We start from the raw sequence: 57671 nt of genomic DNA on the forward strand, positions 1-57671 counted from the left end.
GGGGGTGAATTGCAGCGCGCCCGAGGACATCGGCCCGGCCATCGCGACGGCCCGGTCGGTGACGGACAAGCCGATCGTGGTGTACCCGAACAGCGGCGAGTCGTGGACGGGCTCGTGGAGCGGCCCGTCCCGCTTCTCGGTCGACTTGGCGGCGGACTGGGTGGCGGCGGGCGCGCAGGTCGTGGGCGGCTGCTGCCGGGTGACCCGCTCCGACATCGCCGCCCTCGCCCGGGTGGTATCGCGTACGGCCCCGTAGTCGATGATGCACCTATGACGGACGGGAACCGCCTGGACGGGGACGTGTCGGGAACCTCGGCCCAGATCGGGTCTGTGCAAGGTTCCGTGTACTTCGGCGCCGGTCAGCGGCCGGTGGAGAGGTTGCCGCACCGGTCGGGCCAGGTGCCCGCGGTCGTGGACGGGTTCCAGCCGCGGTCGGTTCCGGAACTGGAGTCGCTGGTCACCGGCGGGGTCGTGCTGTCGGGGATGGGCGGGGTCGGCAAGACCCAGACGGCGGCGGACTACGCCAACCGGGTGCGGGATGTGGAGCTGCTGGGCTGGGTGACCGCCGCGTCCCGGTCGAACCTGCTCAGCGGCTTGGCCGAGCTGGCCGCCACCGTCCTCGGTTCGGCGATCGACGACCCGGAGCTAGCCGCCAAATGCTTCCTGGACTGGTGCGCGACGACCTCCCGCAAGTGGCTGCTGGTACTGGACGACGTGTCCGACCCAGCGGATCTAGAACAGCTGTGGCCGAACACCGGCACATCTGGACGTTTGGTTGTGACGACCCGCCGCCACGAGAAGTTGGTGCTGCAGAAGCAGTCCCGGCGGATGGTTCCGCTGGACGTGTTCACCGAGTCTGAGTCGGTGAACTACCTGCGTGGCGTACTCGGAGATGTGTCGGGCGTCGAGGACTTGGCGGCGTTGCTGGGCCATCTGCCCCTAGCTCTGAGCCAAGCCGCCGCGCTCATCGACATGACACCAGGGATGACCTGCGAGTCCTACACCGACAACTGGCGCACCCGCCGAGCATCCCTGGCTGAACTGTTCCCGGAGGGCTGGTCCGGCCCCGGCGACCAAATCGCCACCACCTGGGCCGTCTCCATCAACGCCGCCGACGCGTTGCCGCCCGCGCAGGTAGCCCGGCCGATGCTGGAGGTGATGTCTCTACTGGACCCCAACGGCATCCCACTGTCGGTGCTGACCGCCCAGCCCATCCTGGACTACCTGTCCGTCGCCAACGCGGACCTGGCCGCCAGGGCCCTAGGCGCTCTGCAACGCCTCAACCTGATCACCTTCACCGGCACAACCGCTCGCGTCCACGCCTTGGTCCAACACGCCACCCGCGACCAACTGTCCGAAGACCAACTCGCTCTACTCGCCCACGCGGCCGCCGACGCACTCATCGCCAGTTGGCCAGAGATCGAACGCGACACCGAGTACGGGGCCACGCTCCGCACCAACACCACTGCCCTCGCCGTCAACAGCGGACAACACCTGTGGAAGCCGGACGGCCATGTGGTGCTGTTCCAGGCCGGCAACAGCCTCGGCGGAGCAGGACTCGTACACGCCGCCCTCACCCACTTCGAGAACCTCTACTCCACCGCACACCAACACCTCGGATCCGACCACCCCGACACCCTCAGCACCCGCAGCAACATCGCCTACTGGCGAGGTGACGCAGGCGATGCGACCGGCGCAGCACAAGCCTTCACCGAACTACTCACCGACCGACTCCATATCCTCGGACCCGACCACCCCCACACCCTCAGCACCCGCAGCAACATCGCCGACTGGCGAGGCCAAGCAGGCGACGCCGCAGGCGCAGCACAAGCCCTCGCCGAACTACTCACCGACCGACTCCGCGTCCTCGGACCCGACCACCCCCACACCCTCAGCACCCGCAGCAACATCGCCCGCTGGCGAGGCCACGCAGGCGACGCCGCAGGCGCAGCACAAGCCCTCGCCGAACTACTCACCGACCGACTCCGTATCCTCGGACCCGACCACCCCCACACCCTCACCAACCGCAACAACATCGCCTATTGGCAGGGCCACGCAGGCGACGCCGCAGGCGCGGCAAAGGCTTTTGCCGAACTACTTGACGACCGACTCCGCATCCTCGGACCCGACCACCCCGACACCCTCCTCACACTCCGGAACCTCGCCCAATGGCGTGAGCAGGCCGGGGTGGATGGCGAGGGGTGAGTCAGGCGGGGACGGTGGTGAGGAGGGTGCGGAGGGCGGCGAGGCGGGCCGGGTCGCGGAGGGTGGTCATGCAGAAGTCGCAGATGGTGGCGTAGCGGTCGGTGGCGAGGTTCTGGAAGAGGGGGTGTGACTCGACCAGGCGGCGGAAGTAGATGGGGGATGTGGGGTCGTAGAAGGCCGTGACCAGGTGTTCGCGTTCGTCCTGTTCGGTCGACGGGGTGCGGATGTTGCCGAGGAACACCGGGGTCTGCTTCATTGCGTCGGTGGAGATGTCCAGTTCGCAGCAGGCGTAGACGTCGCCGGTGGCGTGCACGGTCGTGGTGAGGCTGGTGCACTCGGGGAGGTCGTCGATGTGGCGGCGGGTGACGATGGTGTGCAGGTCCTTGCCGCGGCCGCGGTCGAGGAGTTCGTTCTCCAGGTAGGGCTCGCCCGCGGCATCGAGGGCGGACTTGATGGCGGCGTCGACGTCGGGTTGGTCGGACGGGCAGAAGTTGATCTCGGTCAACAAGCCCGCGGCACGACCGGCCTGGGCGGCCATGATGGTGCGGTCGACCGGGAAGTACGCGACGTGGTAGGCGTCGGCGCTCAGGGACAAGCCCGCGATCCCGGCTTCCACGAACGGTTCCAGCTTCAGCTTGGCCGTGCGCTCGTCACGCGCCCAGAAAGCGTTGGACTCGACGTCCACCACCAGGCCCAGTGAGCGGCCGTACGCGATGACCTCGCACATCGGCTTGGGGTAGAGGAACACCTCGCCCCCGCTGAAGGTGATGTGCTTCTTGCCGTTGCGGGCCGCGGCGTCCAAAGCGGCGCGGACCTCGTCGACGGTCAGGCGTTCGGTGCGCTGCGGGCTGGACTCGACGATGCAGTGCGCGCACGCCAGGTTGCAGGTGAGGGTGAAGTTGATCGCCACGCGGTCGCGCGCGGCGAAGCGGTCCCAGATCGCCTCGGCCATCCCGACTCCCTAGATGAGGTCCTTGTGCGCGTCGCGGACCTTGGCGACGGCGTCGACCAGGTCGGCCATGTCGGTGGGGTCGCCGAGCAGCGCCTGGTGGTGGAAGATCAACGTGGTCTCGCGGTACGCCTCGGCACCCGGGTAGGACCGGCCGAGCGCGCGCTCCCGGCCCTCGTCGGTCCACACCAGACTGAACCGCTTCTTGGTGTGCGCGTTGAGCATCACGCTCCGGTGCAGCGGCAGGTCCGGCGGCCACAACGCCATGCCCAGCTCGGCGCCAACCGCGTCGGCGACCCGCTCCACCGGCACCTCGCCGAAGGTGCCCGGCCGGAACCGGATCCCGTACTCGTACACCGACCGCTTGTCGGCCTGCTCCGGCACCGGGATCGCCGAGAAGTCACCCAAAGCAGCCAGCCCGCGCTCCAACTCGAGCGCCATCCGGTCGCGGTGCCGGTGCTGGTCGTCGAGCCGGGTCAGCTGGTCGAGCAGAACACCGGCGGTCAGCTCGGACATGCAGTAGTTGCCGCCCATGACCTCGCCGGACTCGATCAGCTCCAGGTCACCCGGGGACAGCTCGCCGTCGGGGTAGCGCCGGGAGTCCGCGCGCAGTTGCTGCATCCGCCGGTACAGCCGCGGGTCGGAGGTGATGACCGCGCCGCCCTCGCCGCCTGCCAGCACCTTGCCGACCTGGAAGCTGAAGCAGCCCAGGGCACCGAACGTGCCGACCTTGCGGCCGCGCCACTGCGCCCCGTGCGCCTGCGCGCAGTCCTCGACCAGCGCGACACCCGTTTCCTCGGCCAGCGCGACGAACCCGTCGATGTCGGCGACCGTGGCGGCCAGGTGCACCACCAGCACCGCCTTGGTGCGCGGCGAGAGCGCGGCCCGCACGGTGTCCGGGGTGACGCACCCGGTCTCCGGGTCGACGTCCACGACCACCGGCAGCGCCCCGACCCGCAGCACCGCGGCGACCGGCGCGACCCAGGTCATCACCGGCACGACCACCTCGTCGCCCGGCCCGATGTCCAACGCCTCCAGAGCGACAACCAGCGCGCTGGACCCGTGGTCGACGCTGACCGCGTGCGGCACGCCGTTGTAGGCGGCGAACGACTCGGCGAAGCGCCGCTCCCGGGACCGGGTGCCGTCGGTGGGCCAGCTGACCGCCCAGCGGCGCGAGCGCAGCGCGTCCAGCAGCGACCGCTCGGTGGCCGCGTCGTACTGGGGCCAACTCGGCCACGGCCGGGGCGCGCGCACCGGGGTGCCGCCGAGAACGGCGAGGTCACTCATGGCTCTCCTGGAGATAGGCGGGTTTGCGTAAGACCATCAGCACGTCGCGCACGCCGAGCCGGGTCGGCGCGCCGCGGCGGGCGGACACCCCGGAGGCGAGCGCGGCCAGGTCGACCGGGCGGGTCAGCGCGGGGTCGTAGTCGGGTGGGGTGATCTCGTAGTCGAGGTGGTCGGAGGTGGCGACCTCCAGCCACTCCAGGCCGCTGGCCAGCGCTGCGGCCACGTAGTCCTCGAAGAACGCCCGGTTCACCGTGGCGCTGTCGTGGACGTGGGTCACCAGCACCTCGGCCAGGCCCTCGTCGACGCCAGTACACAGCAGCGCGCGCAACTCCTCACGCGTGTAGAGCAGGTGCGACCACGGCGGCAGCAGCGTGTCGTCCCAGAACGTCAGGTCACGCCCGTCGTACGAGGTGTACTCCAGCTGGTGCCCGTCGACGGCGCTCCAAATAGGACCGAAGTGCGCGTACAGCACCCCGCCGGGGCGCAGCACCCGCGCGGCCTGGAGCAGGGTCGGCCCGATGTCGACGAACTGGAAGGCGTTGCAGGAGAACACCGCGTCGACCGAGGCGTCCGGCAGCGGCAGGTCCTCGGCGCCGACGGCCAGCACCTCCCGCACCCCGGACGGGTCGACCTGGGCGACCCGGTTGGGGTCGACGGAGTACCAGCGGGCGACGCCGTGCCGGTGCAGCATGGCCACCGGGAACGCCCCGCCGACCTCGGCGACCACCGCGCCCGCCAGCGGCACCCGGGCGGCGAAATCGGCGAACACCTCGTCCTCGGACATCGCCAGCCGGCCGATAAAAGGCGTCGGTGAAGAAACCCCGGAATCCGGGGACAGCGACGTGCTCATTTCCGGTGATCCCCCTCGACTATTCGATCGCCCACGGGCGGGCCGGGCCCGCGATGCGGTTCCAGGTGTTGATGATGGCGATAGTCCACACCAGTTCGGCCAATTCGACCTCGGTGAACTCCTTGGCCGCGGTGTCCCAGACCTCGTCGGTGACCGGGCCGTCGGTGAGCCGGGTGATCGCGTCGGTCAGCCCGAGGGCGGCGCGTTCGCGGGTGGTGAAGAACGGGGCCTCCTGCCACACCGGGAGGCTGAGCAGCTTGCGGGTGTGCTCGCCCGCCGAGAGCGCCTCCGCGGCGTGCGCGTCGGTGCAGTAGGCGCAGCCGTTGAGCTGCGATGCCCTGGTGCGCACCAGTTCCAGCAGGCCGAGGTCGAGGCTGACCTTCTCCGCGGCGGTGTCGAGCGCGTCCATCCGCTTGGCCACGTGCGGGACGAGGTCGTCGACGGCGAGTCTGGGCACCAGCGGCCTCGGCATGGCCACCGGCGGGGCCTCGGTGGTCTCGTCAACGTCACCCATGATTTTCTCTCTCCCTGATCCGCGCCTGCTGTCACGCGCACTATACCGGCACCACACAGCGTTCCGGCGCGTTCGCGAAGTATTTCCCCGGCCGACCGGGAGAAGTCGCGATAAGGGGTCTGCGCGGCCAATCCGGGTGATAGCGTGAACCACCGCCGCGAATTCTCCCGCGGCTCCCTCCCCCTTGTCGAACCGGAGGCAGACTTGTGATCGGTGAGCAAAGACCCCCGACCCGGGTGTTGCGGCTGACCCCGCACTACTACTGGCCGCAGCTGGCGACCCGCTCCTGGCCGGTGAAGTTCGACGCCATCGGCGGCATGCAGTCGCAGATCCACCGGCTCACCAGCCAGCTCGACGCCCAGCCCGAGCTCGGCGTCGAGCAGACCGTGCTGACGCTGCGGTTGCCCGGCGCGCCGCGCGAGTGGCGGATGTCCGAGCGCACCACGGTGCGCGGCGTGCGGATCCCCGTGCTGCCACTGCGATCGCGCATCCGCGGCATGGTCGACCTGAACCTGGCGTGGGCGCTGGGCGTGCTGTGGCACCTCGTCCGGGAGCGCCGCCGCTACGACGTGATCCACGTGCACTGCAGCGGGGTGATGATCCCGCCGCTGCTGGGCTGGCTGCTCACCAAGGTGCTGCGCGTGCCGCTGGTGCTGACCGTGCACTGCTCGATCATCGTCACCTACCACCCGATGACCCCGCTGGACCGGCTGATGCAGCCGCTGGCCCGCTGGATCGAGAAGCGTGCGATCCGCGCAGCAGCCAACACAGTGACGCTGACCCCGCGCACCATCCCCGTGCTGTCGAGCCGCACCGGCGTGCCCGCCGAGCGCTTCGCGGTGCGGCCGGACGTGATCGACGCCGACGCGTTCGCCCAGCGCGCCACGCCCGAGTCCGTCGCCGCGTTCCGCGCGCGGTTCGCGATCCCCGAGGACAAGCCCGTGGTCGGCTACGTCGGCCGCATCGCGCGGGAGAAGGGCTGGCCGATCATCCTCGACATCGCCCAGCGGCTGCGCGACTCCGGTGTGCACTGGGTGATCTGCGGCGACGGCAACGAGCGCGACCTGTTCGAGGCCGAGGTCGCCGCGCGCGGGCTCGACGACGTCGTGACCGTCACCGGGTACGTGCCCAACGAGGACATCGCGACCGTGATGGGCACCATGGACCTGCTGCTGATGTCCTCGCTGCACGAGGAGTTCGGCAGCGTGATGCTGGAGGCGATGGCGGTGGGGCTGCCGATCGTGGCGGTCGGCGTCGGCGGGGTCGCCACGGTGCTGGAGGAGGGCGCGCTGGGCTGGTTGGTGCCCGAGCGCACCCCGCAGGCGTTCGCCGAGGGCATCGAGCAGGCGCTGGCCGACCCGGAGTGGCGCGCGGACACCGCCGAGCGCGCGGCGAAGACGGTGCGCGCCCGCTACGACCTGGCGCAGGTGGCGATCGCCATCGCCGCGGTGTACGACAGGACGGTCCGACGCGGGTCCACTCGGGACGGTTGAACGGGTCGGGGCGACCGCGGATGTCCACAGGGGACGAAGGGTCCTGGGCATCCGCGGTCGCTCCTGTCCGGTCTTCTCAGGCGTGGTCGGTGACGAAGACGCTGCGCAGGGGCGGGACACCGCTCTCGTCGAGCAGCACCCGGTAGTCCGCGATCGGCAGCGCCCGCCCCAGCAGCGGCCCCAGGCGCACCGCGCCGCTGGTGACGACCTCGATGGCGCGGTCGATCTGGTCGAAGCCCGACAGCACGCCGTGCACCGAGATCTCGCGCAGCATGATCGTGCTCGGCTCGACGTGCGCCGATTCCTCGCCGGAGTAGCCGACGAGCACGTAGTCGCCGCCCGGCCGGGTCGCCTGGATGCCCTGCGGGAACACCGCGGCCACCCCGGTGGCGTCGAAGACCAGGTCCGGCTGGATGTCGCCCGCCCACTCGCCAAGCGAGTCGACCGACCCGACCCCGAGTTCGGCGGCGATCCCCCTGCGGTGCGCGGACGGCTCGGCCACGGTCACCGACGCCGCGCCGCCCGCCGACGCGAGCTGCGCGACGAGCAACCCGACCGCCCCCGCACCGATGACGCCGACGGCCCGCCCCACGACCGCGGGCGCGCGCTCGATCGCGTGCAGCGCCACGCACAGTGGCTCCAGCAGGCAGCCCTCAGCGCCGGAAAGCCCCTCGGGCAGCGGACGCAGGTTCGCCGCGGGCAGGGTGAACGCCTCGGCGAACGCGCCCGCCCTGGTGAAGCCGACCTCGTCGAGGTCGAGGCAGAGGTTGAACTTGCCCTCGGCGCAGCGCACGCACGCCCGGCACGGCGTGATGCCCTCGCCGACGACGGCCCTGCCGACCAGTTCCGGCCTGCTCGGCGCCTCCAGCACGCGCCCGGCCCACTCGTGACCGGGCACCACCGGGTACTCGGCGTCGTGCAGGGTGCCGCGCAGCAGCCGCAGGTCCGTGCCGCACACCGCGACGTGGGTGACGGCCACCAGCGCCTCCCCCGGGCCCGGCACCGGCCGGGGGACGCGTTCGAGCGAGTGCTCCTTGTGCCCGCGCACCACCAAGGCGAGGACCGTGTCCTCGACAGCGGTCATCACGCACCGTCCGGGTTGGGGCTGTCGCCGAGGCGGTGCACGAAGAACGCGCGGCCGTGCCATCCGTAGCGGAGGAACTCGCTGTACTCGTAGAACCCGTCGGTGCGGGCGAAGCACTCGCGCATGGCGCGGCGCATCCCGAAGCGCGGGTTGGCGCGGTTGCAGTTGTAGTCGTCGAGCAGCAGCACGGCGCCGTCGGGCATCAGCCTGCGGCCGAGCAGGTGGTCGAGCACCTCGACCGACGAGGAGTACAGGTCGCAGTCGAGGTTGGCGATGGCGACCTCGCCGGGCAGCGGGTCGGACGCGAGGGTGTCGTTGAACATGCCGCGCACCACCGTCCACCCGTTGTCGCCGAAGCGGCGGGCGAACTCCTGGCGCAGCATCTCCTCGGTGCCGGGCGGGGAGGCGTCCTCGGCCTCGCGCCAGTAGCCGCTGTCGGCGACCTCGTAGGAGATGGAGTCGACCGGGTTCTCGCTCTTGGGGAAGCCCGCGAACGAGTCGTAGACGTGGATGCGGCGCGGGAAGAACGCGGTGTAGAAGTCGGTCTGCGCGTCGAACTCGCCGATGAGGTCGGCCAGCAGCAGCGAGCTGAACCCCTCGTAGCAGCCGAACTCGACGACGTCGCCGGGGATGTGGCTGCCGTAGACGTACTCGAAGGCGGCCCGGAAGACGTCCCCGTAGACCTTGTTGGCCCGGTCGAGGTCCTGGTAGGTGGCGTTGGTGACCTGGGTGGCCGACCGCGGTGGCGCCGCCTCGGTGGTGGGGCTGCTGGTCATCATCACCTCTCTGCTGCCGTCGCGTAGAGCGCCGGGTCGACGTCGATGTCCATGTTGAGCTCGCAACAGCGGTGGCAGATGGGCTGCAGGCCGCCGCGGATGGTCTCGCGCATCCGGCTGTAGGTGTCGTTGTGGAACACCTCGCGCAGGCTGGAGCCCTTGATGTTGCCCATGACCGTGTCGGAGAAGGTGGTGCAGCTGATCACGTCGCCGTTGGGCAGCACGGTGGTCTGCGCCCACAGCTTCATGCAGGTGTTGTCGCGGACGATGCCGCGCCAGTCCTTGGTGAAGAACCGGCTCTTGGCCTTGGCGTCGTAGCGGGTCGGGGCGATGAGCACCTCGACCTTGTCGGACATGCTCTCGGCCTCGATGAGCAACTGCTCGAGCTTGTCGGGGTCGATGTTGGCGTGCTGGTGCTCGTTGCAGTACCCGGCCCAGGACAGGAACGGCCGCCCGGTGACGTCCTCGAACGCCGCGCGGCTGGCCTTGCCCTCCTCCTTGGTGAAGTAGCTGGCCAGCCCGACGGTCAGCTCGTCGATGCCGTACTCCTCGGCCATCCGCACCATGTCCGGCAGCTGCTCGTAGTTCATGCCGGTCACCACGAAGTTCAGCGCGATCTTGGGGCCCTTGCCCGCCTTGCGGCCCGCCTCCTGCAGCGCTTGCATGCCCGCGACGGCGCGCTCGAAGGACTTGCGGCCGCGGATGGGGTTGTTCACCTCGGCGGTCGGGCCGTCGATGGAGACGTAGACGTCGTCGATGCCCGCCTCGACGAGCTGGTCGGCGAAGCGCGGCAGCAGCGTCGCGTTGGTGCTCATGTCGAGGTTGCAGTTCGGCAGCCGGGTCTTGGCGATGCGGACCAGTTCCACCAGGTCCGGGTGCATCAGCGGCTCGCCGCCCATGATCGTCAGGTAGGTCTTGCCGACCCCGTCCTCGGCGGCGGCGAGTTCGTCGACGATCGCGGTCCACATCTCGATGCTGACCTGGTCGCCCTTCACCTCGGCCAACCAGGTGCTCTCGGCCGAGGAGTCGCCGTACATCCAGCACTCCCGGCAGGTCAGGTTGCACGCCCAGTTCACGAAGACGGTGACATGTCTGGGCACTACGGGAAGTAAGGGCAGATGGACCATTACATGCCTCCGAATGAGGGCAGCAGCGCTGCCCCGCGACGCCAGGACGGCCGGAAGGGACGGGCTTGACAAGCTCTCCTCAAGCGCTCTCTACTAGACCACGAGCACGCGAACTCGGCAAGCGACTTCGCGGTATTCGCGAAACCTTCTGGAAATGTCTTGGCAACACCGGAGTGGGTGTCGTCAACTTTTCACAGTGGACGGTCGCGAGTTGGTCCAAACCGCACACACCGGTGCCGCCGAGTAGCTAGAGTGGACGGCGCGTCGGCAGCCATCACCGCCGACACAGGCTTGTGACCTGGTGTTATCCGCCGGGGAACGAACCAGGGTGGACAGCGGGGGCGCCGGGGGACGCCGGGCGCGGGCCCGCGGCCGAGGCCACCCCGGCGTCCGCGCCCGGTGCTGACGGTCCGGTAAGGATGGTTCGACAAGGGCAGAACGAAGACTGCGGCAACCCCTATTCATCCGATGTCCGACGGTGTCCCGGGAGAATTCCGCGCCATTACCGAGCACGACCCGACCGACATACCACAGAATCGTGATCGCGTCCTTATTGTAAGGCGCAATTGCGACTCGGTATGCTCCGCCGCAATGGGGCTGTGCGATGTTCGGCCCGTGCCGAACCTTGGACCATTCGGGCTCATCCGGCGAGAAGACGAGAACACCGAATTCGCGTTGACCACTGGGCGAATGGGAGATGATGGATGGCGACTCGCGACGCCGGGGCGGTCCCCGGGGGCTGGCAGGTCCAGCGGATCAGGATCGGCGAGGTCGACTACCCCTACTACTACGGGGTCGACTGCCTCGACCTGGTGCTGCAGGAACTGGCGGCGCTGGACGCCGACCTGTTCGTCGTGGTCACCGACGACACGGTGCTCGAGCTGCACGGGCAGGCGCTGCTGCCCGGGCTGCGGGCGCTGGCCGGGGTCGAGGTGATCAGCCACCCGCCTGGCGAGGCGATGAAGACGCTGCCGGTGCTGGCCGCCGACCTGGAGCGGGTGCTCGCCGCGGGCGCGACCCGCCGGTCGGTGGTGGTCGGCCTCGGCGGCGGGGTGCCGGGCAACCTGGCCGGGGTGATCGCGGCGCTGCTGTTCCGCGGCGTGCGGCTGGTGCACATCCCGACCACGACCACCGCGGCGATGGACTCGGTGCTCTCGCTCAAGCAGGCGATCAACAGCGCCATCGGCAAGAACCACATCGGCACCTACCTGCCGCCGTACGCGGTGTTCACCGACGTCGCGCTGCTGGCGACGCTGCCGGACCGCGAGCTGCGCTCCGGGCTGTGCGAGGCGGCGAAGAACTGCCTGGCCATCCGCCCCGAGGCGCTGCCGCGGCTGCGGGAGGTGCTGGCGGGCGGGGCGCTGTCCACCCCGGCGGCGCTGCTGTGGCTGCTGGACGAGAGCGTGCGGGCCAAGAGCAGCGTCACCGTCGACGACGCCCGCGAGCAGCGGACCGGGCTGGTGCTGGAGTACGGGCACACGGTCGGGCACGCGGTGGAGCTGGCGGATCACCGGCGGCGCGGCAACGACGGCGTCAGCCACGGTGAGGCGATCGCGTTCGGCATGGTCGTCGCCGCGACCATCGCGCACCGCAGGGGCTGGCTGCCCGCGGAGATCGTCGAGCTGCACGAGGAGGTCGTGAGCGCCCTGGGCGCGCCGCTGCGGCTGCCCGCCGGGCTGACCGTCGACGACGTCATGGACGTGGTGCGCGACGACAACAAGCGCGGCTACCTGCCGCCCTGCTCGGAGTCCATCGCGTTCGTCCTGTTGCGAGAGCTGGGCAGGCCGGCGGGCGACCCCGGGCTGCCGCTGGTGGCGGTGCGGCTGGTGGAGGTCCGGGAGGCCCTGGAGGTCGTGCAGAGCCGCGAACCCGTGCTGACCGGCGCCGACGGGGAGGTCGCGTGAACCTGGGACCTGTCCCGACGCGGGCCGAACTGGCCGAGAACTATGACGTGTGCGTGGTGGGCAGCGGTGCCTCCGGCGCGGCCACGGCGTGGCTGTTGGCGCGCGCGGGCCTGTCGGTGGTGATCGTGGAGCAGGGCGGGCACGTCACCGCGGACGTCAGCTACGACGACCTGCTCGCGGCGGCCGAGCCCGCGTGGGTCCGGCAGGAGAACGGGACCTGGGGCAAGATCGGCTACCCCTGGACGACCTGCAACGTCGGCGGCGGCACGCTGTTCTTCGGCGGCGCCTTCTTCCGCAACCGCCCGGTCGACTTCGACGCCGAGACGGTGCTCGGGCGCACCGAACTCCCGCTGCGCTGGCCGTGGGACCACACCGAGCTCGATCCGTACTACCACGCGGTCGAGCACCTGGTCGGGGTTTCCGGCCTGGCGGGCGCCGATCCGACCCTGCCCGCGACCGGCGCCTACCCGATGCCGCCGGTGGCGCGCTCGGCCGAGGGCGCGTTGTTGGCCGAGGGCGCGGCCGCGTTGGGCTGGCACCCGTTCCCCACTCCCCTGGCGCTCAACAGCCAACCCCACAACGGACTCCCGGGATGTGCGGCGGACGCTCCGTGCATCTGCCGGACGTGCCCGTCGGGGGCCAAGGGTGACTCGACGCGGTTCCTCGACCCGGCGCTGCGCCACGGCGCGCGGCTGTTCGCGGGGATGAAGGCGGTGCGGCTGCTGGCGGAGGGCCGCAAGGCGACCTCGTTGGAGTGCGTGCGGATGGACACCGGTGAGCGCTACCGGTTCCGGGCATCCCGGTTCGTGTTATGCGCCAACGCGGTGCAGACGGCGGCGTTGCTGCTCCGGTCCACAACGGACCAGCACCCCGGTGGGCTGGGCAACACCCATGACCTGGTCGGACGGGGGTTGTGCTTCAAGTTGAGCGAGTACCTGGTCGGATACCGGTACAACGGTGTCGGCGAGCTCAGTGGCGAGACCATGGGTCTCGGGCCGTTCTCGACCTGCGCCGTCGCGGACCTGTACCAGGACCCGCACGCGCCGGGCGGAATCGGCGGGCTGCTGTACGAGGCCCGACCCGAGCGGCCGTTCCGGTTGCGGTCCACCGAACAGCTGGTGCGCATCGAGGCGCTGGTGCCGGACGAGCCGCAAACGACGAACCGGGTGCGACTGGGGACGGGCACGGACGCGCACGGGGTGGCGGACGTGGTGATGGACTACCAGGCCCATCCCCGTGACCTGGCCCGGCTGGAGTACATGATGAACCAGGGGACGCGGATGCTGGCGGCCGCGGGGTGCAGTGTCACCGTGCGGGAACCCTCGGGCTGGGCGTTGGGGAGCAGCCACCTGCACGGCACGTGCCGCATGGGTGACGACCCGCGGACGAGTGTGACCACTTCGGACTGCCGCCTGCATGACACGGACAACGTGTACGTCGGCGACGGGGCGGTGCTGCCGTTCCCCGGCGGCGCGAACCCGACGTTGACGATCCAGGCCGTCGCACTGCGGACGGCACATCGATTGCTGCGCAACGACTACGGCATCGACTCTGGGCTGCACACGCCAGGGGCGGCACCGACCTTCGGCCGTCAGGGCCTGCTGAACCTGGTTCCGAGGTAGCTCTCGACGGAGGCGATGGGGGCCACCGAGTACAGGTGGCTCTCGTCGCCCACCCGCACGGTCTCGTCCACGCCCGAGATGCGCTCCGGCAGCTCGGCGTAGACCCGCCGGACCACGTGGCCCTGGACGTCTTCCTCGGAACGGAACGGGAAACGCAGGATGCCGATCCGGTCCACCCCGGCGGACCGCGCCCAGGTGACGGCGGCGCCGAGCATGATCTGGATCCAGTAGCGCTGGAACGTGCGGCGCAGCACCGGGACGTACTCCCCGTATGCCGCGACCATCTCCTCGGCGGAGCGCTCGACGACATCGTCACCCACACGCACCTCGGTGCCCCCGCCGCGCCCCTGGAACAGGTAGCTGTAGCGGACCCCGAGATCGCTTTGCAGGCCCGCCAGGTAGAGCGTGCCGTCGTGGACGGAGCCGTAGAGGTAGCCGAGGAAACCGGGTAAGCCCGCGTCCATGAAGTTCCAGTCCGCTGCTTCCACCATGTCCTGGGGCAACAGGGAAAGGTCGCGCAGGTAGCACCGCAGCGTCATCGGGGTGCCGAACAGCGGCCAGCGACCGTCGGCGACGTCGTCGCAGGTCCCGGCCATGGACACCGTCGCGAAGGGAGCGGACCGGTAGCCGAACGGCAGCGGGTCGCCCAGCGGCGCGGTGGAGTTGAACGACCGCAACAACTCCCCCAGCCGGACCCCCAACTGCTCGGCGATGTCCTCACGCGGGGTCGGGTCGGTGAGCCAGCGGGTGAACAGTTCGCGCCGGGCAGCCAGCGCGGGGTTGTCGTAGACCCAGCGGCCGAGGAACGCGTCCGGGTCGTGGACGGGCTCGGGTGCGAACCTGGGCATGGGCAGAGTCGGTTGCGCCACCGGTGCGGCCACTGGACATCCTTCCTCGCCGGACGGTCCCTTCTGGACCAAGTTATCCCGCGCCGCCGGGTTACCGTGGCGTTTCCGGGCAACTGGGGGCGTTCGGACGCCGCTGTTGGGCTATCCGGCTCCGCCGCAACGAAAACCTGGCTGCGCGGGTGTCCGCTCGGGTAGTGTCCGCGAGCACCGGGGCCGGTCGTGGCACCCGAGTTGACCATCCCGCTCCCGTGCCGCCTTCCCGCGTCGGGTCCGTTCGGAGAGGTTGCAGATGACCACCATCGTCACCGGGTCCAACCGGGAGACCATCGAGCGGGCGCGCCGGGTGACCGCGGCGGAGCGGTTCGACATCGGCACCCGGTTCGGGTCCGTGTTCGACAGTGCCGTCGGGTCGTGGATGCGCGATGTGGAGGGTCGCCGGATCCTCGACGTCACCGCGGCCAGCGGGGCGCTGCTGCTGGGCAACCAGCACCCGGCCGTGGTGGAGGCCGTCGTCCGGTCGGTGCGCGACCACGGAGTGGTGTACGCCAGCACGATCACCCCGCAGCGCATCGAGCTGGCGGAGCGGTTGTGCGAGCGCTACCCCGCCGGGGAGAAGGCGGTGTTCTGCAAGTCCGGCTCGGAGGCGACGACGGCGGCGATCCAGATCGCGCGGGCGGCGACCGGGCGGGACCTGGTCCTGACGGCCGGGTACCACGGGTGGTTCGAGTGGCAGCGCCCGTACCGGAACATGGGGTACGACCCCCGGACCAGGGTGGCGAACTTCGGCTACAACGAGACCGCGCTGGCCCGCTACCTCGACGAGTTCGGCGCGGACGTGGCCGCGGTGATCGTCACCCCGGAGCCCGCCTGGTTCGACGTGGCCTACCACCAGCGGCTGGCGGAGCTGTGCGCGCGGCACGGGGTGCTGTTCGTCATCGACGAGGTCATCACCGCGCTGCGCTGGGGTCCGCGCGGGCTCAACGGGTCCGGCGGGGTGCGCGCCGACATGATCACGATGAGCAAGAGCCTGGGCAACGGGCACTCGATCGCCGCACTCCTGGGGCGCGCGGACGTGCTGGATCACTACGACGCGGCCGGGATCGCGGGGACGTACAACCGTGAGCTGACGCCGATGTTCGCGGCCTTGGCGGTGCTCGACGAGATCGCCGACGGTTCGGTGCACGAACACTGCGAGCGGATGGGCCAGGCGCTCAAGGACGGCATGCGCGAGGTGTTGCGCACGGTCGGCATCCCGGCGTACGTCACCGGCCCGAACATGATGTTCGACGTGGTCACGCCGTCCGAGCAGCTGTCGTGGGACATCTACGCCGCGGCCTACGAGCACGGCGCGTGGTTCGAGGACAGCGGCACCCAGATGGTGACCGCCGCGTTCACCCAGTCCGATGTGGACCACGCGCTGGATGCCTTCGAGAAGGGCGCCCGCGCGGTGGCGGCGACGACCGACATCGAGCCGGGCGAGCTGTCCGAGGAGCTGAGGCTCGGCTTCGCCCTGGACGCGTTCGGCGGCTCGCTGCACGACACACCGCCGGTGCTGGCGCGCATCGAGGAGACCGTCGAGCTGATGGCACGCCGTGACCCCTCGGCGGGGACGTCCGCCGCCCCGGTCACCGGATGACCACGCCGCCGACCCTGAGCCTGCGCGGCCGGTGGCGCACCGTCGCGTCCCGGTCGTACGGGACGCGGGTGTACCGGGTCGAGGGCCGGTCGACGCTGTACGTGAAGACGACCCCGCCCCGGCGCGCGGACGACTTCCGGTTCAACCCGTCGAACGAGGCCGCGCGGCTGGGCTGGTTGCAGGAGCGGGGTTTCCCGGTCCCGGAGGTCATCGAGGTCGGCGCGTCGGACGAGCAGTCCTGGATGGTGATGACCGAGGTGCCGGGCATCCCGGCGGACACCGCCCCGGACCGGGCACGGGCGATCGCCACGGTGGCCGAGTTCACCCGGTCGCTGCACGCGCTGCGCGACTGCCCGTTCGACGGTTCGCTGTCGGTGACCACCGACTGGGCGCGGCGGGCGGTGGCGTCGGGTGTGGTCGACCTGGACGACCTCGATCCCGAGCACGACGGGTGGTCGGGGCACCGGCTGCTGGAGAAGCTGTCCGGGCTGCCGGTGCCGCCCGAGGACCTGGTCGTGTGCCACGGGGACCTCGGACTGGACAACGTGCTCATCGACCCGTCGACCTACGAGCTGACCGGGGTCATCGACGTCGGGCGGCTCGGGCTGGCCGATCCGTGGCGCGACCTGGCGGTCCTGGTCCGGGACGCGGGCCGGTCGGTGCTGGAGGTGTACGGGGTGGGGTTCGACGCGGAGCGGGAGCGGTACTACCGGCTGCTGGACGAGTTCTTCTGATGGCCAGGGTCCTGCTGCTCTCGCCCCATCCGGACGACCTGGCGTGGTCGCTGGGTGGGACCGTGGCGCGGTTGCGGGCGGACGTGTTCGGGGTGACGTTCTTCGGTCAGACCCGTTACGCCCCGGGGGATGTCACGCACGGCTCTCCCGCCGCGGCCGGTGTCCGAGCCGCCGAGGAGGATTCCTGGGCCGCGTGGGCCGGTGTGCGCTTGGTGCGGCACGACCTGCCGGACGCGAGCCTGCGCGGCTTCACCGACGAGACGGAGATGGGCGCGACACCGGAGCCCGAGGTGGTGGCGTCGGTGTCGGCGTTGTTGCGGACGGCCATTGGGGACATCCGACCTGACCTGGTGTTCGCCCCCGTGGCCATCGGCGGTCACGTCGACCACGCCGCGGTGCGCGCTGCCTGTTCCACTATGGACCTTCCTACCGCGTGGTACGAGGACCTGCCGTACGCGCTCGGGTCGGACGACCGGCACGGGGAGACCTCGACCGTTGTCACTGTGGACTGGGCCGTGAAGGAGAAGGGCGTCCTGTTCTTCCCGTCGCAACTGCCCGCCGAGGTCCTGCCGGTGCTGCGCGCCCACGCGGACTCCTCGGGTGGCGAACGGCTGTGGACCTCGACCGCGGTGCGGCTCGACGACTTGGTGGCCTAACCTTGTCCCGGGTCCGCGCGGCCACTACCGTGGGAAGTCGCCACGAGCCCCGGGCTCGGAGCTGGATGCTCATGGAGGGGGCGGCCGGGAGGGGACCCGGCCGGGCGGCCCGCCGCGGCGGTGTGGGGCGGGGGAACCCCCGCGGGTGTCGAATGGTGTATCCGCCATGACCAGTCATGCCACCATCTTGCTGCTCGACCTGGCGTTGATCATCGTGCTGGCGCGGGCGCTCGGCGCCGGGGCCAGGGCGTTGGGCCAACCACCGGTGATCGGGGAGGTGCTGGCGGGGGTGTTCGTGCTCCCGCTGCTGATCTCGAACGGCATCGGCGGCGGGCTGTTCCCCGCCTCGATCCGGGCCGACCTCTCGGCGCTGGCCAACATCGGGGTCGCGCTGTTCATGTTCGTCGTCGGCATGGAACTCGACGGCGGGCTGCTGCGCGGGAAGGGGAAGGTCGCGGCGGCGGTCGCCACGGCGTCCATCCTGCTGCCCCTCGGGCTCGGGACACTGCTGGCCTGGTACCTCGCCGACGCCCACGCGCCCACCGAGCGCACCGGGTTCTTCGTCTTCATCGCCGTCGCGCTCTCGATCACCGCGTTCCCGGTGCTCGCGCGCATCCTGACCGACCGCGGCATGCAGCGCACCCCGGTCGGCTCGCTGGCGCTGACCTGCGCGGCCATCAACGACGTGCTGGCCTGGGTCCTGCTCGCGGTCGCCGTCACGCTGACCGGGCAGGGGCACGGCAACCAGTGGCTGGTGCTGCTGGTGGTGCCGTACCTGGCGTTGATGGTGTGGGTGGTGCGGCCGCTGCTGGGCAGGCTGCTGGTGGGGCGCGGGAAGCTCACGCCCGGCGCGCTGGCCGTGGTCGTCGCGGGGGTCCTGCTGTCGGCCGCGTTCACCGAGTGGATCGGCCTGCACCTCATCTTCGGCGCGTTCCTGTTCGGGGTGGTGATGCCGCGCCAGGGCGCCCGCGAACTCGTCCATGACCGCGTCGCCGAGCTCAACGGTGTGCTGCTGCTGCCGATCTTCTTCATCGTGGCCGGGCTCAAGGTCGACCTGTCGGCGTTCAGCACGACCGGTCTCGGTGAGCTGGCGTGGATCCTGCTGGCCGCGATCACCGGCAAGTTCCTCGGCGCGTTCGGGGCCGCGCGGCTCTCGGGTATGTCCACTCGGCACAGCGCCGTGCTCGGGACGCTGATGAACACCCGTGGCCTCACCGAGCTGATCGTGCTGAGCATCGGCGCCGAGCTGGGCCTGCTCGACGCCAGGCTGTACACGCTGATGGTGGTGATGGCGCTGCTCACCACCGCGATGGCCGGTCCGCTGCTGGCGCTGCTGTACCCGCCCTCGGTGATCACCGACGACCTGGTCGCGCCCCGCCGCGCCCCGACCCCGGTATAGGACGCGCATGCTCGACAGGACAGACGTCCGCATCTTCTGGCAGTCCCTGCGCGCGTGGGGGCCGCGGGAGGCGGTCATCGACTTCACCCACTACTACCGGGCGAAGCGGCACGAGCGGGCGGACCGGTTCGACGAGCGGTTCGGCACCGAGACCAGCCGGATGGTCGGCATCGGCAGCCTCGACGGGCTGGGCGCCAACGGCGCGGACGCCATCCACTACTGGCCGACCCGGGAGTGCGAGTTCACCGCGACCCTGGACGCGCTCGGGGACATCGACCACAGCGGGTTCACCTTCGTCGACCTCGGCTGCGGCAAGGGGCGGGTGGTGCTGCTGGCCGCGGCGCACCCGTTCCGCCGCGCTGTTGGGGTCGACTTCTCCCCCGCGCTCGTGCAAGTCGCCCAGGAGAACGTCACCCGCTACACCGGGCCGGTGCGGGCTCGCGCCGTGGAGTTCGAGGCGTGTGACGCGGCTGAGTGGGTGGTGCCGGACGGCGATCTGGTGATCTACATGTTCAACCCGTTCGGGCCGCAGGTGCTCACCCGGGTGCTGGCCAACTTGGTGTCGGCCGTTCGTGCGCGGCCCCGGAAGCTGTACCTCCTGTACTACAGCCCGGAGTACCCGGAGTTGGTGCTGGCGGCCGGTTTCCTGTCGCTGGTCGAGGGTTCGGGGCAGAACTGGGGGTGGGCGGTGTACACGTGGGACTAGCAGTTCGACCAAAGCACCCCCGTCGTCCACTCTTGCCGTCTACGCTCGAGCGCAGCGGCCAGGTGGGGGATCGACGGGTCTTCCGGTTCTCGCCTATAGTCCGAAACCGTTGGTGTGCTTGCCTTCGGGGAGTTCCGACGTCGCAGCAGTGGAGGAATCCGTAGATGACCGACATCCTTGCCCTGGGCAACCTGGAGACCCTGGAGCGCGCCCGCCGGGTCACCGCCGCCGAGCAGTACGACATCGGCAGCCGCTTCCCGGTCGTCATCGAGGCGGCCGAGGGGTCCTGGATGCGCGACGTGGAGGGCAACCGCATCCTCGACGTCACCGCCGCCAGTGGCGCGCTGCTGCTGGGCAACCAGCACCCGGCGGTCGTCGAGGCCGTCGTCGACGCGGTCCGCAACCACGGCGCGGTGTTCGCGACAACCCTGTCGCCGCAACGGGTCGAACTGGCCGACCGGCTGACCCAGCGCTACCCGGCCGCGGAGAAGGCGGTGTTCTGCAAGACCGGGTCGGAGTCCACCACCACCGCGATCCGGCTGGCCCGCGCCGCGACCGACCGGGACTTGGTCCTCACCTCGGGCTACCACGGGTGGCACGACTGGCAGCTGTCGTACCTGAAGATGGGCTTCGAGGCCCGCACCCGCGTGGTGAACTTCGGCTACAACGAGACCGCGCTGCGCAGGCTCCTGGAGGAGTTCGCCGACGAGATCGCGTGCGTGTTCGTCACGCCGGAGCCCGCGTGGTTCGACGTCGACTACTACCGGCGGCTCTCGGACCTGTGCCGGGCGCACGGCGTGCTGTTCGCGCTCGACGAGGTGATCACCGGTCTGCGGTGGGGCGCGCGGGGGCTCAACGGGACCGGCGGGGTGCCCGCGGACATCGTGACGATCAGCAAGGGACTCGGCAACGGGCACAGCATCGCCTCGGTGCTGGGGCGCGCGGACGTCATCAACGCCTACGACAAGGCGGGGATCTGCGGCACGTACACGCGCGAGGTGCCCCCGATGGCGGCAGCGCTCGCGGTGTTGGACGTGGTGGCGGACGGGTCGGTGCACGCGCGGACCGAGGAAGTCGGTGCGGCGCTGCGGTCGCGGATGCACGGTGTGCTGACCGACGCGGGCATCCCGGCGCACGTGGCGGGGCCGCCGATGATGTTCGACGTGATCCTGGAGTCCGACGACCTGGCCCGCGACATCTTCCGGGCCGCGTTCGACCACGGGGTGTACTTCGAGGACAGCGGCACCCAGATGATCACCGCGGCCTGGGGTGACGCCGAGGTCGACCACGCGGTCGACGCGTTCGAGAAGGCGGTGCGCGAGGTGTTGTCCCGCACCGACTACCGGCCGGGCGCGGTCACCAACGAGCGCAAGATCGAGTTCGCCACCGAGGCATTCGGCGGCGAGCTGGTCGACGACGCCGCGCTGCTGGCGAAGATCGACGAGACGGTGGCGGCGATCGCGGGGCGCGAGCGCGACTCGGTTGTCGAGCCGCCGACCGCCTGCGGCTGACCCGACTCTCCCCTCGGCCGCCTGCCCACACCCCCGCGGGGCAGGCGGCCATCGGGGGTGCCTGCGAGAGGTGTTGCGCGTGGAACCGTTGCCGTTCCGGGTGTTCGTCGACGAGGCCGAGCTGGCGTCGCTGCGCGGTCGGCTGCGGGCGACGCGATGGCCGACGGTCGGCGGGGTCGGGTGGAACCAGGGGGTCGATCCGGCGTACCTGCGGGAAGTCGTGCGGTACTGGGCGGACGAGTTCGACTGGCGCGCACAGGAACGGCGGCTGAACGGGTTCGCGCACTTCCACATGCGAGTGTCCGATGTGGAGGTCCATTTCGTCCATGAGCGCGCGGTGGGCGGCCCTGGCGTGCCGATCGTGTTGACGCACGGGTGGCCGAGTACCTTCGCCGAGTACCTTCCGGTGGTGCCGTTGTTGACGGCGCGCGGGTTCGACGTGGTGGTTCCGTCATTGCCCGGGTACGGGTTCACCGCGCGACCGGACCGTCCGCACACGATGCGGGACACGGCTCGGCTGTGGCGGGATCTCATGCACGGCTTGGGATACTCGCGCTTCGCCGCCCACGGTGGGGACTTCGGGGCCGGGGTGACCACGTTCCTCGGGTTGGACTTCCCGGAGGACCTGCTGGGTCTACACCTGAGCAACCTGGAGTTGGACCCGGACCTCGGTCCCGGTTCGCCCCCGCTGTCCGACGCCGAGCACGCCCTCATCGCCGCCGAGGAGGACTTCGTCTCCCGCGAGGGCGGCTACAACCTCGTCCAGTCCACCAAGCCTCTCACCCTTGGCCACGCCCTGGCCGACTCCCCCGTCGGCCTGGCTGCCTGGATCCTGGAGAAGTGGCGAGCCTGGTCCGACTGCCACGGCTCCCTGGAACCCCACTTCACCCGCGACGACCTCCTCACCACCCTCACCCTCTACTGGACCACCAACACCATCACCACCTCCCTCCTCGACTTCCACGACAACCGCCCCCTCTACGACCTCCCCCTCCCCCGCGTCACCACCCCCACCGCCATCGCCCTCTTCGACAACGAACACGCCCACCAAGGCCACATCCCCCGCACCTGGGCCGCCCGCCTCTACAACCTCCAACGCTGGAACGTCATGCCCACCGGCGGCCACTTCGCCGCCACCGAGGAACCCGAGGCCCTGGCCACCGACCTGGCCGCCTTCTTCCTCTGAGGCTCCCGCGCCCATCGCGTGATCGGGAGCCCTCCACCCGCGAGTCGGTAGTTCGGTGAGACTGAGCTCCGCACGGTCGGCGACCCGAGTCGTGGAGCCACCACCGGGTGAGAGTTCGGGGCCTTTCGACTGGTGGGGTTTGTCTGGAGTGGACTGAGGTGGGACGTTCAGCGCCTGTGGTGGATGGGCGGGAGGTCTCGTGAGAGCGCGTGGGGTGTGGCTTTCAGCGGTTGTGGCCGTTGGGGTAGTGGCGGGTGGGGCGGAGCCCGCGGGGGCGGTGGGGGTCACCGACTACTCGTTCGCCACGTGGAACATGCAGGGGGCGAACTACGAGGGGATCAGCAAGTGGGGCACGGACCTCGACACGATCCTGGGGGTGGTGCCCCTGGTGCAGTCGTACAACGTCGTGGCGTTGCAGGAGGCGGGGTCGCTCGGGGACATCGACCGCGGGGCGTTGGCCTTTCCGCCGCGGTGGGCCTGTCAGCACCACGTGAAGGGGTTGCGGCGGGCGCGCAGGTGCATCTGGCTCATCGAGGTGAACGGGGTGACGTACCCGCGCACGCTGTACTTCGTGGAGTCCGAGGACCGGGAGCTGACTGCGGGCGACCAGAACCGGAAGGACAACCTCGCGTTCGTCGTCAAGCACGCGGCGGTGGACGTGGTCGACTGGGACTACCTGCCGCCGGTGCGGTCGGATGAGTTCCACGACGGCGATCGCGGGCTGTTGCAGTTGACGCTGGCCGATGGGACGACCATCCACACCGCTCACGCGGACGCGAGTCCGCCCGGTGCCAACGCGGGCGCACTCGTCACCAAGGTGCGCGCGGCGAACACGGGCAAGAACTGGGTGCTCCTCGGCGACTTCAACATCGAGCCGAAGTACCTGCGGCCGCTGCTGGGCCCGACCGAGCGGCTGAGCGCGACAGCGGAGCGGACCATGCGGCCGAGCAGGAAGGTCTACGACTACATGATCTGGTCCGACCGACGCACAGCGGACGTCATGAAGGCGAAGGTCGTCCCGGACCGCGTCGTGGCCGGGAAAACCATCCTCTACCGGTCCGACCACCACCCCGTCCGGTTCGCCAAGCAGAACTGAGGTGCCCATGTCGCCCACGAGGATCGCCGCGCTGGTCGCCCTGCTACTGGCAAGCGCGCCACCGGCGCACGCCAACAGCCAGCTCTACCGGTACGGCCCATACAGTGCACAGTGGACTCCCCAGGGCGGGTCCGCGCTGTGCCTCACACACACGCCCCCACCCGAAGGACTCACCATCGCGCAGAAGTGCGTCGGCGACACCGATCGCCAGGGGTGGCTGTTCACGCAGTCCGACGACGGTCGGGGTTTCGTGGTCCAGAACGGGGACAGCCACCGCTGCCTGCGGACCCGGGCGGGATCCGAGCAGGTCGGTCAAGCCGTCTGCGACCGCGCGGCGCCGGAGCAGTACTGGACGGTCGCCAGCCGCGACTCCGGCCGGACCACGAGCGTATGCGCAACCGACGGCAGGTGCCTCACGGTGCTGGATCCCTTGGCGCAGCAGCCTTTCCGGAACATCGCGTTGCGGGCGAGCACGGCGGCGGTGCGGGACCGACAGGGGTGGACGATGGTCGCCACGGGCCTCGGCCGGTCCCGCTGAGCCGCTAGTTGCCGACCTTGATCGCCCGGTAGGTCACCGGCGCGAAGGTCTCCGGGACCACCGCCAGGTGCGGCAGGTAGTCACCGGTCACCACGACCGGCCAGCCGTTGACCGCCGAGGCGATGGTCACCTGCCGCACGCCCGCCTGGGCCGCCCCGGCGTCGAGGTACACCCGCCACCGCTGGTTGCGGGTGTCGGTCGGCAGCGCCAGCAACGGCTGCACCTTGACCGGCGCGCTCGGCGCGACCCTGGGCAGCACCCAGCCCCGCAGGTCCTTGGTGTGGATGACGTACTCGGCGCCGCCCTCACCCGATCCTGTTGGCACGAAACGCCACCGGGTCGCTCTCGCCGAGGACCCGAGACCGATCGTGCCCCCGCGTTCCACGAGCGCGGAACCGTTCGCCGCGCGCAACACCCAGACCCCGGCGAGGGGATCACCCACCGCCGGTTGGGCGACCGCCGAGGTCGGGGTCGTGACGACCCCGACCGCCACCATGAGCGCGAACGCCACCGCTGTCCACTTTTTCACCGCACGTTCTCCTCGATCTGGCGCCACCTCTTCCCGGCCGCGCTCCGCCCCCGACATTCACCACTCCACCACCCCGCACGCCTCCCGACGCCCTCGATCACCCGATCGAGGCCCCGGTCAGCGGTCGACAGCGGGACCGGTGGCGTGCCGGTAGGCCAACTCAGCCTCGGTCGCCCTTCCCTGCTGGGACAACAGGTCACCCAGTTCGCGGTATGCCAACGCCCACCCGGGCAACGCGCGCAGCGCGTCCCGGTACGCCTGCTCCGCCTCGTCGGCCTTGCCCGCCGTGCGCAGGACGCGACCGAGTTCGAGATAGGCCGACTTGTCGTCAAGTCCGATGGCCGCCCGCAACTGCTCGACAGCACCGTCCAGGCGCCCGAGTTCGGCGAGCGTCGAGGCCAGCGCCCGCCGGGCCGGGCCGGACTCCGGCATGAGCTCGACGGCGCGCTCCAACCACCACTCGGCCCGGGCGTACTCGCCTCGTCCGTGGTGACCGCGGCCCACGCCGAGGTACCCGACGCCGTCGTCGGGATCAGCCATGAGGTAGTCCCGGTAGTGCGCCTCGGCCTCGTCGAACCGCTGAAGACCGAGCAGGGCCTCCCCCCGGGTGTAGGTGGCACGCCGGTTGTTCGACTTGATCCGCAGCGATTCACCGGTCTCGTGCTCCGCGGCCACGAGGTCGCCGCGCGCCCACGCCAGCTCACCGCGCAGGAACCGGACAGTCGCGTCGGCCGGGGCGAGCCGCACCGCGTGCTCCAGCGCCGTCTCGGCCCGGTCCCAGCCACCGCCGTGGAACCCGTCGCGCCGGTACCGGCATTCGGCGATGCCGACGTGCGCGGACACGAGGTCCGGATCGAGGTCCAGCGCGGCCTCGTACGCGGCGACCGCCCGATCGCACTCCCCACCGCTGCACAGCAGGTCGCCCAGCAGCGAGTGCGTCCCGGCGACCTCGGGGGCCAGTTCGACGGCCCGTCGACAGGCCGCCAGCGCGTCGTCCGACGGCCCGGACCCGTACCGCAGCAGGTCCACGAGGAGCAGCTGGATCGTCGCGGACGTGGGGTCCAGCCGCGCGGCCTCCCGGTAAGCCGCCTCCGCCGCCTTCCACTCCCCCCGCGCCTCCAGTACGCCGCCCAGCTCGACGTGCCCGGCGACGAGGGTCGGGTCGAGCCGCACCACCTCGCGGAACTCCTGCTCGGCGCCCGCCAGGTCCCGGCGCAGGTTCAGCACCCCACCGAGGTCGAGGCGCGGGTTCGGGTCCGCTGGGTCGAGCCGGATGGCCTCCCGGAGCGCGGACTCGGCCTCGTCGAGGCGACCCAGCGCGACCAGCACCTCACCCAGCAGCGCGTGCGCCAGCGGCGAGTCGGGGTCCTGCCGCGTCGCCTCGGCGTAGGCGTGTTCGGCCTCCGGCAGCCGGTCGGTCCGGTCGAGCAGCTCACCGAGCGAGATCCACGCCTGCGCGTTGCCCTGGTCCATGGCGATCGCGGCCCGGATCTCCGCCTCGGCCTCGGTCGCCCTCCCCTGGTCCAGGATCGAGTCGCCCAGCCCGATCCGCGCGGACTGGTTCAGCGGGTCGATGGCCAGTGCGGCGCGGTAGTGCGCCTCGGCCTCGGCGGCCCGGTCCCTGGCGAGCACCACGTTGCCCAGCCCCGTGCGGCAGAGCGCCGAGCCCGGGTCCAGCCGCACCGCTTCCTGGAACGCCGCCTCGGCCCGGTCGTGGTGCCCGCTCGCATACCAGTCGACGCCGCGTTCGGCCCACGCCTCGGCCTGCTCGGACGCCGCGCCGGTGGTCGGGTTGGCGGCCAGGACGTAGTGGTCGGCGGTGTCGGTGCCGCGCTGGTTGGGCTGTGGCAGGCCGAGGCCGACCAGCCTGCGCCGCAGGTGCGGGTAGAGGGCGCTGAAGGTGAGCTGGGCGGGGCCACCGGGGATGCCCGTGCGCACGAGGTCGATGAGCTGGCCGGTGAAGGTGGTGCACGCCGACTCGTCGGACGGGTCGAAGTGCGCGGCGATGCTGGTGGTCGTGGCGGTCAGCGTGTAGCTGCCGCTCACGTGGGTGACGTCGGCGATCTGGTCCGCGCCCGACAGCGCCTCGATCGCGCGGCCCGCGTAGCAGCAGTCCAGCACCACCAGCCGCACGCCTGCCGGGCTGTCGCGCACGGCTTCCTTGACCCAGGAGAACGGCAGCCCGGTGAAGTCCGGGTCCTCCGCCGCGGTGTCCCTGGTGGTCAGGCACAGCTCCCCGCGCGGGGTCAGCTGCCCGTGGCCGACGTAGTAGACCAGCAGCACGTCCTCGGTGTCCCTGGCCAGTGCCCTGAGCTGCCGCGCCAGGTGCCCCGGCTGGACCGGGTCGGCCAGCACCGTGACGCTCTCCGGCGCCCAGCCGCACAGCAGCGGGTCGGTGAGCAACGAGCGCATCCCGTCGAGGCTGTTGCGCGCGGCGGGGATCGGGACGAGCACCGGGTCGTCGTAGGTGGAGACACCGATCAACACGGCACGGGAGCTCGCCACCCGGCCGATGATGGCACAGCCCGGTTCGCCCCGCCCTGTCCCGCGGCGGCGGAACGTCCCGATTCCGCTGATGGCGCGGAAGTTCCGGTCGGGCCGATGTCGGTCGTGCGGGTGCTCACCCGGAAGGTTCCCGGCGCGCGCGGGGTTGATGAAGATCAACGGGCAAGCGGACTGGGGGTCGGGGAATGGCCGGGAGTGGTGAGGTTCGCGTTCTGGGACCGGTGGAGGTACTGGTCGACGGGGTCGTGGTGGGGGTGGGGGCCGGGAAGTTGCGGGCGCTGGTCGGGGCGCTGGCGGTGCGGGCCGGTGAGTCGGTGTCGACCGAGGAGGTGGTCGGGTGGCTCTGGGGTGACGACGCGCCGGGCAACCCGCGGCACACCGTGCAGATCTACGTGATGCGGCTGCGGCGGGTGCTGGGCGCGGAGTCGATCGAGACCACCGCCGACGGGTACCGGCTGATGGCGGCGGTGGACCTGGTCGGTTTCGAGCGGCTGCTGGAGCGGGCGAGGACCGCGGCACCCGCCGACGAGGCCGACCTGCTGCGCGCCGCGGAGGCGTTGTGGCGCGGCGAGCCGCTGGTGGACGTCGACATCGAGGCGCTGCGCGAGCGGGTGGTGCCGCGGCTGTGGGAGTTGCGGCTGGCGGCGGTGGAGCGGCGGGTCGAGCTGGACCTCGCGGCGGGGCGGCACGAGGTCATCGGGGAACTCAGGGCGTTGACCGCGGAGCACCCGCTGCGGGAGCGGCTGTGGGCGCTGCTCGTGCGGGCCCTGTCGCGGGCCGGGCGCGCGGGTGAGGCGATGGCGGCGTACCACCAGGTCCGGGCGGTGCTCGCCGACCAGTTGGGCGTGGACCCCGGACCCGAGCTGCGGCAGCTGTTCCAGGACATGCTCGCCGAGCCACCGGAGCCGGAGCCGGTGCGGGAAAGCGTCTCACGCGTCGAACTGCCACCCGATCTGCCGGATTTCGTGGGGCGCGAGGACCTGGTCGACCGGGTCGCCGAGCTGCTCACGCCCCGGGGCACCGCGATGCCGATCGTGGCCGTCGTGGGTCCGCCCGGGGTGGGCAAGACGGCCCTGGCGGTGCACCTGGCGCACCGGCTGCACGAGCGGTTCCCCGACGGGCGGCTGCTGCTGAACCTGCACGGCTACTCGACCCGACCGTCCACAACAGCCGAACAGGCACTCGCGCAGCTGCTCAGGACCCTCGGGGTGGCACCGGAACGCGTCCCGCTCGAGGTCGACGCCCAGTCGAACCTGCTGCGGTCCCTGTTGGCGGACAAGCGAACCCTGCTGGTGCTCGACAATGCCTCCGGCGCCGACCAGGTCCGGGCGCTGCTGCCCTCCGGCCCGGGGTGCGCGGTGCTGATCACCAGCCGCGACGGGATGCGCGGGCTGGCCGTGACGCACGGGGCGCGCAAGGTGTCGGTCGGCGTGCTCACCGACACCGAGGCCCGGCGGCTGCTGACCGAGATGCTCGGCGCGGCGGTGGCGGCGGAACCGGACGCGGTGGCCGAGCTGATCGCTGCCTGCGGCGCGCTGCCGCTGGCCCTGCGGATCGCCGCGGCCAACGTCGAGGGCAGCATCGACTCCTACGTGCGGGAACTGACCAGGCGCGACCGGCTGCGGGCGCTCACGGTCATCGGCGACGTCGCGGTCAGCGCCGCGTTCGACCTCTCCTACGCCACTCTGACCCCCGAGGCTCGACGGCTGTTCCGCCAGTGCGGGCTGTCGCCGACACCGGATGTCACCGCCGAGAGCGCGGCCGTGATCGCGGGGATCGGCCAGGACGAGGCGGCGGGCCTGTTGCGGGTGCTGGCCACGAGCCACCTGATCGAGCAGACGCTGCCCGGCCGCTTCCAGTTGCACGACCTGCTGCGCCTCTACGCCGTGGAACGCGCCAAGGTCGAGGACTCCGCGGGTGACTGCGAGGACGTGGTGCGGCGGCTGCTGAACTGGTACGTCGGGGTCGCCAACCACGCCGCGGACGTGCTCTACCCGGAGATGGCCAGGCTGGCCGCGCCGCGCGCCACCGGGGCGTTCACCGACAACGGGTCCGCACTGTCCTGGTTGGACGGTGAGCGGGTCAACATCGCCGCCGTCGTGTGCCACGTGACCACCAACGGACCGCACCAACCCGCGTGGTTGCTGGCCGACGCGCTGCGCGGGTACTTCTGGGGCCAGTCCGACATCACGTCGTGGCGGGCGTCGACACGGGCGGGGCTCCAGGCGGCGACGACGGCCGGTGACGTCGAGGCGATGGCCGCGATGCGGTTGAGCCTGGGCACGATGCACGCCAGCCTCGGCGACTACCCCAGCGCCGTCGAGCACTACGACAAGGCGTTGGCCACGGCGGAGGAGATCGGGTCCGACCGGTTGGTGTCCGCGGCGCTGAACAACCTGGCCTGCACCTTGCAGGACCAGGGCGCGCTGGAGCGGGCGGTCGACTGCTACGAGCGCGCCCTGGTGCTGCAGCGGGCCACGGGCACCGAGGCGAGGGTGGCGACGATGACGGTCAACCTCGGGTCGGCGTACTGGGAACTCGGTAGGCTCGGCGCGGCGCGGGGGATGTTCGAGGAAGCGCTGGTGGTGTTGCGCCGCACCAGGTCGCGGCAGGCGGAGGTCGAGGTGCTCGACAGCCTGGCCGGGGTCCACCTCGACCAGGGCGACACCGACCGGGCCATCGAGCACGCGGGCCGGGCGCTGCGGCTGGCCGAGTCCGCCGGTCACCCCCGGCAGGTGGCGGAGGCGCACAACACCCTCGGCGCGGCCACGCTGCGCGTCGGGTCACCGGAGGGCGCCGTCGAACACCACACGCTGGCCCTGGCCAAGGCCCGCGACCTGGGGTTCCGACGGGCGCGGGTGAGCGCGCTGATCGGCCTCGTCGACGCCCACCGCGCGGCCGGGCGCCCGGAAGCAGCCCTGGAGCCGGGCCGGGAGGCGCTGGCGCTGACCGACCGGGTGGGTTTCCGGGGCCGCCAGGGTCGGGCCCTGGTCGCGCTGGGACGCACCTTCCTCGACCTCGGCGACCAAGACCTCGCCGGGCAGCACGCACGGCGTGCCCTGGAGGTCCACCGCGAGACCGGCCACCGGCTCGGGGAAGCGCGCGCGCTGCGGTTGCTGGGGGACGTGCTGGCGGGCGACGAGCCGCGCGCGGCCCACGCGCACTGGCGGGAGGCGTTGGCGTTGTTCGAGGACATGGAGGTCGCGGAGGCGGCGGAACTGGCCCTGGCCCTGGGCTGATCCCCGCTATCACCGGGGTGCTGGCGAACCGATGTCGAGGCGATGGCGGCCGTGGATACCTTGGGAATCGCGTTGCAGCACACGCGATCTGGGGGATCAACGGGGTTCACGACGGCGGCTGCCCCAGCCGACTCTGTTCGTCCACCACCCCTCCCGTGCCGTCGGGTGGACAACCGAAGAGGAGTTACCGTGAGACTGCGCATGGCGCTCGCCGCCCTGCTCACCATGGTCGCGTCCCTGGGCCTTGTCGGCTCGGCGAACGCGGCACCGACAGAGCCCACGTACTCGCCAACGGCGACCGGCGCCCAGAGCTTCCTGGTCGTGCGGAAGAGCGGAGAGCTTGTCCGCTGGGACAAGGCATCTGGCACCTACCAGCCACAGCAGATCGGGACGGGCTGGGGCCTGGACAACACCAAGCTGATCGCGAGCCTGAGCACCACCCAACTGGTCGAGATCCGCCAGAACGGCTACCTGTGGGACTGGAAGTACACCGCGGCGGCCGGGTGGACCGGGTACCAGGTCGGCCCCGGCTGGGGGAGCGTCACCTCGATCGCCGGGCTGGCCACCGACCGGTTCGTGGCCCTGACCGGCAGCACCGGCTACCAGGAGTGGTACTCCCCGGCGAGCAACCACAGCTACCAGGTCGTCGGATCGTACTCCTTCCCCGTCAACCAGAAGGTGATCAGCGGCCTGAGCTTGACGAGCTTCGTCGCGATCGACACCTCGAACTTCGCCCGCCGCTACGTGTGGAACGGCTCGGGCTACACCGCCAACTCCATCGGGCCCGACTGGGGCAACGTCGAACAGATCGCAGGGGTCAACGCCAACCGGTTCGTCACCGTCCGCAACATCAACAACGACTACCGGCTGGTCGAGTGGAACCTCGCCAACGGCGCGTGGACCAGCAACGTCTACGGCCCCGGCTGGGACGACGCCCGACTGCTCGGCTGACACCCTTCCTCGAAGGTGATCAGATCCGGGTAGTCCTGTGAGGAGTGTCCCGGCAGCACCCGCTGCCGGGACACTCGCACGTGGTCAGGTGTGGGCGAGGGCGAGCAGGTGGGCACTGGTGTTGATGAGCAACGGGTCTTGTTCGACGAGTCTGGCGCAGCGCAGGGCGGCATCGATCCGGGCCGCGAAACCGGCGTCTCCGGCGGTGTCGAGGGCGGGCCAGGATGGGCCTTCGATGCCGTAAACCTCGACGTTCTCGAAGGTGGCGGACTCGAGTTCGGTGCGGAGTTCGTCAGCGGTGTGCCAGTGGGTCGCGGTGAAGCCGATGTGGCCGTCGTAGTGGCCGGAGGTGATCACCGCGTCGATTGGAGGAGCCAGGGCCGCGTCCAGGGTGCCGTTCGCGGCGGTTTCCAGGAGGGACAGGTAGCGGCTGATGGCGGATGCGGCGAGGAGGCCGCCCGGGCGCAGTACTCGACGGGCCTCGGTCAGCGACTGGGCGCGGTCGGCCGGGGTGAGGAGGTGGTAGAGCGGTCCGAACAGGAGTACCGCGTCGACGCTGTCGTCCTCGGCCGGGAGTGCGCGGGCGTCGCCGATGTGCGCGGTGACCCCCGGCAGTTCGGCGGCCGCGTCGACGTGCGCGGGGACGATGTCGACGACGTGGACGGCGTGCCCGTCGCGGGCGAGCCACTCGGCGTGCGCTCCTGTGGCGCCGCCGACGTCGAGCACGCGGGCCGGAGTGGTGAGTACGCGCCGGAGTAGTTCCTGGGTGCGGAGGAACTCCAGTCTGCCGTGCGGCGTCCTGGTCAGTCGGTCGCCTTCGGCGTGGGTGGTGTAGTGCCGCACTAGGTCCATGAACCACCTTGGCGACCGCAGGCGTGGTCCGGCAACGCGATTTCGCCGCACTTACTTCATTGTGCGTACTTGATGCCGCTCAAGTCTCGTGGATACGTTGGCCCACGCCAGATACGCCTGAATCCAGGGGGAAATCACCGTGCACAGCTACACGGGCAAGAAGGCCGTCGTCGTGGGTGGGACTCACGGTATGGGTAGGGCAGTTGTGGAGAGGTTGGTCGCTGGGGGTGCGGAAGTCCTGCTCACCGGCAACAACGAGGCCACGGTCGAAGCGGCTCGGCGGGAGGTCGGGGCGCACGTGGTGCGGTCGGATGTGACGAGTGTGGCCGCGAACCGGGAACTGGCCGAGGTCACCGCCGACAGGTTGGGGCGGGTGGATTTCGTGCACTACAACGCGGGATTCGCGATGCTGGACCCGTTCGAGCAGGTCACCGAGGAGTCCTACGACCGCACTTTCGCGGTCAACACCCGCGGCGCCTTCTTCACCGTCCAACACCTGGCCCCACTGATCAACGACGGTGGCGCCGTCGTGTTCACCTCCTCCATCGCCGATGTCGGTGGCATCTCGGCGATGGTCACCTACGCCGGGGCGAAAGCGGCGGTGATGGCCCTGGCCCGCGGCATCGCGGCGGCGTTGCTGCCCCGACGGATCCGGGTCAACGTGGTGGCACCGGGCTTCATCGACACACCGTCGATGGGCGTCCCCGGCATCACCGAGGAGCAACGGACCGCGTTCATGCGCCAGGGCGACGAGATCACCCCGATGCGGCGCCACGGCACCGTGGACGAGGTCGCCGCGGCTGTCCTGTTCCTCGCGTTCGATGCCACCTTCACCACCGGCGAACGGTTCACAGTGGACGGTGGTCTTGGTCAGAACATCGGCCGCTGAGCGGAAAACCCGGGCGGTCAGGTGCGGCGCGGTCGGTACGCGGCGAGGACGAGTGCCAGCCCTGCCAGCAACAGCACCACGCCCGCCCACAAGCCGTGCTCTGCGTCTACTCCGGTAGAGGCCAGATCCGGAGTGGGGCGGAAGCGGGCGACCGGGATGAGGTTCTCGGTCGGGGCGGTCGCGGTGGGGACGGCCGGGTTGGCCGTCGGAGGCGCCGTCGGGGTGGTCGCGCAGTCGGCGGCGAGGGTCATCGTCAGGGGGTCGAGGGGGGCACCTGCTTGGTAGAAGCCCGCGAACGCCTCGGAACTGGTGAGTGCGGCGGGGACGTCGGGCCAGGTCAGGAGGCCGTTGACGGGTGCGGCGGCTGGCGGGGTGAGGCGGGCCAGGGCCACGTCGGGCAGGTTGGTGGGTTGGGTGGGGGCGCCGGGGGTGGCCTTGAGTTCGATGTCGGCGTGCAGGGTGGCGGTTCCGTTGGCGGTCGTCACCCAGGGGTCGGACAGGAGCAGGGTGAAGAAGTGCGCGGGATAGGAGAAGGCGACGGTGCCGCGGTAGCGGGAGGTGAACCGGGTGGGGCTGGTGTAGTCGGCGGAGTCGAAGGTGAAGCGGTACGCGCCGGTGGCGATGCCCGCCGGGTTGGGGACGCCGTCGCGGACGACCTCGTCGAGGGCGGTGATGGTGGCGCCGTTGGTTGCGGTGATGGAGTTGCCGGTCGCCCCCGCCAGGCCGACGCCCACGTACTGCCGGAAGCTCTTCTTGAAGCCCCACACCAGGTCGCCCTTGCGCGCGTTGGCCTGGGTGAGGTCGCAGCCGGGTGCCGTGGTTGTCGTTGTCACCGGTGCTGTCGTTGTCACCGGTGTCGTCGTTGTCGTGGTCTCCTGCACCGCCCGGACCGGGGGCGGCGCAGTGGTGGTGGTCGTGGCGACCGGCGTGCTGGTGGGGGTCAGCACCGCCAGCAGCATCGCGCCGGTGACAAGGGAAACGCTCACGCCTCGACCTTCTTTCGCTTGCGCAGCACGGCGATCACGACAACAACCAAGACGACGGCACCCAGGGCGGCCGCGATGGGCCACCAACCCGGTCCGTCCGTCGCACTCGCGGGCTGCCCGGGTTGGGCCGCGGCGGGGGGAACGGCGGCGGACACCGTCAGCGGGACCGTGCCGACCGCGCCCGACTTCGCGCCGGTGAACTCCAGGGTGTGGGCGCCCGCTGGGACGTCGGCCGGGATCGCGGCCTGATAGGACACCGCGCCCGCCGCGTCGGCCCTGGCCGGGGCCAGGAACAGCGGGTCGGACCGCAGCACGACGGTGACCTGCTCGTCGGCGGCGAACCCGGAGCCGGTGACCGCGACGGTGGCACCGGCGGCGACGGCACCGGCGGCGGCCGAGAGGGTGGCGGACCGGGCGGGCAGCGGCGCGGCGGTGGCGGGTACCGCGTTGGTGCTCGGGGCGACAGTGGGCGCGGGCTGGGTGGCAGGGGGTTGACCGCCGGTGGGGGCGGCGAAGCGGACCGGGGTGAAGGTCTCGTTGGTCGGGTTGACCACGCCGTGGGCACCGATGGTGATGACGCCGCAGGTCACCCGCGCGCAGTCGACCTCGGTGGTGCTGCCGGACCGGTCGACGGCCTTGAACCGGGCGCCGGGGATGATCATCCGGACGCTCCAGGTGCCGTCGGCGGCGACGACCCCGCCGTTCGCGCTGGCCGCGGTGTCGCTGCCGGGGAAGGACACGAACCGCTGGAAGCCGTTGTTGTCCTTGGCCTCGCTGTCCTGCACGTACCGGTAGGTCGACCCGGCGGCGCCACCCCTGCTGGGCTGCCAGGTCCCGTCGGCCACCCAGCCGAACAGGACGTAGATCCCGCCGTGCGCCTTGGGGACGGACTGGAAGCCTGTGCCGCGTACCTCTACGGGTGTGGCGTAATCGGGGTCCGCTGTGGACACTGACAGGCTCACGCGGGCGACCGCTGTCGCCGTTCCCGGCAGTAGTGCGGCGGCGATGAGGGCGGCGGCCGCCACCGCGAGCGTCCTGAAGGTCACGCTTGCTCCTCTCGGGATCGCACGGGCAGCACGACGGGGACGCCGGTGCGCGGGTGCGGGAAGACCTCGACGGGATGCCGGTAGACGGCGCTGAGCAGGTCGGCGGTGCAGACCTCGGCGGGCGGCCCGATGGCGACGAGCTTGCCGCGGTCGAGCACGGCCACGCGGTCGGCGTGGGCGGCGGCGAGGCCGAGGTCGTGCAGGACGACGAGCACGCCACCGCCGTTGCTGGCGTGCCGGTGGGCCAGGGACAGCACCAGTTCCTGGTGCCGCACGTCCAGGGCGGCGGTGGGTTCGTCGAGCAGGATCACCGGCGTGCGCTGCGCGAGGACCCGGGCGAGGGCGACCCTGGCCTGCTCCCCACCGGACAAGGTCGGGTACGCGCGGTCAGCCAGGTGTTCGACGCCGGTGTCGGTCAACGCACTCGCGACGACCGCGTCGTCCTCGTCTTCCGCGTCGGTGCCGCGCCACGGCGCCCGCCCCATCTCCACCACGGACCGCACGTCGAACGGGAACGACACAGAGTTCTGCTGCGCCAACACCCCCCGCCGCCGCGCCGCCTCCACGGCCCGCCACCGCCCCACCCCCTTGCCGTCCAACAACGCCTCCCCACCCGCGACCCCCACATCCCCCGCCAACGCCCCCAACAACGTCGACTTCCCCGCCCCGTTGGGCCCGACGAGCACCAACACCTCCCCCACCCGCAACTCCAGGGACACGTCATCCACCAGCAACGCACCCCCCACCCGCACACTCACCCCCACCGCCGCGATCACGCCCAACCACCCGCCCTCGTCCGATTCCGGCGCGGCAACGGAGACAAAACCCCGCCGATCAACCCCAGCGCCCCCAGCACCGCAACGAAACCACCGACGCCGACAACGCTGCATCGTCGCGACAACAGCGACGCACCACTACCCACCAACCGCCACACACCAAGCCCTCCAGCGACGATCGCCCCCGCCGACTCTCGATCGAATCCGCCCGACCGCCCACCACCAGCGATCACGCCCAATCCCCCGCCTTCGTCCGATTCCGGCGCGGCAACGGAGACGAAACTCCGCCGATCAACCCCAGTACCCCCAGTGCCGCAACGAAACCACCGACGCCGACAACACTGCGCCGTCGCGACAACAGCGACGCACCACCGCCCAACCGCCACACACCAAGCCCCCCAGTGGCCCCCACCGACCCTCGATCGACTCCGCCCGACCGCCCAGCACCAGCGATCACGCCCAACCACCCGCCCTCGTCCGATTCCGGCGCAGCAGCCAGAAGAAGAACGGGCCGCCGATCAGCGCGGTGACCATGCCGATCGGCAGGTCCGCGTACCGCACCGCCGTGCGGGCCAGCAGGTCAGCGGCGGCGAGCAGGACGGCGCCGCCGAGGAGGCTGGCGGGCACCAGCACCCGGTGGCCCGGTCCCACCACCATCCGCACCAGGTGGGGGACGACCAGGCCGACGAACGAGATGATCCCGGCGTACGACACCGCTGCCGAGACGCCGACGGCCACCGCGCAGATCACCACGAGTCGCAGGCGTTCGACGTCCACCCCCAGGTGGCGGGCCTGGCGGTCGCCGAGGGACAGCAGGTCCAGGCGCCGGGCCACCAGCAGCGCCGCCAGGGTCGTGATCACCACCAGCGGCAGCGCGACCCACACGTACGACCAGCGCGCCCCCGCCACCGATCCCAGTTGCCAGAACACGATCTGCTCCCGCGCGGCCTGGTCGCCGATGAACATCAGCAGCGCCACCACCGCGCCCGCGACCGCGTTCACCGCGACCCCGGTCAGGATCATCGACACCGTCCCGGTCCGCCCCGATGACCTGGACAGCGCGTACACCGAGAACGTCGTGACCAGTCCCGCCGCGAACGCCATGCCCGGCACCGTGAACGCACCCAGGAACGTCCACCCGAACACGATCGACAGGCACGCCCCCACCGCGGCCCCCGACGACACCCCCACCACGCCCGGCTCGGCCAGCGGGTTGCCGAAGCTGCCCTGCATCAACGCCCCGCACACCCCCAGCACCGCGCCCACCAGCAGCGACATCACCACCCGCGGGAACCGCACCGCCCACAGCGCGCCCTCGGCGAACGGGTCCGCCAGCGGCTTGCCCAGCAGCGCGCGCACCACGTCCGACACCGGCAGCCCGTACTGACCGGCCCCGGCGGACACCACGGACACGACCACCAGCGCGGCCACCAGCACCGCGAACAGCACCACGACCCTCGTCCGCGCGGTCACGGCGCGTACAACGCCCGGGCGAGGCCGTCGAGGACGGCGGCGGTCTGGGGGCCGAAGCCGAGGACGACGGAGTCGGCCATGTCGACGAACCGGCGGTTGGCCGCGGCGGGGGTCTGGGCCACACCGGGCACGGTCAGCGCGCCCTCGACGCCGCCGACCGAGGCCAGGCCGTTGGTCATCATCAGAATCACGTCGGGTTTGGCCCCGGCCAGCGCTTCCGGGTTGATCGGGCGCATGCCGTCGATGCCCGCCTCGGTGGCGACGTCGACCGCGCCGAGGGCCTGGATGAGGGAGTCGGCGCCGGAGCCCTTGCCGAACAGGTAGTAGACGCCCGCCTGGCCGCGCAGGTAGAGGAACACGACGCGGGGTTTGCGCGCGGGGTCGGTCGGGGCGAGGCGCTTGATCTGGGCGACGGTGTCGGCGATCTCGGTCTCCATGCGCCTGGCCAGCAGCTCACCGGCCTCGGGCACGCCGAGCGCGGTGGCGACGGCGCGCACGATCGGGACGTTGGTGTCCATGGCGCGCTTGGGGTCGACCACGACGACCGGCACCCCGGCGTCGCGCAGTTGCAGGACCGCGTCCCACGGGCCGAGCGTCGTGTCGGTGAGCACCACCGACGGGCGCAGGCGCAGGATGGCCTCGGCGTTGAGCTGGTGCCCGTTGACCGTCACCAGCGGTAGATCTTTCGCAGCGGGGAACCCGGTCGAGATGTCCCGACCGACCACCCGGCTGCCCAACCCGAGCCCGAACACGGTCGCGGCCAGGGTTCCGGACACGTCAAGCGCCAGGACGCGGCTCGCGTCGGTGACGGTGACCGAGGTGTCCTGGAAGTCGGTGACGGTCACCGGCAGCCGCGGTGTCGGGGTGTCGACCGGCACGATGTCGTTGTGCGCCACCAGTGCCGTCGTCGGACCGTGGTACGACCGCGGGTCGGGCAAGGGCGTCAGCGCGGACAGCGGCGGGCGTTCCCCGGCCTGGGCGGGGACGTGTCCGGCGCCGCCGGGCGGCGACGAGCACCCCGTCAGCACGAGCAGCGCGGCCAGCAGCAGGACCCGCATCAGGCTTCACGCTCCTGCAACGCGGCGGCGACGGCGGCCTTGATGCGCTTCTGCTCCCCCGCTGCCCGGGCCTTGGCCCTGGCGCGCAACGCGAGCAGCAGGCACACAACGAGCAGCAAGCACACGGCGACGGCCCAGGGAAGGGCCAGCGCACCGTCGGTCGCGGTCACCTGCGGCAACGGTGCGCCACCGGGAACCGAGGCCGTCACGGCGACCGCGGCGGTCACCCGACCGGCGGGCACGAACCCCACGCTCAGCCTGCGGGTGACGCTCTCCCCCGGCAGCAGCTCCGGGATCGGCTCGACGGCCGCGTCGGTGCCGAACCAGCCGAACAGGCCATCGAGGCGCACGGTGTGGGTCGCGGCGATGCGGGTGTTGCCGGTGTTGGCGACGGTGTAGCTGACGCTCGTCGTCCCCTTGCCCACCGGGTTCGGCGTGCCGTCGTACTCGACCTCCAGGCCGCGGACCTCGACGGCGGGCGTCAGCGTCCCGGCCACGCGCAGGTGCACGCGGGCGCCGAGCCGCCGGTCGACGGTGATACCGGAGCCGGACTCGACGCGCAGCGAGGTGACGACACCGCCGCTGTGGTCGCCGGGGGTGGCGCTCGCGGGGACGGTGACGGTGAACGGGACGGCGACCGTCTGTCCAGCTGGGACGGTCACCGTCGGCGCGTCGAACCGCACCCAGGTGCCCGCGTCGGTGGAGGTCTCGTTGGCGGGCTTGAGGTCGAGCTGCCCGGAGGAGGTCGTGAAGGCGTCGGCGGCGTACACGGCGAAGGTCAGCGCGCGCTGCTCGTGGTTGCTCACCAGCAGCGCGTCCGACAACGCGGCGCCGGGCGCGACGGAGTAGGCGAAGTTGGGCCGGTTCGCGCCGAGGGCGGAGTCGGCGGGACGCACACCCCAGGTGACGTTCTGCGCGGCGGCCAGGCCGGGCAGTCCCAGGGCGAGCAGGACCGCGGCGGTGACCGCGGCGAGGATGCGGGTCATGGTGGGGGATCCAGTCCGGGGAGAGCGGTCGTGGGCGCCATCCGGCGAGGACGGCGCCCACGACCTGGGGAACTAGCTCAGTGCGGTGAGGGTCAGGGTGGCGTCGTAGGTCCCCGAACCCACGCTCACCGGGACCTTCAGGCTCAGGTCGGCGCCGAGCAGCACCGAGCCCTTCGCGTGGTCGAGCGCCGCGCTGCCCAGCGTCGCGGGCTGCTTGAGGCCCGCGCCGCCGTCGAAGCCCGACGCCACGGCGGCACCGGCGACCGCGCCGCCGGTGTTCTCGGTGGCCTTCGGGGTCCAGCCGAGGTACTTGCCGTCGAACGAGGTGCCGTTCGCGGCGAAGTCGCTGACCTGCGCGGACACCGACCACGCGGGGGCACCGGCGCGGGTGTCGGTCACCCGGACCGGGTTGATGGAGCCGGTGGCCAGGTAGTGGTCACCGGCGGCGACGGCGGTGCCGAGGTCGACCAGGCCGTTGGTGCCGTCGATCGTCCAGACGAACTCGCCGGGCTGGACCACCTGCGGGACGGTCACCCGGACGTCCTGCTCGGTCGCGGACGGCTGCGGGTTCGGGGTGGTGGCCACGGTGTAGCCGATGTCGAAGGGCAGCGCGGGCTTGTAGTCCTGGCTGCCGCCGCACCCGGTCGAGTAGAAGTGCGGGCGGACCGCGCCGGGCACGGTGGTCACGAACTCCGGTGCCCACGAGCCCCACTGGCCTGCCGCGCAGGTGCGGTTCTGGGCGGTGCCGTCCGGCACGGTCACCTCGGTGCCCTGGTAGTCCGGGGTGACCCGGAAACCGGTCGCGGTGAGGCCGCTGAGCGAGCCCGCGTCGAAGGTGACCAGCTTGAGGCGGCCGAAGTCCTGCGCCGGGGTCGGGTTGCCGGACACGTCGATGCCCGCGCCGAGGCTGAACTCCGCGGTCAGCGAACCGGAGCCGTCAGCGGCCACGGTGACGACCGGGTTCTTGTAGACCTCGTTGGGGGCGTTGAACTGCGGCGGGTAGGCGTTGACGGTGTAGCTGCCGGTGAAGGACAGCTGACCGGCGCCGGTGGCCGGGTCGACGGTGCCGGTGCCCGCGGTGAACCTGACCGCGTTGGGCGTCTTCTGCGGCGAGGACACCGGCATCGAGGTGGCCGGGGCCGGGGCGACGACGTACTGGGTCTGCGCGCCGCCCGACACCGAACCGGTGAGCAGCGTGGTGTTGCCGGTCAGGTCCTTGAAGTTCCACGGGCCGAAGATGCCGACCTGGGCGTAGCCGCTCAGGCCCCAGACGAACGTCGCGTCGGTGACGGTCGCGGTGGCGGCAGCGGCGGGCGTGGCGCTGAGAACGGTGGCGGCGAGCAGTGCCGCCGCGCCCACGGCGACCGCCTTGGCCGCGTGTGGTCTTGCCATGTGCGTTTCCTCCTGCGTGGGACCGCGCGACCCCGAGCCCGGTCGTAGTTAGGTGAGGCTAGCCTAACTAGATTGTTCAACGCTTGACAAGAGCGACGGCCGACACACTGTCCTCTGTGGAGGATGGGCGCACGAATAAGGGGTTCCGTGGTGGAACCCCTTGCCAGGTAAGGACTATCGGACGGTCAGCAGTACACAGTGGCCAGGTCGTCGAACACCGCGCGGTTGAGCTGGAACGCCCGGTTCGCCTCGGCCACCAGCGACTCGCGCTCGCCATCGCCCCACGGCGCCCCGTCGAGAAGCGCCCGGTAGTGGTCGCGGAACGGCTTGGGCTTGGCGACCCGGTCGAAGACGTAGAACCGCACGCCGTCGTCGGCCAGCCCGTAGACCTCCTGCATCCGGCGCCGGATGACCTGGCCACCGGAGAGGTCGCCGAGGTAGCGCGTGTAGTGGTGCGCGACGAACGCGCCGCGGTCGGTCGAGCCGACCTCGACCAGCCGGTCCACATAGGACTGCGTGGCGGCCAGCGGTTCGAGCGCGTCCCGCCAGCCGGGCCCGAGCAGGAAGCCCAGGTCCAGCGCGAGCACGTCGCGCCGCAGCAGCCCGTCGATGACGAACCCCCCGATCACCGGGTCCCCCCGCCACGACTCACCCGCCCGCTCGAGGACGTCGTAGAACAGGTAGCTCTGCGCCAGCAGCCCGGCGTACGCCTCCCGCCCCAGCCCGCCGCCCAACAACGCCTCGACGAACACCGACCGCTCGGCCCGCTCGTGCTCGTCGCGCGTACCCGCCCGCAACCGAGCCGCGAATCCCTCGTCCACCGCCGTCATAGCCCACCATTCCGATAAGGATTGCCTAACCTAACTTAGGCGAGGACTCGGACTGGTACCAGCGCGATTTTCCGAACGATTCAAGCACCCACAGTGACCGTCGCCCGCCCCCAGGCACCACCCACCCCAACGATCACGACCCGCCCCCGGCACCATACCCGACCCACCACCGACGTTGAAGACCCCACGCACAGCACCCATTCCGTAGCGCTGCGCACACCCCCAACCACCCACCCGACCCCGACCGAACGGCCCAATCGACACGCCCTCCCGCACCTCCGACCCCATCGCCTCGGGTGACGTTGAGTAGTCAGTCGTGGTGGGGAACCGATCAGGGGTGGCGGAGTTGGACGCCGACGATGCAGGTGTCGTCGTCGGTGTCGGAGTTGCTGTGGGTGAGGAGGCGGTCCAGCCGTTGGTCCAAAGTGGACGTGGTGCGGGCGGCGGTGGTGAGCAGGCGGGCCAGGGATTCCTCCACGGTGCGGTCTTTGCGTTCGATGAGGCCGTCGGTGTAGAGGAGCAGGGTGTCGCGGTGGGCCAGGGACAGGTGGGCTTCCTCGTACACCGGGTCGGCGAGGCCGCCAAGGAGGGGGCCGGTGATCAGCGGCAGGGTGGTCGCGGTGCTGCCCTGGATGAGCACGGGCGGCAGGTGACCGGCGCGCCCACCGCAAAGTGCTGTCGGCGGGGTCGAACAACGCGCACACAGCAGTAGCGGTGACGTGGTCGGTCAGGTGGCGCGTGACCAGGTTCAGCCACTTCAGCAACTGCGCGGGCCCGGCCCCGGTCGCGGCGAGGCCGCGCAAGGCGTTGCGCAGCACCACCATGCTCGTCGCCGCCTCGATGCCGTGACCGGCGATGTCCCCGACGCACAGCAGGATCTGCGATGACGGCAGCACGACCGCGTCGTACCAGTCGCCGCCGATGAGGTGTTCCTTCTCCGCGGGCCGGTACCGGACCGCCACATCCAGGTGCGGGGTCTGCAACGTGTTCTGCGCGGGCGGCATGATCGCGTGCTGGAGCTGCAACGTGAGCCGCGTGCGCTCGACCGCCTCCTGCTCGCTGTGCGCCAACTGCTCCCGCGTCGCCGCCAGCGCCACCTCGGTCCAGTGCTGCGCCGAGATGTCCTGGTACGCCCCGCGCACCGCGGGCGTGTCCCCCGGCACCGGCTCGGCGATCACCCGGATGTGCCTGGCCACCCCGTCCGGCCTGCGCAACCGGAACGCCGTCGACGCCGGGCGGTTGTGGTGCAGCAGGGTGCGCAGGAACCGGCCGATCAGCACCGCGTCGTCGGGGTGCGCGTGCCGGGCCAGTTGCTCGACCGGCACCGGCGTGGCCGAGGCGGGCAGGCCGTAGAGGGCGAACAGCTCGCTGTTCCAGGCGATCTCGCCGGTCACCAGGTTCTCCTCGAACCCGCCGATGCGGCCGAGCCGTTGCGCGTGCTGGAGCAGGTTCGCCAGCCGGGTCGCCTCGTCCTCGATGTGCCACACCAGGAGCACGGCCGCGCCGACCCGGCTGATCCCGACACCGAGCGCCGCGGTGAGCGGGACCTGCTCGACCAGCGCGGTGAAGTCCACCCGGTCGGCCCGGAACGGCTCGCCGGTGGCGTACACCTGCTCCACCCGCTCGAACAGGCCGCCCTCCACCGCGGCCATCGGGTACGCCTCCAGCAGCAACGCCCCGACGACCTCGTCGCGCGGGCGGCCACCCAGGTCGGCGTAGCGCGGGTTGACGTGCGCGATCCGGAAGTCGACCACCTGGTCCGCGGCGTCGTGCTGCGGCCGCAGCACCAGCGCCGGGTCCCGCAGGCTGTCGGCCAGGTCGGCCAACTCCGACCGGCCACCCCGGTCGACCTCGGCCTCCGCGGTGCCCAGCGTCCGCGCGCACAACTGCGCCAACGCCTCCAACTGCCGCCACACCCGCGGCGCGGGCCGCTCCATCGGCTCCGGCCAGCACACCTCCAGCACGCCGAGGATCCGGCCACCGTTGCCCGCCGGGATCGCCGCCCGCGCCCCGTCCGGCACATCACGCTGACCGATAGTCGGCAACCCGGCCGCCGACAGCGACGGCACCCACGCCACATCACGCTCGGCCAACGCGAGCCGGGCGGGCACGGCCACCCCCGGCGGCACGAACCGCCACCGGCCGCACTCGTCGTCGGCGAACCCGGCGCACCCGGCCAACGTCAGCGACGAGTCGCCCCCCGCCAGCCACACCGCGACCCCGACCGCGCCCAGCGGGACGAGCGCGTACCGCAGCAACGACACCGCCACCGCCTGGGTGTCGCTCGCCGCCAACGCGCCGCTCTCCGCCGTGCGCAACCGGACCGCGACCGCACCGTCGGGCTCGGCCGTGCTGTCGACCGCGGGCAGGCGCGCCGCCTCGGTCAGCTCGTCGCGCGCCGCCTGGTCGACGATCTCCGCGGCCAGTTCCAGCTGGCTCCGCCCCGCCTGACCCGCCAACACCGCGAGCTGCGCGGCCGCCGCCGCGGGCCCGCACCCCAGGCGCTCCACCAGCACACCCGTCGCCAACTCCAGCAGCGTCCGCGCGGCCCGGGCGTCGTGCGTGCCCCGCACCTGGGCGCGCAGCCGGTCGACCGTCGCCGCGAGCCTGCCGACGACGTCCGCGCGGCGGGTCTCGGGCACCGGCAGCTCCCGGGTGGTGTCCTGCGCCATGCTCAGTCGCCCAGCCAGCGGTGCACGCGGGCGATCAACTCGTCGGCGTCGAGCGGTTTGGTGACGTAGTCGTTGGCGCCGGAGGCCAGGCTCTTCTCCCGGTCGCCCGGCATCGCCTTCGCGGTGACCGCGATGATCGGCAGGTCGATGTGCTGGGTCATCGCCCGGATCGACGCGGTGGCCGCGTAGCCGTCGAGCTCGGGCATCATCACGTCCATCAGGACCAGGTCGACGTCCGGGTGCTCGCCGAGCACCTCGATGCCGCGCCGCCCGTTCTCCGCCTGCAGCACCCGCATCCCGTGCAGCTCCAGGATGCTGGTCAGGGCGAACACGTTGCGGGCGTCGTCGTCGACCACCAGCACCTTGCGACCCGCCAGCCGCGCGTCCGGCCTGGGCGCCTCGACCACCCGCTCGTCCGGCCGCACCAGGGGCAGCACCTCGGCGGGGTCGGCGGCGGTCAGGTGCAACGCGATCCGCTCGCGCAGTTCGTCGAGGCTGGAGAGCAGCTCCAACCTGCGGGTACCGCCGCCCTCGCGCAGCGCGGCCTCCTGCGCGGGCGCCAGCCGCCGGTTGTTGTAGGCCAGCACGGGCACCGACCGCAACGTGGCGTCGGCGGTCATGTCGCGCAACAACCTGGCCGCGGCGTCGTCGGGCAGGTCCAACTCCAGCGCCAGGCAGTGGAACGCGCCACCGGCCAACGCGGCGGCCGCCTCCTGGAGCCCGACCGCGGTCACCAGCTCGATCGGCCGGTGCTCGCTGAGCTCCCCGGTCACGTCGATCACCGCGCTCTCGGCGACCAGCGACAGCAGCCCCCTGGCCCGCTGCTCGACCACCAGCAACCGGCGCGGCGCCAGGTCGGTCTGCTCGGCGGGCCCGATCTCGGCGGGCCGCGCCGCCTCGTAGTCCGGCTTGCTCACCGGCAGGTACAGCGTGAACGTCGACCCGCGCCCGGGGGCGCTGCTCGCGGTGACCGCGCCGCCGAGCAGGTGCGCGATCTCCCGGCTGATGGACAGCCCCAGCCCGGTACCGCCGTACTTGCGGCTGGTGGTGCCGTCGGCCTGCTGGAACGCGCCGAAGATCGACTCCAGCTGGTCCTCGGCGATGCCGATGCCGGTGTCGCTCACCCGGAACGCCACCACCGGCCCGTGCCCGGCCGCGGCCGGGGGCAACTCGGTGGCGTCGGCGGGCTCGATGACCAGCTCCACCTCGCCGGTCTCGGTGAACTTCACCGCGTTGGACAGCAGGTTGCCCAGCACCTGCCGCAGCCGCGAGTCGTCGGTGAACACGTGCGAGGGCACGTCGGCGGCTGCGGTGACCCGGAAGCCCAGGTCCCGCTGGGTGGTCAGCGGCCGGAACGTCGCCTCGGTGTAGTCGAGCAGCTGGCGGACCGCGACCCGCTCCGGCGAGACGTCCATCTTCCCGGCCTCGACCTTCGACAGGTCCAGGATGTCGTTGATCAGCTGCAGCAGGTCCGACCCGGCGGAGTGGATGATCCCGGCGTACTCGACCTGCTTGGCCGAGAGGTTGCGGGTCGGGTTCTGCGCCAGCAACTGGGCCAGGATCAGCAGGCTGTTGAGCGGGGTGCGCAGCTCGTGGCTCATGTTGGCCAGGAACTCCGACTTGTACTTCGAGGCCAGCGCCAACTGCTGGGCGCGCGCCTCCAGCTCCTGGCGGGCCTGCTCGATCTCCAGGTTCTTGGTCTCGATGTCGCGGTTGCGGACCGCGAGCAGCACCGCCTTCTCCTCCAGCTCCGCGTTCGACGACTGCAACTCGTCCTGGCGGACCTGCAACTCCTGCGAGCGGGCCCGCAGCTCCTCGGTGAGCCGCTGCGACTGCTGCAGCAGGGCGTCGGTGCGGGCGTTGGCGACGATGGTGTTGACGTTGACGCCGATGGTCTCCATGAGCGGTTCGAGGAACGCCACGTGCACCGGGGTGAAGCGGTGCACCGAGGCCAGCTCGATCACCCCGAGCACCTGGTCCTCCACCATGATCGGCAGCACCAGCACCGAGGTCGGGTCGGTCTGCCCGAGCCCGGAGGTGATCCGCACGTACCCCGGCGGCAGGTCGTCCACCGCGATGGTCCGCCTGCTGCGCGCGGCCTGCCCGACCAGCGACTGGCCCTGCTCGAAGCGGCGCTCCCCCGGGGTGTCCGGGTGCCCGTAGGACCCGATCAACCGCAGGCCCGCGCCGCTGGCCTCCTCGGCCAGCTCCTCGGCCAGGTAGAACCCGCCGAACTGGGCGCCGACCAGCGGCACCAGCTCGTCCATCACCAGCGCGGCGACCACCGTCAGGTCGCGGTGGCCCTGCATCAACCCCGAGATCCTGGCCAGGTTCGACTTGAGCCAGTCCTGCTCCTGGTTGGCCTGGGTGGACTGGCGCAGCGACTCCACCATGGAGTTGATGTTGTCCTTGAGCTCGGAGACCTCACCGGAGGCGTCCACGCTGATCGAGCGGGTCAGGTCGCCCTCGGCGACCGCGCTGGTCACCTCGGCGATCGCCCGGACCTGCCTGGTGAGGTTCCCGGCCAGCTCGTTGACGTTCTCGGTGAGCCGCTTCCAGGTCCCGGACACGCCCTCGACCTCGGCCTGACCACCCAGCCTGCCCTCGGTGCCGACCTCGCGGGCCACGCGCGTGACCTCGGAGGCGAACGACGAGAGCCGGTCGACCATGGTGTTGATCGTGGTCTTGAGCTCCAGGATCTCGCCTGCGGCGTCCACGTCGATCTTGCGGGTCAGGTCGCCCTGGGCCACCGCGGTGGTCACCTGGGCGATGTTGCGGACCTGGCTGGTCAGGTTGTTGGCCATCGAGTTGACGTTGTCGGTCAGGTCCTTCCAGGTACCCGCCACGTTCGGCACCCGCGCCTGCCCGCCGAGCCTGCCGTCGGTGCCCACCTCACGGGCCACCCTGGTCACCTCGTCGGCGAACGCCGAGAGCGTGTCGACCATGACGTTGATGACCCCGGCCAGCGCGGCGACCTCGCCCTTGGCCTCCACGATGATCTTCTGCGACAGGTCGCCGCGGGCGACGGCGGTGGCGACCTGGGCGATGGACCGCACCTGCCCGGTCAGGTTCGACGCCATGACGTTGACGTTGTCGGTCAGGCCCTTCCAGGTACCGGACACACCCCGCACCGTCGCCTGGCCACCGAGGTTGCCCTCCGTGCCGACCTCACGGGCCACCCGGGTCACCTCGTCGGCGAACGCGGACAGCTGGTCGACCATCGTGTTGATCGTGTCCTTGAGCTCCAGGATCTCGCCGCGCGCGTCGACCCGGATCTTCTGCGACAGGTCGCCCTTCGCCACCGCCGTGGTCACCTGCGCGATCGACCGGACCTGCGCGGTCAGGTTGTCGGCCATGACGTTCACCGACTCGGTGAGCGCCTTCCAGGTGCCGGACACGCCCTTGACGTCCGCCTGACCACCCAGCCTGCCCTCGGTACCGACCTCACGGGCGACTCTCGTGACCTCGTCGGCGAAGGCGGAGAGCTGGTCGACCATCGTGTTGATCGTGTTCTTGAGTTCGAGGATCTCGCCCCGGGCGTCGACGGTGATGTTCTGGGACAGGTCGCCGCGGGCGACGGCGGTGGCGACCTGGGCGATGGACCGCACCTGCGCGGTCAGGTTGCCCGCCATGAAGTTCACGGAGTCGGTGAGGTCGCGCCACGTGCCGGACACGCCCTTCACGTCCGCTTGGCCGCCGAGGATGCCCTCGGTACCGACCTCGCGGGCCACGCGCGTGACCTCGTCGGCGAACGCGGACAACTGGTCGACCATCGTGTTGATCGTGTTCTTGAGCTCCAGGATCTCGCCCCGGGCGTCCACGGTGATCTTCTGGGACAGGTCGCCCTGCGCGACGGCGGTGGTCACCTGGGCGATGGACCGGACCTGCGCGGTCAGGTTGCCCGCCATGAAGTTCACCGAGTCGGTCAAGTCACGCCACGTGCCACCAACACCCGGCACCTGCGCCTGACCACCCAGCCGACCCTCGCTGCCCACCTCGCGGGCCACGCGCGTCACCTCGTCGGCGAACGCCGAGAGCTGGCCCACCATGGTGTTCACGGTGTCCTTGAGCTCCAGGATCTCACCGCGGGCGTCGACCGTGATCTTCTGCGACAGGTCGCCCTTGGCCACCGCCGTCGCCACCTGCGCGATGTCACGCACCTGACTGGTCAGGTTGCCCGCCATGAAGTTCACCGAGTCGGTCAGATCCCGCCACGTACCACCGACGCCGGGCACCTGCGCCTGACCACCGAGCCTGCCCTCGCTACCCACCTCACGGGCCACCCGCGTCACCTCGTCGGCGAACGCGGAGAGCTGGTCGACCATCGTGTTGACGGTCTCCTTCAGCTCCAGGATCTCGCCCCGCGCGTCGACGTCGATCTTCTGCGACAGATCGCCCTTCGCCACCGCCGTCGCCACCTGCGCGATGTCACGCACCTGGGTCGTCAGGTTGCCCGCCATGGCGTTGACCGAGTCGGTCAGGTCCCGCCACGTGCCGGACACGCCCTTCACGTCCGCCTGCCCACCGAGCCTGCCCTCGGTACCGACCTCACGGGCCACCCGCGTGACCTCGGAGGTGAACAACGACAACTGGTCGACCATGCCGTTGAACACCGTGGCGATCTCACCGAGCAGGCCATCGGCGCCATCGGGCAACCGGGTGCCGAAGTCACCGTCGCGCACCGCGGTCAGACCCGCGAGCAACCCGCGCAGCTCCAACTCGCCGACGCCGTGGGAGGACTCGCCCCGTCTCTCCCCGGCGGCCCCGGCGTGGGCGCCGTCCACTCGCGTGTCGCTCATCGCCCGTCCCTCGTGCGCAGGCACCCGCGGGGTCGCGGAGTGTCCTGGGTAACCGTACTCAGCCGGGCCAGGCAGTCGAGTGCGACGGCACCAGTTGTGCGCGCCCGCACCCGAAAGGCGGCCCCGCGCGCACACCGGGTCACCACCGGGCCCCCGAACAGGTTGTCCCGCAACGGCATCAGCGCCGCGCAAGCCCCACGCAAGCACCGGGCAAACAGCGGTGGACAGCATCGGCGGCGAACGCTCCCCGGGAGTCGACGGGCAGGACATGCCCCCTCGGGGAACGGGCAGGAGGATCGAGATGCGCGCGTTGCTGCGTCGGGCGCTGATCGCCGCGGTCACCACCGCCACCGTGGCGGTGGGAGTGGCCGGGACCGCCGGAGCGGTCCAGAACAAGCCGCTGAGCGCCGACTACGGCCCGGTGGCCACGCTGACCCCCGCGGTCGGCCGGGACATCGACGGCAGGCTCGTGGTCTTCTCCAGAGGTTCGGACCGGTCGCTCTGGTACGACACCCAGGCCGTTCCCGGGGTCGGCTGGAACGGGTGGCGCAACGTCGGCAACCGCCAGTTGGGGGGCAAGCCGGTCGCGGACCGCGACGCCAGCGGCCACCTGGTCGTGTTCGCGCGGGGCACCGACAACGCGCTGTGGTGGCGCGCGCAGGCCGACACGGGGACCTTCGGGCCGTGGATCCGCATCGGCGGCAGCCTGACCGACGACCCCGCGGTGGCCCGCAACGCCGACGGGTCGCTGTCGGCCCTGGTGCGCGGGACCATCGGGGAACTGTGGGTGTGGAAGCAGGACGGGCCGGACGCGACCACCGGGACGTGGACCAACCTCGGCGGCGGGATCATCGGGTCCCCGGCCGTGGCCGCGCAGTCGGACGGGCGCCTGGTGGCCGTCGTCCGGGGCGGCGGTGACGCGGTGTACGTCAAGACGCAGGCCGTGGCGTCGGGCGCGTGGGAGGCCGATTACGTCTACATCGGGGGAGCCATCAACACCCCGCCCGCCGTGCAGCGCGGCGTGGACGGCTTGCTGCACCTGCTCGTGCGCGGTCTGGACAACGCGCTCTACGAACTCCCGCAGACCGAGCCGAGCGGCCCGTTCGGCAGCTACACCCGCGTGGGCGGCGACTGGGCGGCCGAGCAGTTCGCGTCCAGCCGCCAGGCCGACGGTCGACTCAGCGTCTTCGGCCGTGGTTCCGACAACGCCATCTGGACCGTCGTGGAAACCGAGGCGGGCTCCGGCAGGTTCAACTCGCCGGTGACCCTCGGCGGCCGCTTCACCAGCGGCGCGGCGGTTTCGGTGAACGTCGACGGCCGCCTCCAGGTCTTCGCCACCGGCACCGACCGCCAGGTCTGGTCCACCACCCAGACCGACCCCGACGGCCGCTACGCGGGCTTCACCATCACCGACTGACCCGTATCACCGACTAGCCCATCACGCGGACGGCCCAGGTCACCCTCCCCCGGGAGCGACCTGGGCCGTTCGCGTTCCATCGAGCCGAGTCTACAAAGGACCTATCGGTACGCGGGTGGGGGTGTAGGGGGCTTCGGGGAGTGGGCGGGTCAGGGCTTGCTGGAGCGCGGCGCGCAGGACCGGGCCGGGTTCCAGGCCAAGATGGTCGACCAGGCGGGCGCGGATGGTGTTGAGGACGGCGACCGCCTCGGCTTGCCTGCCGCAGGTGGTGAGCAGGTGTGCCCAGCTGGCGTAGACCGCCTCGTCCATCGGGCGTTCGATGGCCAGGGCGGCGAGGGCGGGCACCGCCACCAGGTGGCTGCCGGAGGTGATGGCGGCGTCGGCCAGGGCGCAGGCCGCGGCTGTTCGGGTGAGATCCCATCCCGCGGTGGTGGGGAAATCCGCGGCGACCGGGTGGGCGTCGAGGACCGGGCCGCGCCAGATGGCCAGCGCGGCGGCGAGGTGGCGGACCCGGACGACGGTGGCGGTGGTGCGGTCCATGCCGCGGCAGGCCAGGTGGTCGAACCGGTCGGCGTCGAGGGTCCACGGGCCGAGGTCGAGCCGGTAGGAGTCGTTGTCGCGGGTGATGTGGGTGCCGGGGAACGCCGAGCGCAACCAGCCGCGCAGCCGGGAGATGGCCACGTGCACCGCCTTCATCCCCGACGGCGGCACCGAGTCCGGCCACGCCAGGTCCAGCAGGTGCCGCCCGGTGACCGCCCGCCGCGCGACCAGCAACGTCATCAGCACCACCCGCTGGACCCCGACCGGCACCGGCATCGCGGCCCCGAGGCGGTGGGCCCGCAACGGCCCCAGCACGTCGAACCCACCACCGTCGTCGACCACGCGACCTCCCGACGCCAGCGACAACCCCCACCGACTATGCCACTGTCCACAATCACCGTGGGGTGACTCCCACACCACCCCGCGCCGCTCGCCCGACCCCTTGGCACACCCTGGATGGAGCAGCGACCACCCCGACCGAGCACCACCCCTCACCCCACCGCAAACCCTCCGCGACGACCCCCGATGCACCCCACCGCACGACCCCGTCACCATCACGCACGTCAGGACCTTGACACCCCTTGGCACAACCCGTTGCCCGAGTCTCATCGCCGAAGGTCCTGGTCTCCCCTCCAGGCGCGCTTTGTGGCGACGCGTCGGCTTGCCTGCTCCTCCACCGACTTCCACCTTCTGCCCATTATCTAGATAGCGGTTAGCGGATCAAGCGATGCGGATAGCACAGACCAGCCGAAGGGAAATCGAGGCAAGAAGCGATCACGGAGCGGGGAGGGGCTCCAGAACCGGGTCCCGGAGGTGGCGGTAGATGATGTCGCTGCGGAAGGTGACGATCTCCTTGCGGACGGCCAGCCGGTCGACCAGGAAGGCGTGCAGGTGGTCGATGGACTGGACGCTGACGTGGATGAGGAAGTCGTCGTCGCCCGCGGACTGCCTGGTGATCACCCTGGCTTTCGCGGCGTGAGGTGTTCGACATCCGGGAGGGACGGCGGGTGCAGGCTCAAGCACTACCCCGACCTCGACGCCGCGATCGCCGACGTGCTTAGGCTTTCGCGGGCCAGGACAGCGAAGTGCGCGGCGGCCGGGCTCCCGTTCGGGGGCGGCAAGAGCGTGATCGCGCTACCACCGGGCACGCGACTCGACCCGGACCTGCGGCGGGCCGCGATCCTGGACCACGCCGACCTCATCGCCGATTTCGACGGCGGCTACCGCGCAGGCCCCGACATCGGCACCGGCCCGGCGGACATGCTCGAGTTCCCGCACGCCTTCCGCGCCCCCGAGTCGGCGGGCGGGAGCGGGTCGTCCAGCGAACCCACCGCGATCGGCGTCCGGGCGGCACTGCGCGCGGCGACCGGTTCCGTGGCAGGCAAACGGGTCGTCCTGATCGGACTCGGCTCGGTGGGCGCGTACCTGGCGGAGAGCCTCGTCCGCGACGGCGCCGAGGTCACCGCCACCGACATCGACGCCGGAAACGCCTGCTGGCAACAAGACTGGGCGCGGGGTGGGTCGCCCCGGAGCAGGCGCTGACCGTCCCCGCCGACGTGCTGGTCCCCGCCGCCATCGGCGGCCTGATCGACCACGACACCGAGATCGCCGCCGACCTCGTCGTCGGCCCGGCCAACAACCAACTGGTCACCGACGACGTCGCCGACACCCTGGCGGACAAGGGGATCACCTGGATCCCGGACTTCGTCGCGAGCGCGGGCGGGATCTTCTACACCGTCGCCCGCGAGGTGGACCGCCTCCCGCACGACGCGGCGCTGGTGGAGGTCGACCGCATCGCCGACACCGTCCGCGCGATCCTCGACACCGATACCACTCCACTTGACGCCGCGAACACGCCGGTGGCACTGCGAATGGCGGAGCCCGGCCACCACCGGTGACCGGGCTCCGCGGCATCATACTCCACAGTGGACGATCAGCAGGCGCCGAGGCTGGTCCACGTCCACGGTGCCGCACTGGGCCGTTCGGACCGGGTCCACCAGTTGGCCTGGTAGAGCTTCCCGTCCTGCGACACCCGGTTGCCCGCGACGTAGGTGGAGTTCTTCTGCCACACGGGGGACGTGCACGCGGGCGGGTACGGCCCACCGGTCACCGCGGGGAGGTCGAAGCTGTACCCCTCGGCCTTCCAGCGGGGGATGAGCTGCTGGTACGCCGCGAGCGTGGGGTGGCGGTCGCCACCCCCGTCGTGCGACAGCACGACCGCGGTCGGGTAGACCTGCGCGGTGAGCCGTTCCACCAGGACCGGCGCGGCGGAACCGTCCCAGTCGCGGGGGTCGACGGTCCAGGCCACCGACGAGTGGCCCAGCGACGCGGCGATGTCGGTGACCCCGTTGCCCCAGCTGCCGAACGGCGCCCGGAAGTACGGGATCGGCAGGGTCGGGTTGCCCGCCGCCTGGCGGATGGCGGCGTCGGTGGCGGTCAGGTTCGCCCGGACCTGCGCCGGGGTCAGTGCCGAGAGGTCCTCGTGCGCGTACGAGTGGTTGCACAGCGGGTGCCCGTCGGCGACGATCCGCTTGACCAGATCGGGCGCTTGGGCCGCGGTGGACCCCATCAGGCAGAACACGGCGCGGATCCTGTTCTCCCGCAACAGGTCCAGCAGCGCCGGGGTGATCTCGGGAGCCGGACCGTCGTCGAAGGTGAGCGCGAGGACCTTGCCGGTGCTCCGGGTGGTGTAGACGACCTCCCCGGTGGGGGTCGGGGCGGCGGCCGCGGCGGGGGCGGTGGCGGCCACCAGCAGGGCGAGGGTGACGAGGGTGAGTCGCTTCAGCATGGAACTCCCTTCCTGCGGGCGAACCCTATGCGCGGCAACGGCACCCGGGCGACCATTAGATGATCTTGTTTGTCGATCGCCGAAGTGCCCACTGTGGACCGGTTCGGGCGCACAGGCTCCTCTGGCTGACCACACAGGTCGGACATAGCCGCGGTGGCGAACCTTGGTGCGTACCGGACGAACGGCGCAGACACCCGAGGAGCACCGCATGAACACCGAGTCCCCCACCACCGACCAGTCCACCTGGGGCGCTCCGGCCGACAAGGGCGACTCCCCCACCCCCCGCCGCTGGTCGCCGAGGAGGGCGGCGCTGGCGGTGATCGTCGCGGTGGGGATCGCGGGCGCGGGCGGGTACGCCGCCTACGCCGCCACCGGTAGCGACACCAGCCAGAGCACCGACCAGGGCCCGGGCGGCCAGGGCGGCGGCACGGGCCCCGGCGGCGGGCTGACCGGCGCGCTGCACGGCGAGTTCCAGGTTTCCGACGGCTCCGGTGGCACCACGACCCGGGTGTTGCAGACTGGGGAGGTCACCGCCATCAGCGCGACCGAGCTGACGGCGGTGAGCGAGGACGGCTACACCAAGACCTACACGATCACGGCCGACACCGACCTCACCACGAGCACCGCCGCCGGGGCGAGTGACGACATCGCCTCCGGTGACACGGTGACCGTCGTGGCGACCGTGTCCGGCGACACCGCGACCGCGACCACCGTCCGTGAGCAGGGCACCGAGGGCGGCCAACCGCCGACCCAGCCCACCGCGGGCGACTAGCCGCGCACCGGGCGTGACGGGGGTCATCCAGGGTCGCATGTGGTCGTTTAGGGTCTAGCGCTGACCACGTACGGAGAGCCGATGCCACCGACGCCCGAGGACCCAGCCCCCGCCGACGTCCCGGTGGAAGCCGTCGCGCCGCTGGCCAGGGGCCTGCTGCTGACCCGGTTGCTCACCGACTCCGGCGGCACGCTCAGCCCCAGCGAGCTGCAGCGGGCCAGCGGCCTGGCCCGCTCGACGGTGGACCGGGTCGTGGCGACCCTGGAGCGGATGGGCTACCTGCGGGTGGACCGGCGCGAGGTCAGCCTGGCGCCGCGGCTGCTGGAGCCGGGCAACGCCTACCTGGCGGCGCTCGGCATCCCCGACCGGCTCGGCCCGATGGCGCGGCGGCTTGCCCAGGAGCTCGACGAGTCGGTGTCGCTGGCCGTCGGGGACGGCGACGGGGTCCGGTTCGTCCAGCACGCCACCCGGCGCCGGGCCGTGTCGCTGACCTTCGGCATCGGCGACCTGCTGCCCGCCGAGCGCACCGCGGCCGGGCAGCTGATCGCCACCGGCTGGGCCGAGCAGGACTGGGCCCGCTGGCAGGACCGCCGCGTCGCCGACCCGGACGACCACGGCTTCCCCGCCGTCGGCCCGCGCCAGGGCCCCTCCCCCGACTTCCCGGCCCTGGTGGCGGCGGCGGGCGAGCGCGGGTGGGCGGTGGACGACCAACTGGTGGAGCGCGGGCTGGTGGCGCTGGCGGTGCCGGTGCGGTCGCCGGACGGGCGGGTGGCGTGCGTGACGAGCGTGTCGAGCCACACCAGCCGCCACAGCGCCGAGTCGCTGCGCCGGGAGCTGCTGCCCTGCCTGCGCGACGCCATCGCGGCGATGGAGCACGAACTGCGGACCGCGCCCCGACCCGCTGACGACGGCGGCGCCGCGGTGGGCCTGGCGGCGTGGACCGGGGCGTCGAAGCAGGAACTGGGCCGGGAGTTCATCGAGTCGCTGGCCAGGGGCCTGACCGTGCTGACCGCGTTCGGCGCGGGCCGGGCCGAACTGGGCCTGAGCGCGGTCGCCCACGCCACCGGCCTGGCCAGGGCGACGGCGAGACGGGCGCTGATCACCCTCGTCCACCTCGGCTACGTCAGTACGGACGGCCGCCTGTTCCGGCCGACACCGCGCGTGCTCGGCCTCGGCTTCCCGGTGCTGGCCGCGACCACGCTGGCCAGGATCGCCACCCCGCACCTGGAGGAACTGGCGGCCCAGGTCCGCGACTCGTCCTCCCTGGCCGTCGCCGCCGACGACGACCGCGACATCCAGTACGTCGCCAGAGCGGCGACCCGGCGGATCATGGACATCGAGATCACCCTGGGCACCCGCTTCCCGGCGTACGCCACGGGGATGGGACGGGTCCTGCTGGCCAGCCTGCCACCAGCCGAACTGCGCCTGCGGCTGGACCGGACGCGGCAGCGGGCGCTCACCCCGCACACGATCACCGGCCGGGCGGAACTGCTCGCCGCGCTCGACGAGGTCCGGACACGGGGCTACGCGGTGGTCGACGAGGAGTTGGAGATCGGGGTGCGCTCGGTGGCGGTCCCGGTGCGCGACCGCGCCGGAGCAGTGGTCGCAGCCGTGAACGTCGCCATGCACAGCGAACGCCGCACCCACGAAGAATGCCTCACCGACGTCCTCCCCCGCCTCCGCGACGCGGCCACCGCCATCGAATCCGACCTCCACGTCACCGAACGCTTCGCCACCGTCCCCAAGGTCTGACCACTCTCCCAGACCACCGCGCCAAGTCCGCCCACCACACGGGACGCGTGGGGACGCGACCGCGAGGCCAGGATTTCCACGAGGCTGCCCAACAACCGCCCCTCACAGCGATCGGTCCTCAACGTGCCCCTCTACAAGGTTGGCCCGAAACCGCTCCTCGGATCCGCTGGTGCCAACCCGGCTCGATGGGGCGGACTTGTTTTGTGTGGGGGAGGACTGCCCGTAGCGTCGTTCGCGGACAGGGCCATGCTTTTCGGCCCCTGCTTTGCGGTCCTGCCACGGGTAGTTCAGGGGCCCCGCGCAAAACAAGTTCGCCCCATCGAGCTCTTCGCTTTCTCGCGCCCCCACGCAATGCCGCAGGCGAGCCGTTGATCGTCGAAGCCGCAGGCGAGCACGAGAGCCGGAACACCCCCAGCTCAAGATCAAACCCGCCCAAGCACCCCCCGATATACAGCTTATCGAGCGGCACCGACAAACCGGCCCGCCCAAACAACCACCCTGTGGACAACCCCCACCACCCCACCCCCCATCCGACTGCCACCCACCCACCCCCTGAACGGCCCCGCCCCCCTGCCCCGTGCAGCCCACGCCGGGCTATCCAAGGTTCCGGTCCGGTTGACAGGGTCGCGGCCCCGGCCTGACACTCGTCCGCGAGGACACGGTGAAGACAAGTTCACCAGACGAACACAACGCGGGCGACCACTGCGGGTACTCACGGTTGGACCGAGCGCGGACGAGCGCGGACGAACGACGACTGGGTGGGCGGGGCATGGACAAGGTCATCGGCAGCGCCAAGGAGGCGGTGGCCGACATCGGTGATGGGGCGAGCCTGGCGGTGGGTGGGTTCGGGCTCAGCGGTGTGCCGAACGCGCTCATCGAGGCGGTGCACGAGGCCGGGGTGGGCGGGCTGCACGTGGTGTCCAACAACTGCGGCGCGCTCGACTCCGGGTTGGCCGTGCTGCTCGCGGCGGGGCGGATCGCCAGGGTGACCGGGTCCTACATCGGCGCGAACGCCGAGTTCGCCCGCCAGTACCTGGCCGGGGAGCTGGAGGTCGAGCTGATCCCGCAGGGCACCCTCGCCGAGCGGCTGCGCTCCGGCGGGCACGGCATCCCCGCGTTCTTCACCCCCGCCGGGGTCGGCACCCAGGTCGCCGAGGGCGGGATGCCCTGGCGCTACCACCCCGACGGCACCGTCGCCCTCGCCTCCCCGGCCAGGGAGACCCGGGTGTTCCACGGCGTCGAGTACGTCCTGGAGGAGAGCATCACCACCGACTTCGCGCTGGTCAGGGCCGCTGTGG

Annotated in this window: 47 protein-coding genes (2 of these 47 cut by a window edge); 23 read left to right on the forward strand and 24 right to left on the reverse strand. The window is 71.4% G+C overall.

The window, feature by feature from the left end:
- Together mmuM and CLV68_RS21210 are read left to right on the forward strand one after the other, a co-directional pair.
- On the forward strand, positions 1–256 hold the 3' portion of the coding sequence (gene mmuM, locus CLV68_RS21205) for a homocysteine S-methyltransferase (protein ID WP_121392653.1). The gene continues 629 nt to the left of window position 1, outside the view; 256 of the gene's 885 nt are visible here — the last part of the coding sequence; the start codon falls outside the window, past its left edge; the stop codon is at positions 254–256.
- Positions 257–270: 14 nt separating this feature from the next.
- Positions 271–2205 (forward strand): tetratricopeptide repeat protein, encoded by a 1935-nt coding sequence (locus CLV68_RS21210; protein WP_121392654.1) that lies wholly within the window; start codon positions 271–273, stop codon positions 2203–2205.
- Position 2206: 1 nt separating this feature from the next.
- Here CLV68_RS21210 and CLV68_RS21215 read toward each other — a convergent pair whose 3' ends face one another.
- The 4 genes from CLV68_RS21215 to CLV68_RS21230 all read right to left on the reverse strand — a co-directional run bounded on the left by CLV68_RS21215 (position 2207) and on the right by CLV68_RS21230 (position 5805).
- Positions 2207–3157 (reverse strand): radical SAM protein, encoded by a 951-nt coding sequence (locus CLV68_RS21215; RefSeq protein ID WP_121392655.1) that lies wholly within the window; start codon positions 3155–3157, stop codon positions 2207–2209.
- A 9-nt stretch (positions 3158–3166) separates the two neighbouring features.
- Complete coding sequence (locus CLV68_RS21220; protein ID WP_121392656.1) at positions 3167–4441, reverse strand: DegT/DnrJ/EryC1/StrS family aminotransferase; 1275 nt, start codon at positions 4439–4441, stop codon at positions 3167–3169.
- Complete coding sequence (locus CLV68_RS21225) at positions 4434–5225, reverse strand: class I SAM-dependent methyltransferase (protein WP_246010024.1); 792 nt, start codon at positions 5223–5225, stop codon at positions 4434–4436. The genes CLV68_RS21220 and CLV68_RS21225 overlap by 8 nt, the downstream gene beginning before the upstream one ends.
- A gap of 85 nt (positions 5226–5310) precedes the next feature.
- Positions 5311–5805: a carboxymuconolactone decarboxylase family protein gene (locus tag CLV68_RS21230; RefSeq protein ID WP_246010025.1), complete on the reverse strand. Its 495-nt coding sequence runs from the start codon at positions 5803–5805 to the stop codon at positions 5311–5313.
- 206 nt (positions 5806–6011) lie between these two features.
- Between CLV68_RS21230 and CLV68_RS21235 the strand changes: the two genes are divergently transcribed.
- A complete protein-coding gene (locus tag CLV68_RS21235; RefSeq protein ID WP_147460092.1) occupies positions 6012–7298 on the forward strand; it encodes a glycosyltransferase family 4 protein in 1287 nt (428 codons plus the stop codon).
- Positions 7299–7374: 76 nt separating this feature from the next.
- Here CLV68_RS21235 and CLV68_RS21240 read toward each other — a convergent pair whose 3' ends face one another.
- Genes CLV68_RS21240 through CLV68_RS21250 form a run of 3 tightly spaced genes read right to left on the reverse strand, consistent with a single transcriptional unit; the run spans position 7375 to position 10258 of the window.
- Entirely contained in the window at positions 7375–8382 is a 1008-nt protein-coding gene (locus CLV68_RS21240) for a zinc-dependent alcohol dehydrogenase (protein ID WP_170224496.1), read from the reverse strand.
- Positions 8382–9158: a TylF/MycF/NovP-related O-methyltransferase gene (locus CLV68_RS21245; protein ID WP_170224497.1), complete on the reverse strand. Its 777-nt coding sequence runs from the start codon at positions 9156–9158 to the stop codon at positions 8382–8384. The genes CLV68_RS21240 and CLV68_RS21245 overlap by 1 nt, the downstream gene beginning before the upstream one ends.
- 2 nt (positions 9159–9160) lie before the next feature.
- Positions 9161–10258, reverse strand: coding sequence for a radical SAM protein (locus CLV68_RS21250; protein WP_170224498.1), 1098 nt, complete (start codon positions 10256–10258; stop codon positions 9161–9163).
- Between the two features lie 731 nt (positions 10259–10989).
- On the opposite strand from CLV68_RS21250, the gene CLV68_RS21255 reads away from it, so the two are divergent.
- Both CLV68_RS21255 and CLV68_RS21260 read left to right on the forward strand, forming a co-directional pair.
- Positions 10990–12189, forward strand: coding sequence for a 2-deoxy-scyllo-inosose synthase (locus tag CLV68_RS21255; protein ID WP_121392662.1), 1200 nt, complete (start codon positions 10990–10992; stop codon positions 12187–12189).
- A complete protein-coding gene (locus tag CLV68_RS21260; RefSeq protein WP_121392663.1) occupies positions 12186–13811 on the forward strand; it encodes an FAD-dependent oxidoreductase in 1626 nt (541 codons plus the stop codon). The genes CLV68_RS21255 and CLV68_RS21260 overlap by 4 nt, the downstream gene beginning before the upstream one ends.
- On the opposite strand, the gene CLV68_RS21265 is transcribed toward CLV68_RS21260, so the two are convergent.
- Positions 13781–14659 (reverse strand): hypothetical protein, encoded by an 879-nt coding sequence (locus CLV68_RS21265; RefSeq protein ID WP_147460093.1) that lies wholly within the window; start codon positions 14657–14659, stop codon positions 13781–13783. The genes CLV68_RS21260 and CLV68_RS21265 overlap by 31 nt on opposite strands.
- 289 nt (positions 14660–14948) lie before the next feature.
- Between CLV68_RS21265 and CLV68_RS21270 the strand changes: the two genes are divergently transcribed.
- From CLV68_RS21270 to CLV68_RS21310, 9 genes are all read left to right on the forward strand, one after another.
- Positions 14949–16295, forward strand: a complete 1347-nt coding sequence (locus tag CLV68_RS21270) for an aminotransferase class III-fold pyridoxal phosphate-dependent enzyme (protein WP_121392665.1) — start codon at positions 14949–14951, stop codon at positions 16293–16295.
- Entirely contained in the window at positions 16292–17029 is a 738-nt protein-coding gene (locus CLV68_RS21275; RefSeq protein WP_121392666.1) for an aminoglycoside 3'-phosphotransferase, read from the forward strand. The genes CLV68_RS21270 and CLV68_RS21275 overlap by 4 nt, the downstream gene beginning before the upstream one ends.
- Positions 17029–17685 (forward strand): PIG-L deacetylase family protein, encoded by a 657-nt coding sequence (locus CLV68_RS21280; protein WP_121392667.1) that lies wholly within the window; start codon positions 17029–17031, stop codon positions 17683–17685. Before CLV68_RS21275 ends, CLV68_RS21280 begins: the two co-directional genes overlap by 1 nt.
- Before the next feature lie 166 nt (positions 17686–17851).
- Entirely contained in the window at positions 17852–19084 is a 1233-nt protein-coding gene (locus tag CLV68_RS21285; RefSeq protein WP_121392668.1) for a cation:proton antiporter domain-containing protein, read from the forward strand.
- 7 nt (positions 19085–19091) lie between these two features.
- Positions 19092–19790: a class I SAM-dependent methyltransferase gene (locus CLV68_RS21290; RefSeq protein WP_121392669.1), complete on the forward strand. Its 699-nt coding sequence runs from the start codon at positions 19092–19094 to the stop codon at positions 19788–19790.
- A 164-nt stretch (positions 19791–19954) separates the two neighbouring features.
- On the forward strand, positions 19955–21301 hold the full coding sequence (locus CLV68_RS21295) for an aminotransferase class III-fold pyridoxal phosphate-dependent enzyme (RefSeq protein WP_121392670.1): 1347 nt from the start codon (positions 19955–19957) through the stop codon (positions 21299–21301).
- Positions 21302–21380: 79 nt separating this feature from the next.
- Positions 21381–22487 (forward strand): epoxide hydrolase family protein, encoded by a 1107-nt coding sequence (locus CLV68_RS21300; protein WP_211346705.1) that lies wholly within the window; start codon positions 21381–21383, stop codon positions 22485–22487.
- A gap of 277 nt (positions 22488–22764) precedes the next feature.
- Positions 22765–23583: an endonuclease/exonuclease/phosphatase family protein gene (locus tag CLV68_RS21305; protein WP_121392671.1), complete on the forward strand. Its 819-nt coding sequence runs from the start codon at positions 22765–22767 to the stop codon at positions 23581–23583.
- 7 nt (positions 23584–23590) lie between these two features.
- A complete protein-coding gene (locus CLV68_RS21310; protein ID WP_121392672.1) occupies positions 23591–24121 on the forward strand; it encodes an RICIN domain-containing protein in 531 nt (176 codons plus the stop codon).
- 4 nt (positions 24122–24125) lie between these two features.
- Here the strand turns inward: CLV68_RS21310 and CLV68_RS21315 are convergent, their stop codons facing one another.
- Together CLV68_RS21315 and CLV68_RS21320 are read right to left on the reverse strand one after the other, a co-directional pair.
- A complete protein-coding gene (locus tag CLV68_RS21315; RefSeq protein WP_147460094.1) occupies positions 24126–24650 on the reverse strand; it encodes a hypothetical protein in 525 nt (174 codons plus the stop codon).
- Between the two features lie 117 nt (positions 24651–24767).
- The gene (locus tag CLV68_RS21320) at positions 24768–27155 is read right to left on the reverse strand and encodes a caspase, EACC1-associated type (protein ID WP_170224499.1); all 2388 of its coding nucleotides are present in this window, start codon (positions 27153–27155) and stop codon (positions 24768–24770) included.
- A gap of 221 nt (positions 27156–27376) precedes the next feature.
- Between CLV68_RS21320 and CLV68_RS21325 the strand changes: the two genes are divergently transcribed.
- Positions 27377–30394 (forward strand): AfsR/SARP family transcriptional regulator, encoded by a 3018-nt coding sequence (locus CLV68_RS21325; protein ID WP_170224500.1) that lies wholly within the window; start codon positions 27377–27379, stop codon positions 30392–30394.
- A gap of 189 nt (positions 30395–30583) precedes the next feature.
- Entirely contained in the window at positions 30584–31345 is a 762-nt protein-coding gene (locus CLV68_RS21330; protein WP_147460095.1) for a hypothetical protein, read from the forward strand.
- An 84-nt stretch (positions 31346–31429) separates the two neighbouring features.
- On the opposite strand, the gene CLV68_RS21335 is transcribed toward CLV68_RS21330, so the two are convergent.
- Positions 31430–32197 carry a class I SAM-dependent methyltransferase gene (locus CLV68_RS21335; protein WP_121392677.1) on the reverse strand — a complete coding sequence of 256 codons (768 nt, stop codon included), beginning with the start codon at positions 32195–32197 and terminating at the stop codon, positions 31430–31432.
- 139 nt (positions 32198–32336) lie between these two features.
- Between CLV68_RS21335 and CLV68_RS21340 the strand changes: the two genes are divergently transcribed.
- Entirely contained in the window at positions 32337–33086 is a 750-nt protein-coding gene (locus CLV68_RS21340) for an SDR family oxidoreductase (protein WP_121392678.1), read from the forward strand.
- Between the two features lie 17 nt (positions 33087–33103).
- On the opposite strand, the gene CLV68_RS21345 is transcribed toward CLV68_RS21340, so the two are convergent.
- The 10 genes from CLV68_RS21345 to CLV68_RS21390 all read right to left on the reverse strand — a co-directional run bounded on the left by CLV68_RS21345 (position 33104) and on the right by CLV68_RS21390 (position 49104).
- Positions 33104–34072, reverse strand: a complete 969-nt coding sequence (locus tag CLV68_RS21345) for an HtaA domain-containing protein (protein WP_121392679.1) — start codon at positions 34070–34072, stop codon at positions 33104–33106.
- Entirely contained in the window at positions 34069–35118 is a 1050-nt protein-coding gene (locus tag CLV68_RS21350; protein ID WP_246010026.1) for a hypothetical protein, read from the reverse strand. The genes CLV68_RS21345 and CLV68_RS21350 overlap by 4 nt, the downstream gene beginning before the upstream one ends.
- On the reverse strand, positions 35115–35894 hold the full coding sequence (locus CLV68_RS21355; RefSeq protein WP_281274683.1) for a heme ABC transporter ATP-binding protein: 780 nt from the start codon (positions 35892–35894) through the stop codon (positions 35115–35117). The genes CLV68_RS21350 and CLV68_RS21355 overlap by 4 nt, the downstream gene beginning before the upstream one ends.
- A 453-nt stretch (positions 35895–36347) precedes the next feature.
- Positions 36348–37367, reverse strand: coding sequence for a FecCD family ABC transporter permease (locus CLV68_RS21360; protein WP_246010028.1), 1020 nt, complete (start codon positions 37365–37367; stop codon positions 36348–36350).
- Positions 37364–38425, reverse strand: a complete 1062-nt coding sequence (locus CLV68_RS21365; RefSeq protein WP_121392681.1) for a heme/hemin ABC transporter substrate-binding protein — start codon at positions 38423–38425, stop codon at positions 37364–37366. The genes CLV68_RS21360 and CLV68_RS21365 overlap by 4 nt, the downstream gene beginning before the upstream one ends.
- Complete coding sequence (locus tag CLV68_RS21370; protein ID WP_121392682.1) at positions 38425–39411, reverse strand: WxL protein peptidoglycan domain-containing protein; 987 nt, start codon at positions 39409–39411, stop codon at positions 38425–38427. Before CLV68_RS21370 ends, CLV68_RS21365 begins: the two co-directional genes overlap by 1 nt.
- A gap of 72 nt (positions 39412–39483) precedes the next feature.
- On the reverse strand, positions 39484–40803 hold the full coding sequence (locus tag CLV68_RS21375) for an HtaA domain-containing protein (protein ID WP_121392683.1): 1320 nt from the start codon (positions 40801–40803) through the stop codon (positions 39484–39486).
- 185 nt (positions 40804–40988) lie between these two features.
- Positions 40989–41633: a biliverdin-producing heme oxygenase gene (locus CLV68_RS21380; RefSeq protein WP_121392684.1), complete on the reverse strand. Its 645-nt coding sequence runs from the start codon at positions 41631–41633 to the stop codon at positions 40989–40991.
- Between the two features lie 80 nt (positions 41634–41713).
- On the reverse strand, positions 41714–44305 hold the full coding sequence (locus CLV68_RS35905; RefSeq protein WP_425454870.1) for a PP2C family protein-serine/threonine phosphatase: 2592 nt from the start codon (positions 44303–44305) through the stop codon (positions 41714–41716).
- A 2-nt stretch (positions 44306–44307) separates the two neighbouring features.
- The gene (locus CLV68_RS21390) at positions 44308–49104 is read right to left on the reverse strand and encodes a HAMP domain-containing protein (protein WP_246010029.1); all 4797 of its coding nucleotides are present in this window, start codon (positions 49102–49104) and stop codon (positions 44308–44310) included.
- 301 nt (positions 49105–49405) lie between these two features.
- On the opposite strand from CLV68_RS21390, the gene CLV68_RS21395 reads away from it, so the two are divergent.
- Complete coding sequence (locus CLV68_RS21395; RefSeq protein WP_121392685.1) at positions 49406–50521, forward strand: PLL family lectin; 1116 nt, start codon at positions 49406–49408, stop codon at positions 50519–50521.
- 90 nt (positions 50522–50611) lie between these two features.
- Here the strand turns inward: CLV68_RS21395 and CLV68_RS21400 are convergent, their stop codons facing one another.
- Entirely contained in the window at positions 50612–51403 is a 792-nt protein-coding gene (locus tag CLV68_RS21400; protein ID WP_170224501.1) for an AfsR/SARP family transcriptional regulator, read from the reverse strand.
- A 432-nt stretch (positions 51404–51835) separates the two neighbouring features.
- A complete protein-coding gene (locus tag CLV68_RS21405; protein ID WP_211346706.1) occupies positions 51836–52021 on the reverse strand; it encodes an Lrp/AsnC ligand binding domain-containing protein in 186 nt (61 codons plus the stop codon).
- A gap of 15 nt (positions 52022–52036) precedes the next feature.
- Here CLV68_RS21405 and CLV68_RS21410 point away from each other — a divergent pair, with 15 nt between their 5' ends.
- Together CLV68_RS21410 and CLV68_RS34115 are read left to right on the forward strand one after the other, a co-directional pair.
- Positions 52037–52603, forward strand: a complete 567-nt coding sequence (locus CLV68_RS21410; RefSeq protein ID WP_170224502.1) for a Glu/Leu/Phe/Val dehydrogenase dimerization domain-containing protein — start codon at positions 52037–52039, stop codon at positions 52601–52603.
- A 14-nt stretch (positions 52604–52617) separates the two neighbouring features.
- On the forward strand, positions 52618–52959 hold the full coding sequence (locus tag CLV68_RS34115) for a Rossmann-fold NAD(P)-binding domain-containing protein (RefSeq protein WP_170224503.1): 342 nt from the start codon (positions 52618–52620) through the stop codon (positions 52957–52959).
- A 35-nt stretch (positions 52960–52994) separates the two neighbouring features.
- On the opposite strand, the gene CLV68_RS21420 is transcribed toward CLV68_RS34115, so the two are convergent.
- Positions 52995–53849: a polysaccharide deacetylase family protein gene (locus CLV68_RS21420; protein ID WP_121392688.1), complete on the reverse strand. Its 855-nt coding sequence runs from the start codon at positions 53847–53849 to the stop codon at positions 52995–52997.
- A 208-nt stretch (positions 53850–54057) separates the two neighbouring features.
- Here CLV68_RS21420 and CLV68_RS21425 point away from each other — a divergent pair, with 208 nt between their 5' ends.
- From CLV68_RS21425 to CLV68_RS21435, 3 genes are all read left to right on the forward strand, one after another.
- Positions 54058–54621, forward strand: coding sequence for a hypothetical protein (locus CLV68_RS21425; protein WP_121392689.1), 564 nt, complete (start codon positions 54058–54060; stop codon positions 54619–54621).
- An 81-nt stretch (positions 54622–54702) separates the two neighbouring features.
- A complete protein-coding gene (locus CLV68_RS35910; protein ID WP_121392690.1) occupies positions 54703–56373 on the forward strand; it encodes an IclR family transcriptional regulator domain-containing protein in 1671 nt (556 codons plus the stop codon).
- A 769-nt stretch (positions 56374–57142) separates the two neighbouring features.
- Positions 57143–57671 carry the 5' portion of a CoA transferase subunit A gene (locus CLV68_RS21435; protein WP_121392691.1) on the forward strand. Its footprint extends 236 nt past the window's final position, so only the first 529 of its 765 coding nucleotides appear in the window; it begins with the start codon at positions 57143–57145; its stop codon lies beyond the right edge, outside the window.

Source organism: Actinokineospora cianjurensis, from assembly GCF_003663795.1.
Classification (GTDB): domain Bacteria; phylum Actinomycetota; class Actinomycetes; order Mycobacteriales; family Pseudonocardiaceae; genus Actinokineospora; species Actinokineospora terrae.

What these genes read in the sequence shown, in the direction of transcription:
- CLV68_RS21420 (WP_121392688.1), bottom strand. Translation starts at nt 53,849, where the DNA reads ATGCTGAAGCGACTCACCCTCGTCACCCTCGCCCTGCTGGTGGCCGCC.
- CLV68_RS21290 (WP_121392669.1), top strand. Translation starts at nt 19,092, where the DNA reads ATGCTCGACAGGACAGACGTCCGCATCTTCTGGCAGTCCCTGCGCGCG.
- CLV68_RS21310 (WP_121392672.1), top strand. Translation starts at nt 23,591, where the DNA reads ATGTCGCCCACGAGGATCGCCGCGCTGGTCGCCCTGCTACTGGCAAGC.
- CLV68_RS21240 (WP_170224496.1), bottom strand. Translation starts at nt 8,382, where the DNA reads ATGACCGCTGTCGAGGACACGGTCCTCGCCTTGGTGGTGCGCGGGCAC.
- CLV68_RS35905 (WP_425454870.1), bottom strand. Translation starts at nt 44,305, where the DNA reads ATGGCGCAGGACACCACCCGGGAGCTGCCGGTGCCCGAGACCCGCCGC.
- CLV68_RS21220 (WP_121392656.1), bottom strand. Translation starts at nt 4,441, where the DNA reads ATGAGTGACCTCGCCGTTCTCGGCGGCACCCCGGTGCGCGCGCCCCGG.
- CLV68_RS21265 (WP_147460093.1), bottom strand. Translation starts at nt 14,659, where the DNA reads ATGCCCAGGTTCGCACCCGAGCCCGTCCACGACCCGGACGCGTTCCTC.
- CLV68_RS21270 (WP_121392665.1), top strand. Translation starts at nt 14,949, where the DNA reads ATGACCACCATCGTCACCGGGTCCAACCGGGAGACCATCGAGCGGGCG.
- CLV68_RS21285 (WP_121392668.1), top strand. Translation starts at nt 17,852, where the DNA reads ATGACCAGTCATGCCACCATCTTGCTGCTCGACCTGGCGTTGATCATC.
- CLV68_RS21395 (WP_121392685.1), top strand. Translation starts at nt 49,406, where the DNA reads ATGCGCGCGTTGCTGCGTCGGGCGCTGATCGCCGCGGTCACCACCGCC.
- CLV68_RS21255 (WP_121392662.1), top strand. Translation starts at nt 10,990, where the DNA reads ATGGCGACTCGCGACGCCGGGGCGGTCCCCGGGGGCTGGCAGGTCCAG.
- CLV68_RS21335 (WP_121392677.1), bottom strand. Translation starts at nt 32,197, where the DNA reads ATGGACCTAGTGCGGCACTACACCACCCACGCCGAAGGCGACCGACTG.
- CLV68_RS21215 (WP_121392655.1), bottom strand. Translation starts at nt 3,157, where the DNA reads ATGGCCGAGGCGATCTGGGACCGCTTCGCCGCGCGCGACCGCGTGGCG.
- CLV68_RS21375 (WP_121392683.1), bottom strand. Translation starts at nt 40,803, where the DNA reads ATGGCAAGACCACACGCGGCCAAGGCGGTCGCCGTGGGCGCGGCGGCA.
- CLV68_RS21275 (WP_121392666.1), top strand. Translation starts at nt 16,292, where the DNA reads ATGACCACGCCGCCGACCCTGAGCCTGCGCGGCCGGTGGCGCACCGTC.
- CLV68_RS21365 (WP_121392681.1), bottom strand. Translation starts at nt 38,425, where the DNA reads ATGCGGGTCCTGCTGCTGGCCGCGCTGCTCGTGCTGACGGGGTGCTCG.
- CLV68_RS21380 (WP_121392684.1), bottom strand. Translation starts at nt 41,633, where the DNA reads ATGACGGCGGTGGACGAGGGATTCGCGGCTCGGTTGCGGGCGGGTACG.
- CLV68_RS21210 (WP_121392654.1), top strand. Translation starts at nt 271, where the DNA reads ATGACGGACGGGAACCGCCTGGACGGGGACGTGTCGGGAACCTCGGCC.
- CLV68_RS21245 (WP_170224497.1), bottom strand. Translation starts at nt 9,158, where the DNA reads ATGACCAGCAGCCCCACCACCGAGGCGGCGCCACCGCGGTCGGCCACC.
- CLV68_RS21370 (WP_121392682.1), bottom strand. Translation starts at nt 39,411, where the DNA reads ATGACCCGCATCCTCGCCGCGGTCACCGCCGCGGTCCTGCTCGCCCTG.
- CLV68_RS21425 (WP_121392689.1), top strand. Translation starts at nt 54,058, where the DNA reads ATGAACACCGAGTCCCCCACCACCGACCAGTCCACCTGGGGCGCTCCG.
- CLV68_RS21225 (WP_246010024.1), bottom strand. Translation starts at nt 5,225, where the DNA reads ATGTCCGAGGACGAGGTGTTCGCCGATTTCGCCGCCCGGGTGCCGCTG.
- CLV68_RS21390 (WP_246010029.1), bottom strand. Translation starts at nt 49,104, where the DNA reads ATGAGCGACACGCGAGTGGACGGCGCCCACGCCGGGGCCGCCGGGGAG.
- CLV68_RS21295 (WP_121392670.1), top strand. Translation starts at nt 19,955, where the DNA reads ATGACCGACATCCTTGCCCTGGGCAACCTGGAGACCCTGGAGCGCGCC.
- CLV68_RS21280 (WP_121392667.1), top strand. Translation starts at nt 17,029, where the DNA reads ATGGCCAGGGTCCTGCTGCTCTCGCCCCATCCGGACGACCTGGCGTGG.
- CLV68_RS21230 (WP_246010025.1), bottom strand. Translation starts at nt 5,805, where the DNA reads ATGGGTGACGTTGACGAGACCACCGAGGCCCCGCCGGTGGCCATGCCG.
- CLV68_RS35910 (WP_121392690.1), top strand. Translation starts at nt 54,703, where the DNA reads ATGCCACCGACGCCCGAGGACCCAGCCCCCGCCGACGTCCCGGTGGAA.